The sequence below is a fragment of the Rhodopirellula islandica genome, assembly GCF_001027925.1.
Lineage (GTDB): Bacteria > Planctomycetota > Planctomycetia > Pirellulales > Pirellulaceae > Rhodopirellula > Rhodopirellula islandica.
Genome location: NZ_LECT01000023.1, coordinates 57,672 through 115,342 on the forward strand (window position 1 = coordinate 57,672; position 57,671 = coordinate 115,342).

The following is a 57,671-nucleotide window of genomic DNA, read 5'->3' on the forward strand; positions in this document are numbered from 1 at the left end:
CGCTCGCGAAAACACGGTGTTGCCCTTCAAAGAAGAAGACGGGGCCCTGACGATTCTGATCGCCGACCCGTTTGACCTCGAGACCATCGAAAAGCTGCGTTTCATCCTCAACCGGAAAATCGAAACCGCTCTGGCTCCCAAAGAAGCCATCAACGGGGCGATCAACCAGTACTACGGTCAGGTCGAAGGTGAATCGGCTGACTCGATGTTGCAAGAGTTCACCGACACAGCGATCGACTTCACCGAAACCGAGTCTGACACCGGTGGGGGGGAGGAAACCGTTGATGACAACTCCGCCCCCGTCATCCGGCTGGTCAACCTGATGATCGCGGAAGCCGTGCAGTTGCGGGCCAGCGACATCCACGTCGAACCCTTCGAAGATCGCGTTCGAATCCGTTATCGAATTGACGGCGTCTGCGTCGAGCGGGAAGCAGCCCCCCGGCGGATGCTGTCGGCCATCATCGCCCGGATCAAGATCCTCTCGAAGATCGACATCAGCGAAAAGCGACGCCCCACGGACGGGCGGATCAAAATCACGGTGGGGGACAAGCAACTCGATTTGCGGGTCAGCATCATCCCCACCAACCACGGCCAGTCCTGCGTGATGCGGCTGCTGGACAAGGACAACATCAAAGTCGGCACCCGGCAACTCGGCCTGTCCGAGCGGGACTTCCGCAACTTCAACTCGTTGATCCGTCGGCCCAACGGGATCGTGCTGGTCACCGGCCCAACCGGGTCCGGAAAGACCACCACCCTGTACGCCTCCCTGAACGCACTGAACCGACCCGACCGCAAGATCATCACGGCGGAAGACCCGGTCGAGTATTACCTGCCCGGGATCAATCAGGTTGAAGTGAAGCACAACATCGGCCTCGACTTCGCTCGCATCATTCGGGCCATGTTGCGGCAAGCACCCAACATCATCCTCGTCGGTGAAATGCGAGATCACGAGACCGCATCGATGGGAATTCAAGCCTCACTGACTGGACACTTGGTTTTCAGTACTCTACACACGAACGATGCGCCCAGTGCCATATCACGGATGGTGGACATCGGTGTACCATCCTACATGGTGGCAAGTTCCGTCATCGCGGTGCTGGCTCAGCGTTTGGTGCGGACCATTTGCCCTCGTTGCAAGGTCCGCTACCAGCCGCCTCAGAGCGTGATCGACGACTCGGAGATCCCACCAGAGATGCTCGCTCAAGCCGAGTTCTGCAAGGGCAAGGGATGCACGTACTGCGGCCGCACCGGCTACCGGGGCCGGATCGGGATCTACGAACTGATGTTGATCAACAACAAGCTTCGCGAGTTGATGTTCAAAGGAACGACCACCAAAACGATTCGCGAAGAGGCCATAAAGAACGGCATGTCAACGCTTTACGCCGATGGCATGCTCAAGGTGATTCGCGGGATCACGACTTTCGACGAAGTGTATCGGGTCGCCAAAAAGACCGAGCAAGAAGCGCTCGCTCTCGACCACATCGCGAAAGAGCTGTCGTCGCTGTAGGCCGGTTCGAATTCGCGAGCCCCTGACGCGACCGACACGCTCCGCGAATTCGGACTTCGGGGGGGGGTGGCCGCTTGGCCGGGTCCCGGCGACGGGCTGGCGAGAGGACTCGGCAGTCGGTTCTGGTGCCGCCGCATGGCCGAGCGGGTTGGTTCTGGCCGCCTCGGTAGGGGTGGTTGGGTGTGCATTCGGGCGACAAGACGCGAATTTCTTTGCCTTTGACGCTGTTTCACGCATAATGGCAGCGTCTGGCACGGGAAATCACGTGTCAGGCGACTTGTCTGGGACACACTGTCCCGTTGCCGAACGATCTGGCGGGATGCCGGTTGCTCTGGCGTGATTCGTACTCGTCTTTTCTTGCGAATCACCTGGGGAGTGGCCGGTTGAAACACCGGTCGAATGCGGGCTGGCCGAGTCGCCGCCGAATCTCAGCCAGACTTGAGACCCCTTTTCTCCTCTTCACGCCCTCTCACCCACCGTCAGGCGTTTTCCATGGCCACCGTGCTGATCGACAAACTGTTGCAAGCCGCTGTGAAGCAAGGTGTGAGTGATATTCACATCGTTGTTGGTCAGCCGCCTGTGTTTCGGTTGCACGGCCGGATGCGAAAGTTGGAAACGAAGACGCTCGAAGGCGAGGACTCCGTCGCGTTGATGAAGTCGATCACGCCGGAGCGTTGTCAGCGTGAGTTGCAGGAATCGGGCTCAACCGACTTCGGGTTCGCGTTTGGCGATTTGGCCCGCTTTCGGGTTTCGGTCTTCAAGCAGCGTGGATTCATCTCCATGGTGCTGCGTCAGATCCCCAATGACAAATTGACACCCGAGCAACTTGGTTTGCCCGAGGCGGTCGTCAAAATGGTGCACCGCCCGCGGGGGTTGTTCTTGGTGACCGGTCCGACGGGTTCGGGAAAGTCGACCACGTTGGCCTCGCTGATCAACTTGCTCAACGAGACCATTGACCACCACATCATCACGATCGAAGACCCGATCGAGTTCTATCACGAACACAAAGAGTCGACGATCAATCAACGGGAAGTCGGCGTGGACGTGCCGAGTTTCTCTGAAGCGATTCGTCGTGCTCTGAGGCAAGACCCCGACGTGATTCTGGTCGGCGAGCTTCGCGACCTGGAAACCATCGAAGCGGCGATCAGTGCGGCGGAAACCGGGCACGTCGTGTTTGGCACCCTGCACACGAACAGTGCTCAAGGCACGGTCAACCGGATCATCGACGCGTTCCCCGGCAACTTGCAGGACCAGATTCGGACCCAGCTCGCTTCGACGCTGATCGGCGTGGTCGCTCAAACGTTGCTGCCCAAAATTGGTGGCGGTCGGTGTGCCGCCTACGAAGTCCTGAACGTCACGCCCGGCATCGCCAACCTGATTCGTGAAAACAAGACGTTCCGGATCAACTCGTCGATGCAGACGGGTGCCAAGTTCGGGATGCAGTTGATGGACGATGCCTTGTTCAATCACTGGAAAGGCGACCGGGTCTCGGTGGAAGACGTGTTGGCCAAAGCCCACCGTCCCGATGACTTGGCCAAACGGATCGTTCAAGCCCGACAAGGTCTGGGTGACGAACCCGTTCCGATCAAAGAAGACTGATCGCGTTGCGATCGAGCGGCTAGCAACTAGCGATTAGCTGTTAGCTCATGATGTTGCGAACCAAACCAGAATCCACAACCTGAAAAGCTAGTCGCTAGCAGCTAGTCGCTACCAACAGAAAGCTCTCCTGCCATGGCCCCACGTCGCATCGGACAGATCCTCGTCGACCTCGGTTTCCTCACCGATGATCAGCTCCAAATTGTGCTGGACGAACAAGAGCAGCAGCCCGGTGCGCTGTTTGGAAAAGTCGCCGAGGACATGCAACTGATCACCGACGAGCAGCTCATCCAAGGGCTCGCCGAACAGATGGGGATGCAGACGGTTTCGTTGGAAGACGCCAAGCTGGAACCGGAGGTGATGGAAAAGATCAGCGAAACGATGGCCCAGCTGTATCGGTGCGTTCCGATTCAGTTCGAGGGCAATTCGCTGACCATCGCGACCTGCGACCCACAGAACCTGAACATCCAAGACGAACTGCGGACGTTCCTCGGGTATGACATCAAGATTTTGGTGGCCACCGAAGCGGACATCAGCAAAACGATCACGAAGTACTACGACAGCGAAGCTGAGAGCGTCGAGAAACTGGTCGCTGAACTGGCCGAAGACGAAGAGCTGAAAGCGGCCGCCAGCTTGCTGGACAACGAAAAGTTCAACATCACCGACGCCGAAGCACTGGCCGATTCGGCGCCGGTTCGCAAGCTGCTCAACATGGTGCTGCTGTTGGCGATCAAGGACCACGCGTCGGACATTCACTTCGAACCGTTTGAAGACGAGTTCCGGATTCGGATCAAATCCGAGGGCGTGCTGTACGAGATGGTCCCGCCGCCACGTCACCTCGCGTTTGCGATCACGACGCGAATCAAAGTGATGGCCAACCTGGACATCGCCGAACGCCGGATGCCGCAGGACGGACGGATCGAACTGATGGTGGGCGGTCACCCCGTCGACCTTCGCGTTTCGGTGCTGCCAACAATCTTTGGTGAGTCGACCGTCATGCGGGTGCTCGACCGCTCGGTGGTGAACCTGTCGCTCGAAAACGTCGGCATGGACGAGGACATGATGGCGCGGTTCCGGTCGGCGATCGATCGCCCCAACGGGATCGTGCTGGTCACCGGCCCCACGGGATCAGGCAAAACGACCACGCTGTATTCGACCCTGTCGGAACTCAACGAGATTTCCGAGAAACTGATCACCACCGAAGACCCGGTGGAATACGACATTGATGGGATCATTCAGATCCCAATTGACTCCGACGCCGGGGTGACCTTTGCGTCCTGCTTGCGAGCGATTTTGCGGCAGGACCCGGACACGATCCTGGTCGGTGAAATCCGTGACTTGGAGACCGCCGAGATCTCCATTCAAGCGGCGCTAACCGGTCACTTGGTGTTCAGCACCCTGCACACCAACGACTCGCCCAGCACGGTCACTCGGTTGACCGACATGGGGATCCAGCCCTTCATGATTTGCGCGACCGTCGAAGCCATTTTGGCTCAGCGATTGGTCCGCCGAATCTGCACGGGCTGCCGCGAAAAGACCCGTGTCAGCAGCGACTTGCTGATGGAACTCGGGATGACCCGGGAGGAGATCGAAGCGACCGACTACTTCAAAGGCGTCGGTTGCGAGAAGTGCAACAACACAGGCTACAAGGGCCGGATCGCGCTGTTCGAGTTGATGATTCTCAACGACACGATTCGCGAAATGATCATGCAGAACGCCAGCACCGACGAGCTGCGAAATCAAGCCCAGAGCAATGGGATGGTGATCCTGCGAGAGTTCGGCATGAGCCTGGCTCGCGACGGAGTCACGACCCTGGACGAAATCGTCCGCGAAACCGTCGTTGACGGTTAGCGGCGAAGCCGCGGCTTCTAGCTTCTAGCTTCTAGCTTCTAGCTTCTAGCTTCTAGCTTCTAGCTTCTAGCTTCTAGCTTCTAGCGACTGGCGACTGGCGACTGGCGACTGGCGTTCCACTTAAAACGACAATCAGATGAAAGACTTTCGAGATTTGAATGTTTGGGCCAAGGCTCATGAATTCACGCTCTCGTTTTACAAAATCAATCAAAGGTTTCCAGGCGACGAGAAGGATGGATTGACGTCACAACTGAGACGTTCGGCTGCTTCGATTCCAACGAATCTGGCCGAAGGTTGCGGACGCGGAACCGATCGCGAACTGGCTCGCTTTTGCGACATCGCGATGGGATCCGCCAGTGAGGCGGACTATCCACTGTTGCTCGCAAAGGACCTTGGTTGCATCGAGTCATCGGCCTTTGACCTGATTTACGAACAACTCAACGAAATCCAACGCATGCTTCGCAGTTTCATCCAGCGACTTCGAAGCTCATGAAACAACTTGCACCACCCTTGTTCAGAAAAAGCTAACAGCTAACAGCTAGTCGCCTAGAACCGCGTTGCGTCCATGACCAATCAATCCAACTCCCATGAAGAAGCTAGAAGCTAGAAGCTAGTAGCTAGTAGCTAAGAACACCCAAGCCTGTGGCCCTGTGGCTCTGCGGCCCTTTTCACTTGAAGAAACAATCCCATGCCGACTTATACCTTTGAAGCGATGGACGCGACCGGACAAGAGATCCGGGACGAAATCGATGCGGCCAACGAGGACGAAGCTCAAACCACCATCCGCCAGATGGGTTACTTCGTCACCAAGATCGCCGTCAAAAAACAGGCGGCGGGGGCCACCAAGGCTGGCGGTGGCAAGAAACGTCCCTTCGCGATGGGTGGGGCGAAGACCAAACACATCTGCGCCTTCACACGTCAGTTGTCGATCTTGCAAGACGCCGGTCTGCCGATTCTGCGCAGCCTGAAGATTCTGGAAGGCAACCAGAAACCCGGCAAGCTCAAGAACGCCTTGATGGACGTTTGCGACGAGATCGAAGGCGGTTCGACCTTGTCCGAAGCGATGGCGAAGTGCCCCAAGGTCTTCAGTCGCTTGTACGTCAACATGATCAAAGCCGGTGAGGCCGGCGGTGCGTTGGAAACGATCCTCAACCGGTTGGCCGACTTCTTGGAGTCAGCCGAATCGCTCAAGCGGAAGGTCAAAGGGGCGTTGATCTACCCGGTCATCGTGGTCTTGGTTGCTGCGTTGATTCTGACGTTCATCATGTTGTTCATCGTCCCAACGTTCGAAAAGATGTTCGACGAGTTTGGTTTGGATCTGCCAGCCCCAACGGTGCTGTTGATCGCGATGAGCAATTACATCGCGGGTTATTGGTTCCTGTTGATCGCGATGCCGGTTTGCGCGTTGATCCTGATCAAATTGATGAGGAAGTTCAAACAGGGGCGGGTTGGGTTTGACATGTTCATCATCCGGGTGCCGATCTTTGGCACCTTGATCGAAAAGAACATTCTGGCTCGGACCACGCGGACACTGGGGACCCTGATCAGTTCCGGGGTGCCGATTTTGGAAGCGCTGAACATCACGCGAGAAACGGCGGGCAACGCCATGTTCGAGCGGATGTTCACGGGCGTCAGCAACCAGATCCGAGAAGGGGAAGTGATCAGCAAGCCGTTGAAGGAATTCTCGGTGTTGGGTTTCCACCCCATGACCGCGATCTTCTGGGCATTGTTTGGATCGTTCCCCGGGATCATGGTCCTGAGCGTCGCGTTGACGGCCAAGGGCGGCAAGCTCGATGACGGCACCATGGTCGAGATGCTGACGTTCATGTCCTTGTACATGATCGCCGGTGGATCCGTGCTGTGCGTGTTGTTTTACCTGACCAAGATCAAAGGCCGGGTGGTCGATGACCTCGTCGTCAACATGGTCGACGTCGGGGAAGAGACCGGTGAGCTGGACACGATGCTGTACAAGGTCGCCGACACGTATGACGAAGAAGTCCGGATCATGACCGACGCTCTGACCGCGTTGATGGAGCCCTTGATGATTGTGTTCCTCGGCGTCGCGGTGGGTTTCATCGTGATCAGTTTGTTCATGCCGTTGGTGTCGCTGATCTCCGGATTGACTTAGAGACCCGATCTTTTGTTGTTAGTCGGATTCGCCAGGATTCGGTTCTCGCAAAATCAAAATTTTGACCCAACACACCTGTTTTACTTTCAATCGCACCGCCGTGTGCTTCGCAAGTTGCGTGAAGCGGACGACCGCCCACACCATTTCCCTGTTCCGAGAGTAGCGATGAACGCTCGATCCAATCTCCTGCAGCCAGCCCCCGTGGCCCCCAAGACCCGCTCCGCCTTCACGTTGGTGGAGATGTTGGTGGTGATCAGTATCATCGGCATCTTGGCGGCGGTCCTGATCCCGGCGGTGACCAATGCGGTCCGAACGGCTCGCGTGACAAGTTTGCGTCTGGAGATCACGGCCTTGGAAGGTGCGGTCGAGCAGTATCAACAGAAGCATGGCGATTACCCGCCAGACTTCTCGAGTTGGGCGATCGTCGAGCGGCACTACCGCAAGGCGTTCCCACGAATGTCAACGAACGACTATGAGCTTCTAGTGAATATGTTGCACTCAAGCGGGACTTATGATGCCACTCAACTCGACCGTGGCGAAGTGTTGGCTTGGACTTTGGGCGGGTACAGCGATGACACGCAACGCCCCTTCACTGGGCCAGGTGGTCCGTTGGCTTGGACAGGGGACGGCACGAATTCCTATGGCGACGCCACGGTCACTGACCTTGATCGCCAGAACCCTGCTAATTTTCAAGTGAACATCGACCGCCCCAATGCCTTGATGGACTTTGAAACCTCACGGTTGGACTACAGCGAGGTTAACGATGGTGCGGCGATGATTGGATCAAACCGACGGTTGTCCAGCGATGGCGACCTGTTCTTGAGTTTTCGCTCCGATTCCGAGGGAGCTCCGTTCGTGTATTTCGATTCTCGAACTTACACCTTGTATGATCCGAATGTCTCGTCGGGTGCAGGGGACTTCAATGGGTATGGTTCATCAACCTACGGTTATGTTCGCCCTTATCTTTCCACCAATGCAAACCAGAACCGTTCGGGCGCAAACTATACCGATCAAGCGGCTGCCCTTGGTGCTTGGCAGTTTGTGAATCCAAATACTTTTCAGATCATCAGTGCCGGGTTGGATAATAACTTTGGTGCCACCGCGTCGTATGACGTGAATGGTGATTCAAACAACGAGCCAATCTATTTTCAATACGACTCGGGGGCGGCCATCGCACCTCGTGCTGGTGTTGCGACGCCTACGGACCTGATTGTCAGTAGTGTCTCGAAGTACCAAGAATCGGCCTTCGGCGATATTGAGCAGTACCCGGCTGACAACATCACCAACTTCAGCAACGGCACGGTCGTTGATGACGTTCCTTGATGAATGAGCGATCTGTTTATCAGTCATTCAGCGCGGTGCGTTGTGAATTCGGGCTTGAGGTTTTTCAATGATTCCAAACAAACAATCGAACGCAGGCTTCACGCTGGTCGAGATTCTGGTCGTCATGGTGGTGATCGGAATCATGGCCAGCATGGTGATGGCCGCCGTCCAAGGCGTCACCGCCAGCGCGCGAACATCTCGCACCCGCACGATCGTTGGATTGATTGACAACGTCATTCAGGAGAAGTACGAGTCTTACAAGTACCGTTCGCTGCCAGTTGAGATTCCGACCACGGATTATCTGGCTGGTGTGACCGGATCAACACTCTCGTTTGAAGTGATGGGGACGGAAGCCGCGCGGGTCCGCCTGAACATGATTCGAGATCTTCAGCGAATGGAGATGCCAGATCGGTACTCTGATTTTATGGGTGCTACCTGGGCACCTGCTTCGGTCTACGGATCGGCCAATCGTGTCATGATCGACACCGCTGACATCGACGGCGATGGCGACACCACCGAAATCATTGGAACCCGCCAGGAACGTTCTTCACGCCTTCCATTTTCAATGTCGTGGTTCTCCAGTGGATCGGCACCTTCACTGGTTCAATCCTATCAAAACCGGGTTCCGACAACGGCGACAGAAGAGTTTCAAAGTGCCGAGTGCCTGTACCTGATTCTCGCGACCTCGTACTCGGCGGGGACTCCCGCCATTGATGCAATCCCGACGAGCAACATCGGGGACGTCGATGGCGATGGCATGTTTGAGATTCTCGACGGATGGGGGTTTCCAATCGGATTCATCCGTTGGCCGATTGGGTACGACGACCCTGATGGAGCTTTGGATCTCAATACCCCTGATGAATTCGATCTGTTCAAATCGGATTTTTATTACACCGTCCAAACGCCACCTGCCCCGTCCTCGGCTTCGGTCCTGCCGGCCGTCAACGTCAATGGTGGAGCTTACGGTGCACCGTGGGCGTTGCGTCCATTGATCATTTCATCTGGTGAAGACGGCGAATTTGGGATTGCGTTCAATCCAGTCAACTCAGCCGGGAGTGCTTTGCAGGCGTATGACTACTCGGCGTCCACTTGGGCATGGCCGAAGAATGCAGCCAACATGGGAGTCGAATTCGAAGGGCGCGGCACCTCGGATTACGACTGGGTGGATCCTTATATGCGTCGATTCATTGCTGCCAATGATCCTGGGATCATTGATCGGACCAGCGCGACCTATGCCACGGACACCGATCGACGACTGCCGGGTGAAGAATTGACAGGACGTGCCAGCGATGTGTTGACTGACAACATCACCAACTTCTCTCTGCAGGTGACTCAATGAACGCGTTGATGCCTCTCACGCGACAAGTGAGTTTGACACGGAGTTCGATTCGAACCTCCGAGCGAAGAACACCTGGGTTCACGCTGGTTGAACTGTTGATCGTGATGTCGATTTTTCTATTGGTCTCTGCCATTGCATTGCCAACTGTTCGGACGTTGATCAGCGATCAAAAGGTCAGCCAGGCGTCACGCACCATTGTTGCCTACCTGGATGAAGCTCGCAGTCGTGCCATTTCAGAAGGACGCTTTGTCGGTGTGCGGATCGAGCGAGCCAGCGGTGCTGCGACGGTGGACTTCCGGACCGCGGCGGGAGTTCGTCTTCGCCAACTGAGAGGCGTGCCTCCATACACGGGTGAAGCGGCGGACGCGAGGGTCACTTTCAATTACCCAACACCAGGTGCTTCGACCGCGGGTTTGGAGTTCTCGGGAGTCAAAAATCAGCTGTTATTGTTGTACACCGATCCAACGGCTTCTCTTTACGGTGATGATCTCAATGCGCCTATCAAAGATGGCGACTTGATCGAGTTGCCAGGTGGACGCTATTTCCGCCTGGACTTGGGTGATTACACAGGCAGTTTCGCTTCAGGCGGCACCGACATCGTGCCGGCGACGATCGATTTGGATTCGCCGGTCTCCGGCATCACCGCCTCTTTTTCAAATGCCTTCCCGGTGATCCATCAGCCGATCGACGGTGCGTCGGTGCCCTACCGCATTCACCGATCGCCGGTTGTCTCGACCAGCCAAAGTCTCACGTTTCCTCGTGGCATCGTGGTGGACATGACCTATTCCGGCATCGGGATTGAAGGCAATCAATTTGCTGCTCAAGGCACATTGGCAAACCAACCGCTTGAGATCGTGTTTGGTCCAGACGGTCGTGTTGAAATGACTTCCATTGATGCGGTCGGAAACCAGGGGCTTCCGACCGGTTTGATTTTCCTCTGCATCGGCGACAGCGATGGTCTTCAACCAGCAACCCCATTCAATGCTGATCCACGTACGCCAGCCAACTTGATGAATCAGGATTCGCTTTGGATTGTGATCAACCCAGCGACGGGCCGCTGCGTGGTTGCTCCCAACGCTTCGGTGAGTTCGACAGCGTCGATGCCTGCTGCCCTTCGCGACGCACGGTCGTTGGCGATCCTTTCAGACACCTTGGACGCAACCCCATGATCTCTCGCATCTCATCCATTCCACGTGCTGCCATCACACTGATCGAAGTGATCTTCTCCATTGGAGTGATCATGATCGGCCTTCTCGGTCTGCTTTCCGTCATGCCATTGGCGGGAGGTCGCGCTCGAGACGCCGTGTCGTTGAGCGTGGGTGCTGAGATGGGGGACACGATTGCAAAGAATGTTTCGATCCGCAAATGGTTGGGCAACGGAAATCTTGCGGAAATGTCCGGCGGCAACGCGGTTGGCTACGATTTTGCCTCCAACCAATTGGAAATCACTTCCTCAGGAACAGCGCTGCCGGGAATCTGCATCGACCCGCTTTACTACGCTGTTCAGGGTGGCAGCAGCACAGCATTCAACAGTTACGACGACAGTGTTTTTCCTTACTATGTTGCCGCTCATGACCCGCTACTGAATCCAGCTAACTCCGACTCAACCTGGGAGCCTCCGAGCATGTTCCCTTGGTCTGCCGGGGAGGCGGGAAGCGCACCGCGACTGACCCGTGTTGGTCTGTCGGGGGCGAGTGCCGAGTTGGCGCGGACGATCATTGAGAGCGTCAATGATCTGGTGGTGCAGCAACCGAAAGACACAACGATCCCTGCCAAGTTAACCGGATTGGATTCTGGTGAGATGGATTATGGGCGGCGAATCCCAACCGGCGAATTCAGCTGGATCGCAACGCTGGTGCCGTCCGAGAACAGTCGGTTTGCTCACCTGTCGATTGTGGTGATGCGGAACCGAGTGGCGGACATTGACTTTCCCACGGTTGCGTTGACTCCTCCGATTCTTCCCGAGATGAACGGGATGAGTGAACGAGTCGCTCAGGTCACATTTGCGTCTGGTTTCTCAGGTGGTGCGGGAGGAGTGGTTCACTTGACCGCTTCCGCCACCACTTCGTCGGAACTCGCTCCCAATGACTGGGTGATGTTGTCACGTCGGCTTCCCGACAGCACTCAGGTTTTTCGATGGTATCGAGTCGTTGCGGTGGACCAGGAACCCGAGGAGATCTTTGCGTATAGCAATTCCGAATTGGAAACTGGTTTGGCTGCCCTTCCGACGCCTCAAACAGGGATCAATCGCACCACGGAAGAACTTTGGCGACGACGTGTTTCCTTGGATGGTCCGGATTGGGAGTTTGATTTCACGACAGATCCAGTTTCTGACAACTCCTTTTACGACAACACCTTTGCCACGATGGTCCAGGGCGTGGTTTCGGTGACCGAACGCTTGGTCCCCTGGACCGACCTTTGACGCTCGTTCAATTCAGCCAGCCGAAACCACCTTCGACACTCTTCTCTCTTCTTCCTAGAAACGCGCGGACCAATGCCATGAAACGGTCGCCAACGAATAAAAACAGCGGGGTCATCCTGCTCGTCGTGCTCAGCATGCTGACGTTCTTCAGCGTGTTGGTTGCTGCCTTCTTGGTTTTCAGCAACCAAGCTCGGCAAGCATCATTCGCCATCGCGTCACGAAACGTCAAGCAGAGCCATCCAACCAGCTTGCTCGACGAAGCGTTGATGACCTTGATTCGTGGGACGAACGACGGAACCAGTCCGTTCTTTGGCGAAGATTTGCTGAGTGACTACTACGGACGCACCGATTTCTCGGCGTTGCAGGTGCGAACGGGAACCGTCGCAGCGATCCTGAACAATTCGTTCTTGCGATTCTCGGTCGCCAACGACACAACGGTCACGGGCAGCAAGTTGCTCTCCACGGCGGTCATTGACGATCTCTACACGGGCCGCGTCATCACCTTCACTTCGGGCAATTTGACCGGTCGTTCGTTTCGAATTTTACGATCCATTTCCACGGGGGCGGGATTGCATGATTTTATCGTGTCCGCGGACGCTGAATTGGGAGCCTTCGTTCCGGTTGCGGGTAACACGATCAGGATGAACGGTGTCCCACGGAATGCAGTGGGAATTGGGTTCAACGGCACGAATGTCACGGCAACTGCGCCAAGAACCACTGCTGCGTACGGAAACGTTGGGTTTTCCCTTCCCCTTGCAGTTCAGCCCAATCTGCTGGACGACAGTGTTGATAAGAGCACCTTTGTCGCTACCGCTGGGAGTGACTTCGACGAGAGTTACGACGCTGCCGATTTCAACAATTGGTTTCTCAGCTACCGCGATTCGAGCGGCGTTGTTGTCCCATCGTTTCATCGCCCCTCGGTCATCAATTACATCCTGAATGAAACCACGACTTGGGATGCTCCACCCACGAATGGGTATTCCGATGTGGTCGCAAGCATCGCGAGAGGAACGTTTCGGCCGATCCCGATTGCCGAGAATCAGTTGCGGCCACTCATGGCAGGTGGATCAGAGGCGGTTCACTCTCGTTTCAATGGTGGCAATCCTAGTTTTGCGCTTCGTGCTCCGCTTCCGATGCAGCAAACGGGAGGAGCCACTCCCAACTACGACGCGGCTCGTGCTCGTTTGAATCAGTTGGCGAGTGCTTTGATCGAAGGCCCTTGGGACGTCGACAACGACTTTGATGGAATTCCCGACAGCATTTGGGTCGACATGGGTTTGCCTCTGGTGACTTCACCTGAAGGCAAGCTGCTCCGGCCCCTGATCGCTCCCATGATCCGCGACATGTCGGGACGTTTGAACGTCAATGCCCATGGCAATTATGCGTTGATCAATCAAGGAGCAGGTGTCAACCAAATCGTTGGCGACTGGGCGGGCACAGCCGGAGTGTCCCAGTTTGCTTTCCGCGGTCTTGGCTTTGGTCCGGCGGAGATCAATATTCCTGGCACTGCTACCCAACTCTTTCCACTGCTTCGTGGGCGATATCAAGTTGGATCCGCGACTAGCGAAATGGTGCCCGGTCGAACGGGCGTGGACGCGTTGGGAATTTTGACGGCGAGCGCCCGTCCAGCATCTCTCGTCGGTGCTGGTGTTTACGGCAATTCCGTTGATCCCTACGGACGTGGCGGTTACGCGATGTCGCTCAGCGGTGACCTTGTCCCTGCCAATGATGGTGACACCGCAGTGCTCTCTCCTGTTGATCTTGGCGAGGCACTTGGAGATGATCCGGCAACAACGAGCTTTGTTGAACCGACTTCGGACGAATTGGTCGACAACCCTTACGAGTCCGACCCAACTGGTCGTCTGAGCGGCGACCGTCGCTACACGGAAGACGAGCTCGAGGCCATTGTTCGTGCGAATGAGTTTGACAGTGAAATGCTGCCAACACGATTGACGGAGTTGGTCAGGCCGCTGGTGACAGCGGAACCAGGATTGGTCAACGCAATCACGACGACCAGTCTTTCCGATGATTCGCCCTATGCGGGCGTCAGTGCGGCGTCGGCCTACGACGAATTGCGTTCACTCATCACCGCGATCGGAGGGGCTGCTCTCACAAATGCTCAACTCAATGATTTGGTTGCCCCCGAGTTGCGTTTGGCCAAACGCCTGGATATCAATCGCCGCATCGGAAACGGGGTGGACGACAACGCCAATGGCGTGGTGGACGAACCGCGTGAGTACAACGTGGCGGTCTACGATGACGATGGCAACGATATCGTCGATGGCACCAGTGAAACGACCGGGGCGGAGACGGAAGCATTCCAGTCTTACGCGGGACAAACGGTGGATGCGAACTTCCTCGGGGTAGCTCCTGACTACGTCCGTGATGATTCCGATCCGGTTCCCCCACGGCAATTGCTCGCTCGTCACTTGTATGTCTTGATGATGATCATCAGCGACGATCTGCGGAACAACTATCCCGGATACGGTGATATGATTTCTCCTGCTGTTCCAACCTCGGATCCGGAGGCGTATCGAGCACGGCGACTGGCACAGTGGGCGGTGAACGTCGTGGACTATCGTGATTCCGATTCGATCATGACCCGGTTCCCCTATGACCCCAACCCGTTCGATGGCTGGGCGGTCGCCGATGATCTCGACGGTGATGGCGTGATTGATACCACATCGACACCCGATGAACGTTTTGGCACCAGCACAACCATGCCAACTGCCCAAAGTCCTGTCGTCTTCGGATGCGAACAACCCGAGTTGTTGTTCACCGAATCCTATGCGATGCATGATGTCCGGGTGCGTGATACCGATCTCGACACGGACAACAAAAAGGGGAACATGGCGCCTGACGAGGACGAGGACACCGATCAAGTTCGCATTCCTCAGGGATCGCTGTTTTTGGAATTGTATTGTCCTCGGCGACGCGTCATTGCTCCGAATGTGGATCCCAACACGGCAGGAATCCCTCGTGAGCTTTACGACGTCAACACCTCTGGTACCAACGTTGCCTATTCGCTCGATCTGGACCGTACGATCACGACCTACTTCGACGGAACCACATGGGGTGACACTTCAACGGCGGATGTAGAAATTCCTATCTGGCGGATCGCCATCAGTGAACCGCACTTCGATACGGGAACGGCTGCCAACAACCCTGTCGGCCAAGGGAACTCGCCAGTGGAGTTGCGAGACACACTTCCAGACACGCTCTCATTTCAACCCGAGCTTGGGAATCTCAATGCAATGGACGAGATTGATTTGACAGCAGGGAATCTTGATCTGAATCGATTTGTGTTCTTCACGGACTACGCATCCATTGCTGATCTGCAAGACGCGATTTTACCGATTCCGGATATCACGGAGCAGGCAAGTGTCTTTTTCAGTCGGAGCGGCACGGCAGCTTCGTTGTTCCCCGAACAGTATCTGACGATCGCTCCCCGAGTGACAACCACATTCGGCAGTCAAAGCTACACCGCCGGCCCAACGGCGCCGAGCCAACAGGTGTTCGAGATTCAGAACACGGCACCGGCAGTCGGGCTGATTCAGTTCGATGCGGCCGGAACGACGTTGACTCCGGATACCACCACCAACATTCTTCCGGGACTGTCGTTGCCCATTTCTGGATTTGCTGCGGGGGATTGGACCAACACGGCTGCCACGTCACCGAACGGCATTGGTTTGAATGTTTCGGAACCTCTCGCGATCAATGCAGGGGACTACTACGCCGAACCAACCAATCGTTATATCAACGCTCCCAACTATCCTGCGGTGGATGCCTATGTCGAGATCGACAGTGGGGCCAATCTCATCGCAGGGGCCGTCCGTGACCGACCCGAAGACATGCGAGTCAACGGCCCAATCCGACAGTTGACTGAAGCCTTTGCGGCCGATCCGGCGACGGTTGCAGACCCAATGCTCGGAACGGTGCCGAATTATCGCACCGCGTTCTTGCAGCGGCTTGCTGATCCGACACGGGGATTCCATCCGACGTTGAACCCTTATCGGACCGTGGATCAAATCGCAATCGATCTGACGATCTTCAGTGGCGAGGACACGGCGTCAAGTGTGACGAGCGGTGGCAACGCACCTGCCACTCCAACCACGGAGCTTGCCTACGCAACGGAAAGCCGCCAGCGGGATGGGGTTGGAATGAATGGGGTTGGCAGCAACGTCCTGTATTCCTACAGCACGGAAGTTCCAGCGACCGTGGCTCCACCGATGGCTCCGGGCGGGACTGACTTCTTCAATCTTGGGGCCGCACTCGAGACAACGTTCAATTATCTGAACACCAACTTCGGTGCACCAGTGACCACCCCTGTGCGTGGGCGTCCGGCGGTCCCGTTTGCAATGCACCCGTGGTTGAATCGTCCGTATGCCACGCCGCACGAGCTGATGTTGGTGCCGGCCTGTTCGGCGGGGCGACTGTTCGAAGAATTCAGCGTGGTGGATCCTGCGAATCCGGATCCAGAGATCCTACCGGAGACCAGCACCACGACGACGGACCCGGCCTACGCGGAGACATTTGTCTCGCCCTTCCGGCACCTGCTGAATTTCTTTCATAGTGAGAATGTGAAACACTCTGGTGCTGCCCCTGCTGCGGAGTTCAACGCCCTGTTTGACTTCGTTGGCACCCCGCCTCCGTTCCGAGGTGAATCGGTTCCCATTCCACCTGCACTGATCAGTGCAACTCCGTTGGCACCCTTGTACTCGGCACCATTCAACTTCGTGGAAGACAATCGACGAATCGGGAAAGTCAATCTCAACACCATCGAGGAATTCTCGACTTGGAAGGGACTGATGCAGGGCCATCTGAATGCAGGTGAATACACCACTGCTGCGGGTGCTGGCACGGCAACTCAGCTGTCATACAACGAATTCGTGAAGTCTCGCCGCGGTTACGTTCCAACTGGAACTAAAACGACGGTGATGGATGCAGACGCAACGACTCCGGTGAACTACTTGCCCAATCAATTGGATCCACGCTTTCCCACGCAGTTCGCGGGCGTCTTCAAGCGATCCACATCGGGCCACCGCGCACCTGAAGTTCGCAATTTGGGCACAACAGCCCTGGATGAATCGGAAGATCTAAGACGTCGCAGGGTCAATGTTGGTTTGCTGCGAGCGGCAGGTCGGCTAGACGAACAGGAATCGGCTGGCGGAACATCGCCGAATGAAGTTTCGTTGTTCGTTCGTGAGTCAACACAGACGCCTGCTGTGGGGGCAACGAATTTGTCGCAAGACCGGAATCGCAATGCGTTCCTGAAATACCAGACGGTGAATCGGATGCCAAATCTGGTGTCAGATAATTCGCAAACCTTCCTCGTTCGGATGACGCTGGGCTTTTTCGAGGTCGATGCGACCAACACAAAGAACTTGGGGGCGGAGTACAACGAAGACAAAGGCGAGAACCAGCGGTATCACGCGATGTTCATCATTGATCGATCGATTCCGGTTGGCTTCATCCCTGGCCAAGATGTCAACGCGCGGGACACGGTCGTTTTCGAACGGTATTTCCAATGAGGACGCGTCCGTAGTACCGCTCCGCTTCTCGAGTGATCCATCATGAAACTTTCTATCTTCGATTCCACGAATTTGCGACCTATCCAGCTCATGTCTCGCAAGCCAAACGCTCGTGCCGCTTCCTGTCAACGTTGTTGCACGACGTCGGCGAGAGGCTTCACGTTGGTGGAGATGTTGATTGCGATGACGGTCACGTTGTTGATGATGGCGGCAGTCGCGCGGGCGTTTGCCTTTGTCGGAGCGAGAATCCGAGAGAGTCGTGGCAATGTGCAATTGGCGAATGAGTTGCGTGACATCACCACGAGGCTCAATGATGAGACGACCCGTTGCACGGTCAGTCTGACGCCAACAACCGGTGGGCCAGATCCCTCGGGTTATTTCATGTACTACGAGGGGCCGGTGACCGACGCAACTTCATCGCTGTTCCGCGCGGGGCTGAATGCGGATGGGACGGTGGATGTTCCGGACTCCCGTTACGGGGACTTCGATGACTACCTTGCCTTCACCGCAATCGCGCCCAAGGGGAGTTGGTTTTCGGGAAAGGTTCCTCGATACATCCTGGATCAACGAGCGGCGGATTTAGCGGGGACGGCTTACAGCATCCCTTCGGACAACATCTCGACGCCCGATATCGATGAGAGTCAGGTTCCGTTTGAGCCGGTGATGATCCGGTCTCGCTATGCAGAGATTGTGTACTTCGCGAGTCCCGAGTATCCCGACGTGGCTGCGGACGACCCGGACTATCTCCGTTATGTCGACGTGGACGGCGACACGGATTTGGGAAGCGGGACGGCGTCGGAGAATGGGCTGCCCGATCGGATGAAGATCCATCGGCGAGTCTTGCTGATTCGGCCAGATTTAAACCTCTCCACAGGGCCGCTGCCGATTCAGAGCCGAACGGTTGGCGGCACCTCGGTGCCATTCATGCGGGCGGACAATTGGCCTGACGCAACCACGGCCACCGTTCGCGGCACCGCCCCAGTTGCTTCCGGGTGGGCATACGGCATGGCAGGCGTGCATCAACAATGTGACCTGTCGGTACGTCGGGTATTCAATGCGGCGGGCACTCCCACTGCCAATGTCGCAGCCAACTCCCTTTCAGATCTGTCCATTCCGCACAACCGCTTCGCACACGTTCGGGTTCCCAATTCGGTGTTGACTGGTTCGGGGGGATCTGCCCCCACTTCGATGCCGGTATTGGCGTTGTCTGGTCCTGCAACCATCTTGAACATGCTCAATCTCTCCGCTTCCACTCCACGCTTGGCGCCACCGCTTTCCAGTGCTGGTGCGGCCGCGGTTGTCACCCCGAGCCGACTGTGTGGTTTCTTGCGACGTGAACTTGTGCTTGGCGACGACAGCACGCATCTCAATCCGGGTAAGTATTGGGGCGCTGATCGTCGAGGAGAGGATGTGGTGGTCAACAATGCACTCAGCTTCGACGTCAAAGTCTACGACCCCGAAGTCTCTTTGTTCGAGACGAACACGGGGCTTGTTGTCAGTCCGAATGACGCTGGGTATCGCGAAACTCTGCTGGACGCAATCACCAATTCAGAGACGCCGGTTTTGACGGGAGGATTCGTTGACCTCTGTTACCCGGTGCTCGCCGGGGGATCTCTTCGAGGTTGGCAAGCCCGTTATCTGGACCGAGTGAACACGACCACAGGATCGACGATCGCAGCGACGCCAGACTATCTCACCACACCTTTCTCTGGTTTGGATTCATTCTCCAATGCCTCGCAGTCGTATTCCAATCCGCTCTACCGTTCAGGACGTCTGCTGACGTCGGCGGTCAATACGATTTCGCTCTTCCAGCCTGCCTTCGATACCTACACTTCGTGGTACGAAAAAGACGGCTTCCTTCAGGGGCGAGTGAGCGCCACGGCTGAGGGGACTCGGTGGACCACCACGGCCGGGGCGACCGCTGACCTTGGTGCTGATGGCATGGAAGGATTGGGCATCTATCAAGCCGGAGTCGCATCCGTCATCGGACGATACGGGCCGGACGACCTGGGCGAACGAGAAACGTTGCCACCGTTCGTCGCGACGCCCGAAGCCGTTCAGATTTCGGTTCGTTTGGAGAATCCCACCACGCGGCAAATTCGCCAGGCCAGTGTGACGGTGCGGGATGAGTGAGAGTCAGAGTGGGAAAGGGGCTCCGGACCACAGGGACTCCAATTCGTAGGCCAGGTTCCACCTGGCGCTGGTTCCGCGCGAGGGAACTCGGAGCTTGCGTCGTTGGTCGCTGGATTCACTAGGTTCCGTAGGGTCCCTCGCTGACGCGTCGGGTTGTGAAGTGTTGGTAGCTGGATTCGCCCGAATTCAAAGACGTGGGTTGGTGGGCGGTCCAAATTCTTGGCGAATTCGGCGACGAGTGGCGAGTATGAGAAGATGAGCTGCCAAGCTTGTCGACATCGCAACACGCCGGTGAGCGAGGGACCGCACCACCATCCCCCACGACGGCCCCATCCGGGGCGATGGCGGCAATCGAACGTCGGGTTTTCATTTCGAGGGGCTTAGAAGCCCATCGTACGGAGCACGGAGCACGGAGCACGGAGCACGAGCTAGGAGCTAGGAGCTAGGAGCTAGGAGCTAGGAGCTAGGAGCTAGGAGCTAGGAGCTAGGAGCTAGGAGCTAGGAGCTAGGAGCTAGGAGCTGGCCGGCTCCGCCGGCCTAACAATCGGCCCAGGTTCGGCCGTGGGCGACGTCGACTTTCAGGGGCACGTCCAGTTCCATCACGCTGGTCATCGATTCGCGAATCAAATCGGACAGGGCGTCCAGTTCTTCGTCGGGGGATTCGAGCAGCAGTTCGTCGTGGATCTGCAGCAGCAGACGGGCTTGCAAGTCGCTCTGTTTCAATTGCTCGTGGACTCGCAGCATGGCCAGTTTGATCAGGTCCGCTGCGGTGCCTTGAATCGGCATGTTGATCGCAATGCGTTCCGGTTCCGTGAGGCTGCGGCGTTTCGATTCGGGCAGGTTGGCGAGGTCGCGAACGCCTTTGATCTCTCGCCGACGACCCAACATGGTTGTCACGTAGCCTTCGTTTCGGCAGCGGGCCAGGGTGTCCATCATGAACGCTTCGACACCCGCGTAGCGCTGGAAGTACAACTCGATGTAATCCCGTGCTTCGTCGTTGCTGATGCCGAGTGTCTTGGCCAACCCAAACGGGCTTTGCCCGTACACGATTCCGAAGTTGATGGTCTTGGCGATCCGCCGCAGGTCGCTGGTCACTTCCGATTCTTCGATGCCGTTGACTTCGGCGGCGACTCGCGTGTGGATGTCGGCGTCGTCGCGGTAGGCACTGATCAAGGCTTCGTCACCGCTGTAGTGCGCGAGGACTCGCAGTTCAATTTGCGAGTAATCGGCGCCGAGTAGCGACCAGCCTTCTTGACCGGCGGTGAACGCGGCCCGGATCGCTTTGCCTTGCTCGGTTCGAATCGGAATGTTTTGCAGGTTCGGTTCGCTGCTGCTGAGTCGGCCCGTGGCCGCGACGTCTTGCCGGAAAGACGTGTGGACGCGCCCGGTTTTTTCGCAGATCAATTGCGGCAGGGCATCGATGTAGGTGTTCTTGAGCTTGGTCGCTTGGCGGTACTGCAGGATGTGCTGAGCGATCTCGTGGTTGACCGCCAATTGGCTGAGCACGTCGGCATCGGTGCTGACCCCGGTCTTGGTTTTCTTGATCACCGGCAGGCCGAGTTCTTCGAACAGGACCACGCCGAGTTGCTTGGGGCTGTCGAGGTTGAACTCGTGTCCGGCGGAGGAGAACACGAGTGCTCGCAGGTCCGCGATTTCCTTTTCGAATCGCTCGCTCATTTGGGCCAGCGTGCCCGCGTCGACATGGATGCCGTTGAATTCCATTTCGGCCAGCACATCGATCAGCGGCATTTCGACTTCATCGAACAAGCCATCCAAACCGGACTCGGTCAATTCGTCGCGGAGCGTGGGGGCGACTCGAATGGGCACGTCGACGTCTTCGCAGGCATAGGGGGAAACGTCGTCGACGGGGACTTGGTCCATCGTGATTTGTTTCTTGCCCGTCCCGATCAGTTCTTTGATGGAGAGGTTGTCGTGATTGAGTTTGCGTTTGGCGAGGTCGTCCAGCCCATGGTTGCGGCCTCCGGAATTGAGCAGGTAGTCGGCGACCATCGTGTCGAGTGTGATGCCGCCGAGCTGCACGCCGGCGGAACGCAGCACGATCATGTCGAACTTCAGGTTGTGGCCGACCTTCTCGATCGTGGAGGATTCGAAGACCTCGCGGAGGGTTTCGATCACCACGGACTGCTCGATGGTTGGATCTCCGGCGGGGGCGCGGACGGGAATGTAGGCGGCTTCGCCGGATTGCCACGCGATCGAGATGCCGACCAAGTCGCAGCCTCGGGCTTGGGTGCTGGTCGTTTCCGTGTCGATGGCGAGGACGGTTTGCTTGGCGAGTTCTTGGGCCAGGGCGTTCAGTTCGCTTTCGTTGGTGATGGTTTGGTAGCGAGATTCCCAGGCCGGTGGTGGTTCTTCCACCGGGGCTTCCCCGCCGAGCAATTCTGCGGCGCGACCGCGGAGGCGACGAAAGCCGAACTCTTGCAGCAACGCGTCGACGCGTTCGAGGTCGGCGGCGGAGCGGACGCAGCGGTTCCAGGGGATCGGTGATTCGACATCGCGTTTGAGTTCGACCAGTTCACGTGACATCATCGCCGCCTCGCGGCCGTTCATCAGGTTCTCTTTGCGTTTCTTTCCCGAGATCGACTTGGCGTTGTTAAGAATCTCTTCCAGGGTGCCATGCTTTTCCAGCAGTTGCTGGGCGATCTTGGGGCCGATCAGGGAGATGCCGGGAACGTTGTCGACTGGGTCGCCGACGAGGGCCTGGTAATCGACGACTTGGTCGGGCCGGATGCCCCACAGTTCTTGCAGTTCGGCGGCGTCGATCTCTTGGTCCTTGCGGATGTTGTAGATCTTGGTTTGTTCGCTGATCAGTTGCCGGCAATCTTTGTCGCTGGTGACAATCAGGCAGCGGCCGCCGGCGTCTTCGACTTTCGCAGCGACGGTGGCCAGCAGATCGTCGGCTTCGAAGCCGCCCTGTTCGATGATGCCGATGCCCATCGCGTCGATGGCTTGTCGGATCAGAGGGATTTGTTGGCGAAGTTCATCGGGCATCGAGTCCCGGTTGGCTTTGTATTCGGGATACAGCTCGTTTCGAAACGTGACCTCGCTTTTGTCGAACGCGGCGATCAAGAAGTCCGGGTTCTTGCGTGAGAGCAATTCCAGCATGTCGCCGACGAAGCCATAAACGGCGGAGACAGGCAGCCCTCCGGTGCTGGTCATCGGCGGCAAGGCGTGGAAGACCTGGTAGATCAACGAGTGAGCGTCGACGACGACGACGAGTTTGCCGGTCAGGTCGGGGACCGGATCGTCGGTGGTTTCCGGGATGGGGCGTTGCAGCACAGCGGGCAAGGCATCGTCGGCGATTCGAACCGCGTCGTGCCGTTGCTTGCGTTCCTCCTGTGTTTCGCGATCGGCTCGCGGGCCCGAGTGAGAAGCGTCCAGGGGCGCAGCTTCGGAGGAAGTCGGTGCGTGGGATTGCCGGGCGGCGTGGGTTGGCAGCGGCGTCACGCCTTTGCCCGCGACGGACGGAACGGTCTCGGCGTTGGGGCTGGGGGTGAACCCGCGGGTGGCGGACAGTTTGTTCGGGTCACGCTCTGCGGCGGGGGTGTCGCTCGGGCCGGGGGCCGATGCTGTCGCGTCTGGCGTGGATTCGGCGACTTGGTTGGCAGCGGAAGCGGCCGCTGCGGGGGCCTCGTCGAACCCGCTGAACAGCATTTGGTCGTCGTCGTTCTGTTTGGGGCGGGGTCGAGATTTGGCCATGGGAACCGTGAACAGGTGGCGAGGCGTCGAGAAGGGCAACTTGGCGTGGGGCTGGCGAGAGCATACCGCGATCGATCGAAATCGGGCAGTTTGGATCGGCGAACTCATGGCCGCGAAAGACGAATCGGGGAGGATTGTGCTGGTGAAGTGGGAAAGGGCCACAGGAGCTCAGGGCCACAGGACTCGATCGGTAGGCCTGGTTCCACCTGGCGGTGGTTCCGTGCGGGGGAACTCTGGACTCGCGTCATTGGGTAGCTGGATTCGCCAGAATTCAGAGGTGGTGAGTGGTGAGTGGTGAGTGGTGAGTGGTGAGTGGTGAGTGGTGAGTGGTGAGTGGTGAGTGGTGAGTGGTGAGTGGCGAGTGGCGAGTGGCGAGTGGCGAGTGGCGAGTGGCGAGTGGCGAGTGGCGAGTGGCGCGACGATGGCTGCCAAGCCAGTCGACATCGCAACCCGACGCGTGAGCGAGGGACCACACCACCATCCCTCACGACGGCCCCATCCGGGGCGACCTTTTCCATCTCGGGGCTTCCACCCCGAGCTACGGACGACGGCCCCATCCGGGGCGATGGCGGCAGTCGAGCACGAGCACGAGCACGAGCACGAGCACGAGCACGAGCACGAGCACGAGCACGAGCACGAGCACGAGCACGAGCACGAGCACGAGCACGAGCTAGAAGCTAGAAGCTAGAAGCTAGAAGCTAGAAGCTGAAAAACCTTCTGTTTGGGGCGGGGGGGAAGGCGTTTGGCCATGGCTTTTCAAAGCGGTTCGTCGTCAAAATCGGAGCAAACCGGTGGGGTGGCGCGATCGGGGGAACAGTTTCAGGCTGATTTCTGTGTCAAAAAGATGCGTTTCGGACCGTCACTGAATACAATCGCTGTTTGCAGAAGGGAGTGGTTCGCCATTCCCAATGGGTCGGTGGCCGCTGTTCATCGAGTCCACATGCGACCCCTGTTGGTCCGACTGCCCTCGCACGGGCACTCCATCTCCTCCTACTCTTCACCGCCCCCATGGCCGCACGCGACGATTCAGTGATCCGAGGCAGCTTGATTGCCTGCCTGATTTTCCTGGTGCTCTCTTTGGCGCTCAACTTCTTTCTGTGGAGTTGGGGCGACACGCAAGCCGAGACGGCAGCGGGGGCGAATGAACGCCTGCAGGCACGTGGCAATGAGCTGCAAACGATGCAGAGCGAAGCGACGCTGATGAAAGCGATGCTCGGCGTGGGAGGGTTGAGTCAGGCTCAATTCGACCAGCTGACGTCCAGCACCGGTGGCGATCCCGAAATCGAAGCGATCGAGCAAAACTTCGCTCGTGACATGGCGTTGTTCGGCCCCGAAGTCGACCCGCAAAACCGCAATTACCCCGCTCTGCCGGAGTTCTTGGTCAACGCGATTCGCAACCGCAACGTCCAGTACAGCCAGGCTCGGGACGAAGCGACTCAGATTCGGTCGCAGGCCGACAGTGACATCGAAGTGGCTCGCAAAGCCCAAGAGGTGGCCGAGCAAAGTCGTGACGATGCCAATAAGAAACTGGAAACGGAGCAATCCAAGTTCGCGGAAGACCGTCAGCAAATGAAGCTGACGACGGAGCGAACCAGCGACAGCCTGCAAAAGAAAATCACGGAATTCACGACGTATCGAAACAAGGTCACCGCCGAGATCAACGAACTGCAGCAACTCGAAACTCGCTTGTCCAGCACGATCGAAAACCAACGGCAAGAACTGGTGCGACTTCGCAGCACCAACTTCGAAAGCACCCAAGGTTTGATCAGCTATGTCTATCGCGACGGAAACGTGGTGACGATCAATCTGGGATCGGCCGATGAGCTGACGCCTGGTGTGACGTTCGGCGTGATCGATGGTGACGAAACGCGTTTGCAAGACGCGAAGATCAAAGCCACGATCCAGGTCACCAAGCTGTTGGGCGATCACCGCGCGGAAGCTCGTGTGGTGGCATTCCCCGAGATTCGCTACCCCATCATCCCTGGCGACCAGATCTACTCCCCGTTCTGGTCACCCGGACGTCGCGTGAAAATCGCTTTGATGGACAACATCGACATCGACGACGACAGCCGCCCCGATACCACCGAGATCTCTTCGATGATTCGGGCCGCAGGAGCCGAGGTGGCAGCGATCTTGCGAACCGATGGAACGCAAGAAGGCACGTTTGACAGCAGCGTTCGATTCTTGGTGATTGGTGAATCGGAGCGGTTGGACGATCAAGCGGACAACGCCAGTGAGATCGAAGCGGTTGGGAAAGCGAAAGCCAAGGCAACCGAGAATGGTGTGACCATCATTCCCGCTTGGAAGCTGCAAGCTTATCTGAAGACGATCGATGATTCGCTGACGACGCCGCTGGGATCCGCCGTTCGGGGACGCGACTTTGCTCCCGAAAAATCGACGGCTCCTCAGTCGTTGCCCAACAGTCTGCCGAAGATCTTCACCGAGCAGAAAGACCGGGTGCAACGCAACAACGAGATCCTGCGACCGTAGTTCGACGCGGTCGCCGGAGGATGACTTGTGAAGCGAGCGGACCGCTCGCTTCGCTCGACCCTCCCCGGAGGAAGGAAATAGCACGAGGCGCCAACAGAGTCGAACATTTGTCCCACCATGTTTGCGTGACTGGTTGGTGTGGTCGAGCGGCGTGGCGGGCACGGTTTGGCACTGAATCGCGTGCGATGTGGCTTGGTGGTTCAGGGCTGCCCGGCGGAACAGTTGAGCACAACTGTTCTACTCTGATACCGACATTCGCTTCGGCCTGGATGGTGAACCGCAAGGCTCTGCGATCCGGGTGACGCCCTGGGGGCTCGATGCCAAAGGTCAAATCGACAATTTGAAATTGTACAATCGGGGTGAAAGCTGGCTTGAGGCGGACGCTGGCTGGGGACGTGACCAGTCAATTTGCAGTTTGCAATTTTCCAATCACAGCCCTGTCGGATGGTCTCTCCGCCCGTCGACAAGGATCCTCGACGCGTCAGCGAGGAACACACCGCATCTACGACGGCCCCGTCCGGGGCGAACTTTCTGTGTTTCGTGATCCAACTCGGGGCTTCCGCCCCGAGCTAACGACGTCGGCCCCTCCGGGGCGATGGTGGTCAACCGCTCCTCTCACCGTTCCGCGGTTGCCTGATCACTCAGGCACGCACGATCAGTCGCGGAGCGACGGCAGGTGCAGTTCCTCGCTCGCGCTTCGGGTTCCTATTGATTCGACGGGCTTGGAAGCCCACCGGACGAGCAACGAGCAACGAGCAACGAGCACGAGCACGAGCACGAGCACGAGCACGAGCTAAGAGCTAAGAGCTAAGAGCTAAGAGCTAAGAGCTAAGAGCTAAGAGCTAGAAGCTAAGAGCTAGAAGCTAGAAGCTAGAAGCTAGAAGCTAGAAGCTTTGCTGCCTCAGTTTCGGGTCAGGTCCCAGGCGTTGGACCAAGTCGTCTGGGTTGGCTGCATGCCGAATTCGTTTTCCAGGCGGTCGGCCATGTCGGGCAAGTGGCCGGCTCCGTAGAACACGGCGATGTTCTCTTTGCCGGCATCGAGTTCTTGCTTGAGAATTTCAAAGGCCTTGCGGTTGCGGCCTTTGATCAAGGTGTTCTCCCCGTTGGCGTCGTCCATGCCGGCGGTTACCAGTTCGATGTCGACCAGTTGGCGGGCCATCGCTCGCTTCATGTTCATCGGGCGGTCTTCGCCGCTGAACATTGCCATCATCAACCCAGCGTCACCGCCCGTCTTGGCTTGCGAAGCGATGCCAGCACCGAGCATCCGAGCGACCATTTTCCAGATGCTGTCGCCACGCTTTTCAAGGTCCTCGACAAACTCTTCCGGGCTCATGTCCGCATGCCGAAAGTTCTCGGCCATGTAGTCGATTTTTTCGAGTTGGTACTCCAAGTTCAACATGTCTTTCATGCCGGTCTGAACCGATGCCAAGATGGAACGGCGTTCTTCCAAGTCTTCGGGGCGGATCCGCGTTCCATCAGGGGCGACCAATTCGTAGAGCACGCAGTCGTACTTCGACAGTTGTTCCTTGAGGTCGGTGTAGTACTCGTTCTGTCCGATGTGAACGACGCCGACCAGATCCACGATCGCACCGTCATACTGTGTGCCGGGCTGGCCGACAAATTGAACCGTCGCGGTTTGCAACGCGAATGGTTTGTCGTCCACTTCGTGAACCCGAACGTAGCTGGGTTCTTCGGCTGCCTGTGCGTCGTCGACCGGGGCGGGCTCGGTGGGAGTGGTTGTCGCTGGTTTGGTTTCCGCCAGGGGTGGAGGTGGCGTGGCCGCTTCCGTTTGCACAGGCGGTTCCGCGACCGGGGTGTCTTGGGCAGAGACAGGTGCGAAACCAAACAGGGCTGCCGCGCAAACGGCCAACCCGCTGGTGCGAAGGTGACGCTGGAGAGGTTTCCAAGCGGATAGGAGGGCAACCTGCCCAGCTGAGAGTCGGGGAAGAAAATGGCGTTTCATCGAGATCACTCAGAGGTCGGTAGGAAAGAGGCGGCCTGCTTTCACCATAGCGCTAGAAACGCTTTCCGGCAAGCAAACGAAGGCATCTTGGGAAAGGATGGGCCACGGCGTCCAGTAAAGTGGGCACGTACCAGCAGGCGAGGACGCGGCGCACCGAGGGCGCGATCGGTTTCCAGTTCCCGTGGTTCGGCGGTCAATGGGCGGATGCGGCCAAGCGTGAGGGGGCCAATTCGTCGAGCAAGCCTGCCCAGTCGCCTGCGATCGCGGTTTCGCCCCACTTGGCTCCGATCATCACGCTGTTGATCCCCGATCCGATGCCGAGCATTGCGGTGTGGTCTTGGGGGGACAGATCACCGGTGGCCGCCGCGGCAGCCACTGTCAGAGGCAAGGCGACCGAACCCGTGTTCCCGAGGGCTGGGAACGTCACGCTGTCTCGATCGACGGGCAGCTGCATGGCTTCCAGCATTCCGACTCGGTGCCGGGAGCCGACCTGGTGACAGATGGAGCGGTTGATTTGGTCGCGGGACCAGCCGGATTGCTGCAGCAGATCGTCCAGGGCAGCGACGCCGGTCGCGATGCCCTCGGCCATCAAGGTTTCCGAGTCGGTTTCCATCAACGGCTGCATCCCCGCTCCCGCGGTGTCTTGGTCGCTGCGGCAGAGAGCGTGGTGGGCGGTGTGGGCGCGAGCGATCCCGTGTTCCAGGGTCGTGGCGTTGGGGTGCAGGTCGTGATGGGTCAGCAACCAGGCGCAGCTGCCCGAACCGATGGTCAGCGATGCAAACGCGGGCTTGACCGTTTTACGCGTCAGTTGAGTGTCCGCGTTCAAGGAAGCGATGGTCGCTTCCATCAGGGGGCGGCTGTTTTCGGTGCCCACCACGATGCCGGCCGAGATCATCCCCGACTGAATCATCGTGGCGATCTGGACCGCGCCATTGAGAACACCCAAGCAGGCGTTGGAAACGTCGTAGACCCAGCAGTTGGGAGACAATCCCAGTTCGTGGTGCACTCGGGAGGCGGTGGCGGGTTCGAGGAAGTCCCGGCAGACACTGGCGTGAATCAAGGCTCCGATCTGGTCGGGGGCGATGGAGGCGGCGTCGATCGCGTGCCGGCCGCTTTGGATGCTGGGGCCGCTGGGGACCGTGCCGGGCTCCCAGACTCGCCGGCTTTCGATGCCGCTCATCATCGCCAATCGGCCCTCGGGCAGCTTCAGACGGGAATACAGCGGCTGCAGATCCTTTTCGATCTGTTCGCTGGTCCACTGGGCCTGGGGGATGGTGACTCCGATGGAAGCCAACGCGACGTCAGGAAAATGCACAGGTGCGGTCCTTCAAAACCTAAGGCTTTTCGACAAATCGGGCCCTCACTACCTCAGGCCTTCCAACAGACTGGGTTTTTTTTCCAGCCCGGGTGACCGTCCGTTCGGCCGTCCAACAGATTACCAGATTGCTTCGGTGGGACGAATCACCAGGGTGGCGAGGCGTTCAAACGGAGGGGATTCTGGCTGGGAGTCCTTGCGGCGCAGCACTGCTCAAGTTGCGAGGGATTGCCGTCAAATCGATCTGACGGAAGAATGGCCCTCACTGTGCGATTGGTCCCGGTGAAACGATCGCTGGTAGGAAGCTGGCGGACCGTCCACCAAATTGATTTCTGAAGAGTCAATGCGGTGACAGGGGGACAGGATTGGTTCCCCCCGGTGGGGCGCGAACTTCAGTCTGGAATGCGCAGAAACTCCCTGAAAACAGGCGGAATCGGGGGCTTTGCTAGCAAAAAAAGCATTTGCTAGCACTACCTGTAGTGTCCACGGGCGACTTTTCCACAAGATATCGTTCTTGCTTGGTGTTGTGAAACTCCGCCTCTAATCTCCCCGCACATCAGACGCGACACCGTCGCCGCGCCGCTTATCATTCACCTCATTGGAAGAGTCCGGGAAGCAAAGCGACCAGTTTGTTTCATGATGAGACAGGCTGGATTGGTCTCCCATGATTGCCCTTTTCCCTGCCAGAACAGCAGGCGGCATCATGCGGCTGAGACCACGCGGTTTTGATTCTCGCTCGATTGGATTCAGCTTCTAACTGCTGGGTCCAATGCTTGACCAGTGCGGGCCACACCAAACGCCGATACGAAGAGGATCTTCCCATGACGCGCAAGCCCCTGATTGGTTTGAACGCCGATTTCCGTGCCGCCGCCCGCAGCACCCCCGCGTTTGCTTACATCGCCGCCGGATACTACGAAGCAATTATCAAAGCTGGTGGTATCCCGGTCTTGGTTCCCCCACAAGCCGATGAAGAATCGGTGGCCCGAGTTTTAGACGCAGTCGAAGGATTTTTGTTCATCGGCGGTGGCGACCTGGATCCTCGCAACGACGGATTCATGCTTCACCCAAGCGTTCGTCCGATGAGTGCGGGACGCGAAGACAGCGACCGCATGTTGATGGCCGAAATCGCTGAACGCCGGATGCCTGTCTTCGGAATTGGCGTCGGCATGCAGTTGATCAACGTCCAGCAGGGCGGCAACCTGTTCTTGCACATCAAAGAAGATTTGCCGGAAGCGGTGCCTCACTTTGACGGTCAAGACGTCAATCACCGCCACACACTGAATGTCGAAAGCGATTCGTTAATCGGACGCGTTTACGGCGACGGCGAAATTCGCGTGACCAGTCGTCACCACATGGCGATCGATGAAGTTGCCCCTGGGTTCCGCGTCACCGCACGCTGCCCCGATGGCGTGATCGAAGCCATCGAAAGCGAAATGATCGACTGGTTCGCTTTAGGAACGCAGTTCCACCCCGAATCCGAGGCTGCTTCGGCATTGGACATTCGGATCTTCGAGGAGTTCGTCGACGCTGTTCGCGAACGCAACCAAGAGTCTCCTGCGAAAGAGGGCGACGAAGCCTACCGTTTGGTTGCTTGAGGATCGAAACGACACTACGGAGAGGACGTTGACGAATTGCACGTTTTGATCCCTTCCCACCGGGTTCGCTGCCCACGGTTGTCCCGCGAGAACCGTTTCCGCCAAAGGATTGGCGGGTTGGCAGCACGGAAGCATCGCCTGATGCGGCGAACCCGGTGAGAATGGGACTCCTTGGCGGGAGTCCCTCGCCTTCCAGGATGAAGGTGGTTGGTGGTCATGGATCGACCCGATCGAAAATCCAATTCGGCAACACAACAAGTCACGGCTGACAAGTTCAACCGGGTGCGTTCCACTGGAGCGTGCCCGGTTTTTTTATGCGCCGGGAGCTCACTTGGTTTAGCTTTTAGCTTTTAGCTTCTAGCTTCTAGCTTCTAGCTTCTAGCTTCTAGCTTCTAGCTTCTAGCTTCTAGCTTCTAGCTTCTAGCTTCTAGCTTCTCGTGCTCGTACTCGTGCTCGTGCTCGTACTCGTACTCGTACTCGTACTCGTACTCGCCCGGTGGGCTTCCGAGCCCGTCGAATCAATAGGAACCCGAAGCGCGAGTTTTGAAGTTGCGGATTGGCAGTGGGTTTTGTTGGCCAACGGCCAACATCAACCCACGCGTTTTGGGTTGAACTTGGCCGTTGGCCATTCAACGAAAAAACGCAACTTCAAAACTCACGCATCGGGTTTCCATGTCGACGAGCTTGGAAGCCCATTGCACGGGGACGGAAAACCTGGAGATCGTTTGGCGATCGTGCGACAAGCAACTGTCGTCGCTCCGCGACTTGCGACGGATGTTTCGTCGGCGTATGCCCTTGGGTTGAAAACCCAAGGCTTTCGGCTGTCGTCGCTCCGCGACTGGTGGTGTGTGTTGGGGGATCGGGCAACCGCGGAGCGGTGACATTTGTCAGCCTCGGGTTTCCAACCCGAGGTCTCGGTTGGAAGGCTCCTCGCTCACCAGCCTGCTGAATGAATCAGCCGGAACGCGCTAGCGTCCGGTTCGTCTTCGGTCACAGGGGAGCATCGTGCTCCCGGATGGTGCCACCCACCATCTCGCGCGCTCCCGCGATGGGTGCAGTCGACTCAGTAGCGCGTGCTTGTGATGTTGGGGCGACAAAATCCGAGATTGCTATTGGAGAAAAAGCGACGCCCGTCCCCTAATGTGAGTTTTGGCAAACAAGCACTCTCAGGAAACGGACGTCATGAACAAGTCTAACGGATTCGTTGCGTTGGCTGGATCACTTGTGGATCAACTCGACATGCAATGCCTCAAGCAACTCACCGCCATCGCGGTATCGTTGATTGTCGCGGTACGCTCTTTTTTGGCGGGGCGATGTCACACCTGCCTCGTTTGACCGGTTCGAGAGACGGATCGAAACACTCGTCCGTTCTCTGGGCCGGTTGATCATCCAGCACGCGCTCTCGAAACTCGAAAGCGACGAGCGCCCCGGCGGCTTCCGTTTCGACAATGCGTCGTTTCGCGTCAATCGCAAGACCTTGCAAACCCTTCATACCCGTTTGGGAACGATCCGCTTTGAGCGATGGTATTTTCAAACTTCCGATGCCTGGTATCACGGACTCGCTCCGCTGGACGTTCGCTTGGGCGTAGTCGATGTTCGTCGCGGTTTCACCTCGGGACGACTCTCTCCAGCACTGGCTGATGCGGTGGGGCGGTTGGCCGCTGAAATGCCTCAGCAAGCAGCCATCGAACAGATCGCTGAGCGGTTCGACGTCAAAATGTCCGTCGATGCCTATCGTCGCAACGTCGATAACATTCATCGGCTCACCAGTGAGCACAGCGACGAACAGGCCATCGAGCAGCTGATCCTGTGGACTGCCGCAGCCAACCAAAGCCAAGGGGAACGGTGTGTTTTGCTGCAATTGGGGCGTGACGGGGTTCACGTGCCGCTTAGACCGGGATGGAAAGAGTCGGGCTGCGCGACGCTCAGTCTCTTTGATCGCAAAGGGCGGCGACTGGGAACGATCTACCTTGGCGAGGCACCACGCAAAGACCAGTTGTTCCTCACGCGTCGGCTCGATCGGATTCTCAAAGCGTACTTCACGCGATTGCCGTGCGAGGTCCCGGTGCTGCGTTACGTGACGGACGCTGGAGCGCTTCCGCAGAGCTACTTCAAGAACACGCTTGCTCAGATGAAGCATCCGGTCAGTGGCGAGCCGCTGTCGTGGAGCTGGGGTGTCGACTTCTTTCATGCTTGCGAGTATCTGACGAAACTCGGCGATGGTCTGTTTGGCAGCGACACCAACGAAGCTCATCGCTGGGCCGAGGAGAGTAGGCGGATTCTTCGTCATCAAGACGATGGCGTCAGCGCGGTGATTCGGCGAGCAGCTCAGCAGGAGCGGCGTCATGGTTTAAAGGGCAAACGTGCGGACTTCGACAGCGGCCTTGGTTACCTGAAGAAGTATCGCCCGCACATGGACTACCAACAGAGGCGTGCTGCCGGCGAGCCGATCGGTAGCGGCATTACCGAGGCGGGATGCAAGGTCATTTTCAATCAACGGTTTAAGCAATCCGGGATGCGTTGGAAGCGTGACTCAATGCAAGCAATCATCGATCTTCGAGCCACCCATCGAAGTGGGTTGTGGAAAGGCGTTTGGCGGAAAATTCTATTCCCCGAGCACCAGCTGCCACCGATAAACAGATTGCTTGGCTCAAAGAAGTCGCTGGCAGCTTAGGGTCGCATGCTACTGAGCCGACTGCACCCCCCGCGATCAGATCGATCAGATGGTGCCACCCACCATCTGGATCGCTCCGCGACTGGTGGTGTGTGTTGGGCGTGCTCCCGAATGGTGCCATCCACCATCTGGTGCTCCCCTCCCGGATGGTGCCACCCACCATCTCGCGCGCTGTGTTCGCTCTCTCCCCCCCCCCACCGCGCAGCAAACAAGCTGCGCCGGTGAACCGGAGCAGCTTGGCGAGTGTTGGGAGGTGCCCGGAGGCAGCGATCAAACGCGGCGACGTTCTTTCAAGCGAACGGCTTTGCCGACGCGATCGCGAAGGAAGTACAGTTTGGCGCGACGGGTGACACCGCTGCGTTTGACTTCGACTTTTTCGATGCGGGGGCTGTGAACCGGGAATTTACGCTCCACGCCTTCCCCAGCCACGATGCGGCGGACGGTGAACATTTCTCGGGAACCTTGGCCACTGCGGCCGATCACGACGCCGGTGAAAACTTGGACTCGCTCTTTGTTGCCTTCCAAGATCTTGGAGTGCACGTCGACGGTGTCGCCGATTTCAAACTTGGGAGCCTCTTCTTTTTGGTTGGCCTTGTCGACCATGTCCATGATGGCGTTGTTCATTTGGGAACCTCTGTGATGTTCAGGAGAGTTTGTTGGGGTGTTCGTTGTTTGGTTCGGAATGCTCGGGCAGCAAATCGCGGCGACGGTCAATCGTTTTCGCCCAGCTTTGTTCGGCTCGCCAGGCGGCGATCGCGGCATGATCGCCGCTGAGCAGAACATCGGGGACGGTGTGGCCTTCGAATTCACGGGGCCGGGTGTACTGGGGGAACTCGAGCATCCGATTACCTCGGCTGAACGAATCATCCAGGCTGCTTTGTTCATCACCGAGCACGCCAGGCAGCAACCGGACGACAGCGTCGATGATGGTCATCGCGGCCACCTCGCCCCCGTTGAGGACAAAGTCGCCAATGCTGATCTCTTCGGGTTGGAGGATATCCAACACGCGTTGATCGAATCCTTCGTAACGACCACACATCAACAGGATGCGGTCGCTGGTGGCGAGGTCTTCGGCCAACCGTTGGTCGAGCCGTCGACCTTGCGGGGTCAACAAAATCTTTCGAGCCGGGACAGCGGCCATGGCGTCCACGTCCCGAACGCAATTCACGGTCGGTTCGACTTGCAACAGCATTCCAGGGCCGCCGCCAAAAGGGCGGTCATCGACTTTGCGATGAGGGGTGTCTTCGGCCCAATCGCGGAGGTTGTGTCGCTGAATCTCTACCAAACCACGAGCAATCGCCTTGTCCAGCAAGCTTTGGGTCAGATAACCGTCAAAGATGGCCGGAAACAGGGTGACAACGTCGAATCTCACTCCGTCGTGGCTTCTGCAGCAGGAGCATCGTCGGTCGAGGCTTCAGCAGCAGGTTCTTCTGCGGGAGCTTCTTCCGCAGGGGCTTCTGCCACGGGAGCAGCCTTGGGAGCGGGAGCTTCTGGTGGTGGGGTGTAATCTTTGCGGCGTCCGAGTCGCTCGACGGCTGCCTTTTGGGCTTCCAGGTGCGAACCTTCGGTGCCGTACTTTTTGATCAGCACAGCCACTTTGTCGCTGGGTTGAGCGCCAACGCCAATCCAGTAGTCGACCCGATCGGCCTTCAGTGTGGTGCGGGCGTCGGTTTCGGGGCACATTGGATCGTAGGTGCCGAGTTCTTCGATCACACGACCATCACGTGGGTTGCGTTGATCCACTGCACAAACACGAAAGAAAGGACGGTGCGTGCGTCCCATCTTTTTCATGCGAATTCTTACTGCCATGTCGGTCGTTTCTCCAAGGAATTGAGGTTGATTTCGGGGGCTGAAGACTGAGGGCTGTACCGCTCCGGTCTTGGCCCACTTGATCTCGCTCAGCGTTTTTTTCGTTTGAGTTTTCGTTTCAGCTTGTCGCGTTCTTTGCGTTGCTGAGCCTTTTCGGCTGGGGAGAGTCGTTTCCCCGTGCTCTGCTTTGTTTTCAAGCCACCCAAGCGGGGGTCGCCCGACATTGCGTTGGCTTGAATTTGACGCATCATCGCCATCCGATCGCCGCTGCCCTTGCCGGACATCGCTTGCATCATCGGCTTCATCACATCGAATTGTTTGATCAATTGCGTGATGACTGGCGATTGGACGCCAGCACCCTTCGCGATTCGCGTGCGACGAGTCGCATCGATCAGCTTAGGGTTTTTGCGTTCCGCGGGGGTCATCGAATTGATTGCCCCGATAATTTGTCGAAGTTGGCCGCCGGCCGCTTCCGATTCCATCGCTTCTTTGAATTGGCCCATGCCAGGCATCAGCCCCATCATGCGTCCCATCAGCCCGGGCTGGGCGACTTTCTGCATCATGTTCTTGAAGTCGTCGAGCGAGAAGTCGCCGCTGGCCATTTTGGCCTCCAGCTCTTCTCGTTCGTCTTCGTCCACGATTCGGTGTGCTTCGCGAGCCGCGGCGACGATGTCGCCCATCTGCAAAATACGGCTGGCCATGCCTTCAGGGCGGAAGGGTTCCAGAGCATCGAAGTGCTCGCCCGTGCCCATGAATTTGATCGGTACGCCGGTGACTTGCTTGACGGACAGCAAGGCTCCGCCACGAGCGTCGCCGTCCAGCTTGGTCATCACGACGCCGTCCAGTTCCAACGCGTCGTTGAACGCACCGGCACTGTTGACTGCGTCTTGACCCGTCATGCCGTCGACGACCAAGTAAACCTGATCGGGGCCGACTTTGCGGTCGATTTTCTTCAGCTCGGCCATCAGTTCGGCGTCGATCGCCAAACGTCCTGCGGTGTCCAAGATGACCACGCGATTGCCGTCGCGGCGGGCCATTTCGACACCGGTTTGACAGACCTTGACCGGGTCTTTGTGGTCCGTTTCAGCGTGAACGGGGACGCCGAGTTGCGACCCAATGACCTTGAGTTGTTCGATGGCGGCGGGGCGTTGCAAGTCAGCCGCGACCAGCAAGGGAGTGATGTTTTGTTCTTGCAGCAGCTTGGTCAGCTTGCCGCAGGTGGTCGTTTTCCCGCTTCCTTGCAGCCCGCACAGCATGATGATCGTGGGACCATCGGCTTTCAAATTCAGGGCGGAATCGACTGGGCCGAGGGTTTCGACCAGCTCGTCGTAGACGATGCGAACCAGCTCTTCTTGCGGCCGCAGCGACAGGAGAACGCGTTTTCCGAGGGCTTTTTCGGAGACATGCCCCATGAAGTCCTGGACGACGCTGTAGCTGACGTCCGCCTCGAGCAGCGATTGCTCCACGATCTTGAGACCATCGCGCATATTGCCTTCGGTCAGTTTGCCTTTGCCAGACAAACTTTTGAAAGCGGATTGCAGACCGTCGGAGAGTGAATCGAACACGCGTCGGAAGGGGCGGGCGAAAAAGCGGTTTTTCCAGGAAAGCCCGGCAGTTTATCCAGGACGCCTCCGTTTTGTAAATGGAGAGAACGCCGAATTCCGCTGGGAAACGGTTTTCAGGTCTGTTTTAGGGAGGCACGAGCTAGGAGCTAGGAGCTAGGAGCTAGTGGTCTGTCAGCACTTGTTTTTAGGGTAGTGGACGAGGCCACGAGTCCTGAACTGGCGTCAAATCCAAGGACTCGTGGCCTCGTCCACTACGATCAACCCTCACTTTTAACTTTGACGGACCACTAGGAGCTAGAAGCTCCCTCCGGCCCCCGTGACCTAACGTGTCACGCCGGTTGCGATCCTATGTGTGTCGCCGGGAGGTTCACTCGGCGGCGGATCCCCCCGCAACCGCCTTTTCACGGAAGATCAATCCCATGGCTAAGTTTTACGTTCAATGTGGTGCCCGTTCGTTGGTCGTCGATGCGATGGATGCCGATGCTGCTGCGATGCACAGTGTCGATCTCGCGATGCAGCCCCATCTGTGGATCTACGACGACGAAGGGTTGACGGATTCTGACCGTCACAGCCATGTGATGCTCGAGGCCCTGATGCACATGGCCACCGAGGTTCGGGTCAGTGAGCAGGGGTTCCATCGAGAGGATGCGACCCGTTTCGGCACGCCTGACATGGTGCACCAATGGCATCAAACCATGGTCGGGCTGGCTCGATTGATGATGGCCGCTGGGCTGGCGTCACGCCCGATGCGTCAACTGGCGACCGCCGCGGTGGGGAAATCGGTTGGCAACGCCTCCCCCGAGACCGAATCCAAGCGTTTGCCTCGCTGAAGGCAGGGGCCAGCATTTGTCCCCAATGTTTGCGTGCCTGTCGGTTGTCGTCGAGCACCGTGACGCAAACGGGTTGGCAGTGACTCGGGTGCGACGAGGCTTGGCGTTGGAGGGCTGCCCGACGGAACCGTTGGGGACAACGGTTCTACTCTGGTGACCGCACGCTTGTGTTTCGATTGAAGGAGTGAAATGGACAATTTGAAATTGTGAAATCAGGGCGGAAGCTGGCGAGATGTTGGACGCCTCGCTTGGTTGCAACGCCTTGGCTTGGTGATGTGTTGGTGCCTGGTCCACCACGGGCACTGGCTGTTCAACTGGCAAGTCAATTTGCAGTTTGCAATTGTCAATTTAACTTTTTCAATGCTCGCCCGTAGGATGGCTCTCCGCCCGTCGGCAAGGAACCCCGGCGCGTCAGTCAGGCCCCGCAGCGCATCTACGACGGCCCCGTCCGGGGCGACCTTTCTGTGTTTCGTGATCCAACTCGGGGCTTCCGCCCCGAGCTAGCAACGACGGCCCCTCCGGGGCGATGGGGGTGAACCGCCCAGTCTTCGCTCCGCGGTTGCTGGATCACCAGGCACGCACGCTCAGTCGCAGAGCGACGGCAGTTGCCCGTCTTCCTGGACGGTGCCACCTCGGATCTCGTCAATCGCTCGGATTTTGCAATTGTCAATGCTTGCCCTTCGCTCGATCCTCCCGGAGGAAGGGTGCAGGGGAAGTTGGCAGGGAGGCGAGGGCTCGAGGGGAGCCTCGGCGGATGCTTGGGAAAGGCGGCAGTTCAGCTGGCGGCTCGCTTGGATTTCTCGCTGCATGGCGAGTCGGCTTGCCCGTTTTTTCCTTCGCTGGGTTGGAATCGACCTTCGCGGCACGCCAGGTCGATCGCGTCATCGAGGACTTGGTTGTAGTAATTCAGGCGGGTTTCCGCGTGATCCAGCGAACCGCCGAAGGAGCGTTCGAGATCCAAGTAGATCAGCGGGACAGGCAGTTCCGTGACCTGCAGTCCTGCCGCTGCGGCTTCGACCCACAGTTGAAGTGGCATCGCGTAGCCGTCGTCGGTGATTTTGAGCGCTCGCAGGCCTTCGGTTCGGTAAGCCTTGAAGCCGCAGAACGCGTCGGTCAGTGAGAAGCCGAGTCGGCGGTTGATGTCCGCTGTGATCCGGCGGTTGATGAACATCCGTTCTTGGGGAGGTGCGTCGTCGCCCTCGAAAACTTTCAAGTAGCGACTGCCAGAGACAATGTCCGCATGCTGGCCAGCCTCGATGAACTCTGGGATCCGGCAAGGTTGGTGTTGCCCGTCGCAGTCCAGCGTGACAACGCCTTCGTAGCCCTCTTGGATGGTGTGGGCGAAGACAGTTTGCAGTGCGGCGCCGTAGCCCCGGTTTTGGGGATGGTGCACGACCGCGACCGATTCAGGCAGGCGTTTGGCCCAGGCGTCCAGTCGTTCGGGAGTTCCGTCCGTGCTGCCGTCGTCGACCACCAGGATTTGGTTCGCGTGCTGGAGCACGTTTTCGAGGACTTCGTCGACGTATTGAGCTTCGTTGTAAACGGGAAGTGCGGTCAGCCAAGGTTTCATCATTCGATTTCTCTTTCGGTTCTTTCGCGTGCACTGCGAGGTGCTGGCACTGCATCGGCTTCATCAAAATGTTGCCGAGCCTTCTGGTTCCGCCATTCAGGATGGCGGTCAGGCTTGGTCGTTCGGGTGCAACAGCAGGCGAGTTCTGGGGGGGGGCGAGACCCGGTGAAAACCATGCTCCCGCCGTGCTTCAGGGGGCATGTTAAGGTTTGCGGTCGATTGTGACAGGTTTTCCTGCATCTTCCCACGATTGCAACCGATGTGCCTCGATGAAGGCCTCGCTTCGAAAAACCAAGAAAAAAAACCGAATTGCTTGGCCCAGTTGAGGTTGACGCTGCTGCTGGCCTTCGCCAAACTCCCCCGCTTCGATCGCAACCCAGATCTTTGAGGGTTTCGGTTGTTTAACAAGTGGGAGATTCTGCCGCCGGGCGTTCTTTCAGCCGATCGGAATGATTAGCTGGCAACAAAGAGTTCGGGCCAGCGTGGAATCGCCATACCACCCGACACAAATGAGTCGTGACTAAATGGGAAAGAAATCCAAGCGGTATCGTGCCGCCCTCGAAAAACAGCCCAAGGAAATGCTTCCGTTGGGCAAGGCCGTCGAGGTATTGAAAACATACGACGCCACGAAGTTCGACCAAACCGTCGAAGTTCACATGCGTTTGGGCGTTGATCCAAACCAGGCTGACCAAATCATCCGCGGTTCGCTCGTGTTGCCACACGGCATCGGCAAGACCCAACGCGTGGTTGTGTTCGCCAAGGGCGACGCAGCCAAAGCGGCTGAAGAAGCTGGTGCGGATGAAGTCGGTCAAGAAGACATGGCCAAGAAGATCAAAGACGGCTGGACAGACTTCGACGTCTGCATCGCCGCCCCCGACATGATGGGATTGGTCGGACCTTTGGGTCGTGTGCTTGGTCCTCGTGGTTTGATGCCTAGCCCTCGTGCTGGAACCGTTACCCCTGACGTCGGTCGAGTCGTCAGCGAGTACAAGGCTGGTAAGGTCGAGTTCCGGAACGACAAGGGTGGCAATGTTCACGCGATGGTCGGCAAGATGAGCTTCGACGCCAGCAAGCTCGAAGAAAACATCACGTCGTTCGTGGACTTCATCGCTGCCATGAAGCCTCAGTCCATCAAGGGCACGTACATCAAAGGCGTGGCGATCTGTGCGACGATGACGCCTAGCGTTCGCGTTACCACCTAGCTGCACGGTTTGGCCTGATGATTCGCTTCATCGGGCTGCCCCGGTCAACCAACATCATGGTTGAAAGCGTTGGTTTTCAAATTGATGTTGGAGGATCAATGTTCTTGATCCTACCCCAAACGATCACATCCAACTGCGGCCAAGGTTTGGCTCTTTCGAGTGAAAAAATCCGATGAGTAAATACGTCAAAGAACTGGTGACTCGCGATCTCAAGCGTCGGCTTGATGGCGTGGAGGATGCCGTGTTGGTCAATTGCTCCGGCATGGATGCAAACACGACCAACGAGCTGCGTGGCGAGCTGGGCCAAAAAGACATCCAGATGATGGTTGTCAAAAACTCACTTGCCCGTCGCGCCACTGAAGGCACGTCTCTCTTCCCCGCGTTCGATGGAATGAATGGGCAAGTCGCCGTGCTCTGGGGCTCGAGCGACTTCGTCAGTCTGGTAAAGGAAGCCGTCCGGCTGGACAAGGACAAAGAGAAGTTCGAACAGTTTGTCACCACGGGCGGCGTTCTGGACGGTGAGAAACTGGATCCAGATGCCGTCAAGGCGGTCAGCAAGTGGCCCAGCCGTGAAGAGCAAATTTCCATGTTGGTCGGTCAGATCCTTGGCCCAGGTGCAACACTCAGTGCTGCAATGCTTGGTCCGGGCAAAACGCTCAACAGCCAGATCAAGTCCAAGGGCGAAGGCGACGAATAGTCGTCTCTGCTCAAGTAGCCGGGGCCTGTGTCCGTGTCCCGGCTTTTTTCCTGAACCATTTCCGAATCACCTTTTTCGTTTTTGAGGTAGTTTGACTATGTCCGATGAAGCAACCGCTGTCGTTGAATTCAGCGCAGAAGCAAAAGAACTGGGCGACAAAATCGCCAACATGACCCTGAAGCAAGCCAAAGAATTGAGCGACTACCTCAAGGATGAGCATGGCATTGAGCCAGCCGCCGGCGGTGGTGCTGTGATGATGGCTGGTCCTGCCGAAGGTGGTGCTGCCGCTGAAGTCGAGCAGACCGAATTCGATGTCGTCTTGACCAGCTTCGGTGAGAAGAAACTGAACGTCGTCAAGGTCGTCAAGAACATCACGGGTGCATCGTTGATGGACGCCAAGAAGATGGTCGAAGGTTGCCCAGCAACCCTGAAAGAAGCTGTCTCGAAAGAAGACGCTGAAAAGGTCAAAGCCGAAGTCGAAGAAGCTGGCGGCTCCGTCGAACTCAAGTAGTTCGAAGCCGGATTGGTTCGTTCGGAAATCGGTCAAATCAGTCAATGATCGTGGATTCATTCACTTGGATCCGCGGTCATTTTGCTGCGCCGGCAGCTGGTATCACGCGAGTGCGTGGGCGGGTTGTTCTGCGGCTGGTTTCTATGTTCGTTTGACTCGCTCGCCGCTGTGAGGGTGAGCTTTGATTCGCTTGGTTCGACCGTTCGCTTGCCTCCCGTTTGTTGGGCTCGCGACGCGTGGAGCTCGCGAATTTCTTGCGCGTTGCGACGGGTTTCCAGTTAGACTGTGAGTCGGTTTGCATTCGCTGCTGCGCTCACATTGGTGCGCTCAGGCCGAGTGATGTGAACACCCTTGAATTTCCTCTTTGAAGTCCCCACGCCCCACCTCAGAACCGTTAGGAACAGCCCGCATGTTGCCACGTCGTCAATTTTTGCAGTCGCTCGCCGCCACCACCGCCGTTGCCGGAATCGCTGGTTCGCGAATGTTGGCTCATGCTCACGAAGGGCATGATCATGATCACGCTCCTTTTCAAATTTCTTTGGCCGAGTGGTCGCTGCACCGCACGCTTCGGGATCAGTCGGTTGGAATCACCAACATGGACTTCCCGAAGGTTTCGAAAGAGCAGTTCGGCATTGATGCGGTCGAATACGTCAATCAATTCTTCAAGGACAAGGCTCGTGACGAGAAGTATTTGTCGGAGCTGAATTCGCGTTGCAAAGACAACGGCGTGAAGAGCCTGTTGATCATGGTCGACGGGGAAGGACGCTTGGGCGACCCTGACAAAGATGCTCGTGCGAAAGCAGTTGAGAATCATCATCAGTGGGTCGACGCGGCCAAGTTCCTCGGTTGCCACTCGATTCGTGTGAATGCAGCCAGCGGCGGTTCTTACCTTGAGCAGATCGGGTACGCAGCCGATGGGCTGAGCCAACTCAGTGAGTACGCCGCCAAGCAGGACATCAACGTGATCGTTGAAAACCACGGTGGTCTGAGCAGCAACGGTGCTTGGTTGGCCGTCGTGATGGAGCGCGTTGGGATGGACAACTGCGGCACGCTGCCGGACTTCGGCAACTTCTTCATTTCGCGTGGCAAGAACGCAGATGAGTTCGATCGCTATCACGGCGTGCAAGCGTTGATGCCGTACGCGAAAGCTGTCAGTGCCAAGACGCACGACTTTGACGAAGAAGGCAACGAGAAGAACACCGACTACTTCAAGATGATGAAGATCGTCACCGAGTTTGGTTACAACGGCTACGTTGGGATTGAATACGAAGGTGGTGGGCTCAGCGAAGCCGAAGGCATCCTGGCCAGCAAGAAGTTGCTCGAACGCGTTCGCGACGAACTGGCCAAAGCGTAAGTCGCTTTCGCATCTGATTGAAAATGCAAACCCGGCGCACTGCGTCGGGTTTTTTTGTTGGGCGGGAAGTTGGAAAGGGCGACAGGCGTAGGCCAGGTTCCACCTGGCGGTGGTTCTTGGCAGGCGGACGTTGGGCTTGCGAGACGAGGGGACTGGACGCCTCGCTTTGTTCCAAAGCATCGGCGTGGTTGCCAGGTGGGACCTGGCCTACAGGAGCATTGGCATGATTGCCAGGTGGAACCTGGCCTACGTTGGCTGGTTGCTGTCGTCGAGCGGCGTGAGGCTGGACTGAGAAGCGATGATGCCCGGCGTTGGCGGGTGGCACGACGGAACAGTTGAGGGCAACGGTTCTACTCTGATGGCGGTGATCGTCGGGGCGTCCGCCTGGATGGAGCGTGCTTCGAGTTCGATTGCAAAAGTGAATTGACAATTTGAAATTGCAAAATCGGCGTTCCTAGGCCAGGTTCCACCTGGCGGTGGTTCTTGGCAGGCGGAGGTTGGGCTTGCGAGATGAGGTGACTGACGCCTCGCTTTGTTCCAAAGCATCGGCGTGGTTGCCAGGTGGGACCTGGCCTACAGGAGCATTGGCATGATTGCCAGGTGGAACCTGGCCTACGGTTGTGCGATCAGCGGTTGGCCGGCTGTCAGGCGGTGGCCGCGTTTGAAGTCCAGGCCGGACATTTCTTTTTTGCCGGCCGGTTGAAGTCGCTCGACGATGACTTGGCCGTCGCCGCATCCGATGGCCAGCCCATCGTGCTCCATCACCCGGCCCACGTTGGCGGGGTCAGCGGCGAACGTTTCCGTGCGGACTTCGCGAATCGCGACGCGGAGCGGTGGTTTGTTTTCGTTCACGGTCGCATGGGTGAAGGCCACCGGCCACGGCTGCATGCCTCGCACCAGGCAATCGATTTGGCGGGCCGTCGCGGACCAGTCGATCTGGGCTTCGGCCTTGGACAATCGCGGTGCCTTGGAAATCTTGGTGGGGTCCTGCGGTTGGCCAAGGGGGCCGTGAGTTTCGAGGGACTCGATTGTTCGCAACAGGCCGATGGCTTCCAGCGTGGCATCGACACCAATGGCTGACAGGCGAGTTTCCAGTTCACCGGATGTCTCGTCGTCGCGAATGGGTGTGGTGCGAGAGGATACGATTGGTCCGCCATCGAGTCGCGGGGTCATGTGGATCACCGACACGCCGGTTTCGCGATCGCCAGACAAGAGGGCTCGTTGAACCGGCGCGGCGCCTCGGTAGGCGGGCAGCAGCGAGCCATGCAAGTTGATGCCGCCCAGGCGTGCGGCTTGCAGTGCATCGGGTTTCAGGATTTGGCCGTAGTCGCAAACGACGAGCAGATCCGCGTCCATGGCGACCAGGCTGGCCACGGTTTCGGGATCGTTGATGCTGGCGGGAGCATCGACGGGAAGGTTGTGTGATTCCGCCCATTCCCGGACCGGTTGCGGTGGCGGGCCACCGCGGCTTTTGATGGGCGGCAGCGGCCGCACGAATACGCGGGCGATTTCGTCGCCGGTGGAATCCAGTTGTTGGCAGATTGCCTCAAAGGATGGCACCGCAAAGGGGCCGGTCCCCATCAGCGCATAACGCAGGGAATCAGTCATGGGAGGAGGTCCCGCCGGTGTACATGGCTTCCCATTCGGCTCGTTGCCGAGCCAGTGTTGCTGCATCGGCGATCGACCCGGTGCCCTGCTTGGACTCGTAATCGGTTTTGAATTCTTCGAGTTGGTCTTCGAGGTCGCGGAGGCCTTCTTCGCCGATGCGGTCAAAGAACATGATGCCGTCGAGGTGGTCGACTTCGTGTTGGACCACGCGTGCCATGAAACCATCGAGGACTTGGTTGATCTCGTTGCCTTGAAGGTCAAATCCACGCAACCGCACGGTTTTGGGGCGTTTGACTTGGCCGTAAATGCCCGGCACGCTGAGGCAGCCTTCTTGGGCGGTGTCGTTGCCTTTGTGGCGGTCGATCTCGGGGTTGAGGATCACCCAGGACTCGCCCTCGTCGCGTTTTCCCGTGGGGTTGGCGACGAACATGCGGATGGGCAAGTCAACTTGGTTGGCCGCCAGGCCGACGCCGTCGAACTCGTACATCAGGTCGAGCATCTCTTCGGCCATCGACTTCAGCTTGGCATCCACCCGCATGATGGGGCGGCTGGTGTGTCGGAGTGTCGGATGCGGAAAATGGATGATCGACAACGGCATGATGAAGTTGGGAAAAAGACGAAACGGCGGATGAGTTCAATCAATCCCGCAGCTTATCAAACTTCCGGCGGATCATCACGCTCCCAACAAGCCGCGGCGTGCGATCGGTCTGGCAGTCCGGGCCGATCGGTTCGGCAGCGGTCCACGGCGATCGGGCAGCGGTCGGCGAACGAGCAACCGGGGTAGAACTTGTCCGGCGAGGGGACTTCGCCTTGCAGCACGATTCGCCGTCGTTCGGCCGCGAGGACTGGGTCGGGGACTGGGACGGCGGACAGCAGGGCTTCGGTGTAGGGGTGTTTGGGGTCGGCGTAGAGTTCTTCTGCTGTGCCGAGTTCCGCGATTCGGCCGAGGTACATCACTCCGACTCGAGTCGCGATGTGGCGGACGACGGCCAAGTCGTGAGCGATGAACAGGTACGCCACACCGAGTCGCTGCTGCAGGTCCATCATCAGGTTGATGATCTGTGCTTGGATCGAAACATCGAGTGCGGACACGGGTTCGTCACAGAGGATCAGGTCCGGTTGGACCGCGAGGGCGCGAGCGATGCCGATGCGTTGCCGTTGGCCGCCACTGAATTCGTGGGGGTAGCGATTCAGGAATCGAGGGTTGAGGCCCACCAATTCCATCAGTCGCAGCACTTCGAGTTGGCGGTCTTTTCCGGAGGCGAGTTTGTGAACCGTCAGCGGTTCGCCGATGATGCCACCGACGGTCATCCGAGGGTTGAGGCTGGCAAAGGGATCTTGGAAAACCATTTGCACGCGGCGTCGGTACGGCAGCATCTCTTTGTCGGACAGTCCCGCAATCGATTTGCCGTCAACCAGGACGTCGCCTGAGGTCGGGTGAACCAGGTTGATGATCGCGCGAGCGGTGGTCGATTTTCCGCAGCCGGATTCCCCGACCAACCCCAGTGTTTCGCCTTTGGCAATGTCAAAGGACACGCCATCGACGGCGCGGATCAGGCCTTGCTCGGGATTGAACAGGGACCCACGTCGAAAGGGGAAGTGAACCTTCAGGTCGCGGACTTGCAGCAGCGGTGGGTCCGCGGTGGCGTTGCCTGATCCTTGGGTGGCTTCGTGTGGGGCGTTGACTGCGCTCATGAGGGCATCTCCACATGGCAAGCCGCGAGGTGAGGTTGCACGACGGGCAGGTTCGCACCGCCGGCAGGTTCTGTTTTCAACGCCAGCGTGGGTTCTTCACGCTCGCAAACCGGTTGCACGAAGCTGCACCTCGGCGAGAACGCGCAGCCGACGATGGGTTCGGACATGTCCGGCGGGCCACCGGGAATCGCCAGCAGTTTCTCGTGGCGATCGGTGTCAAACCGTGGCAGCGAACCGAGCAAGCCAAGTGTGTACGGGTGTTGGGGGGACGCGAAGAGGTCGTTCACGTTGGCTTTTTCAACAATGCGTCCGGCGTACATCACCATCACGCGGTCAGCGACACCGGCCACCACGCCCAGGTCGTGCGTGATCAAGACAATCGCTGTGCCCTTGCGTTCTTGCAGGTCAGCGAGCAGATCCATGATCTGGGCTTGGATGGTCACGTCCAGTGCGGTGGTGGGCTCATCTGCAATCAGCAGTTCCGGTTCGCAGGACAACGCCATTGCGATCATCACGCGTTGTCGCATCCCACCACTGAATTGGTGCGGGTAGTCGCGGAGGCGTTTTTCGGGTGACGTGATCCCAACCATTCCCAACATGTCCACCGCGCGTGCGGCAGCTTCTTTCTTTGTGAGTCCCAAGTGCAACCGAGTCATCTCGGTCATTTGCTGCTCGATGGTCATCAGTGGGTTCAACGCCGTCATCGGATCTTGAAAGATCATCGAGACATGCCGGCCGCGGACGCTTTGCAGTTCTCGATCGGTCATCTTCAGGAGGTCGCGACCTTGAAACAGCGCCGTTCCGGAATCGATTTGTCCCGGCGGTTGTGGGATCAGTCCCATCATCGCCAAGTTGGTGACGCTTTTTCCGCTGCCTGACTCTCCCACGATGCCGACAGTCTCCCCTGCTCGAACATCAAAAGATATCCCGCGGACGGCTTGGACCTGCCCCTCATCTGTTTTGAAGCTGACCTTGAGATCGGCAACCTGGAGGAGTGGTTGGTCGTCCCCGCGAGGGGCGTCGATTGCGTCCGCTGTGGCGGGCATGGAGGAAGCGGTGGGCGATCCGGGAGCTGGGTTCATCGGTTTTTCATCTTTGGATCCAACGCGTCACGCAAACCGTCGCCTAAGAAGTTCAAAGCGAACAGGGTCATGGCCAGAGCCGCGCCTGGGAAAATCACCACCCACCAAAAAAGTTTGACGCTGGAAAGGGCTTCCACGCCGTCGTTGAGCAACAATCCCCAGGACACATCGGGCGGGGCAACGCCCAAACCCAGGAACGAGAGGAAAGCTTCGAACAGCATCACGGCGGGGATGGTCAAGGTCAGGTAAACGATGACGATGCCAAGCACGTTGGGCACCAGGTGTCGAAACACGATTCGCATCGACGAGGCACCAATTGTGCGAGCCGACTCAATGAACTGTTCTTGACGAAGGGACAGCACTTGGCCGCGAACGACGCGTGACATCGTCAGCCAATAGATCGCACCGATGATGATGTAGAAGATCATGATTTGGTCGATGCCGTAGCTTTCCAGCCACGCTTTCACGCTCTCCTCGCCCAAGAACGTGACCAGGTAGATCACCACAAAAATGAACGGGATCGAATACAGCATGTCGACGATCCGCATCATCGCTGCGTCCACCCAGCCACCGAAGTAGCCTGCGATCGCGCCGTAGCTGACGCCGATCACCAAACTGACCAACGTCGCCACCACACCCACGACCAGTGAAACGCGAGCGCCCCAGAAAACTCGAGCGAGCAGGTCGCGTCCGAGTTTGTCGGTTCCAAAAATGGATGGCACCGCGTAGTCACCAAAGATCGCGACGCGAAGCTGCACCATCTTGAAGGAGATGCTGCCGAGTTGATTCCAGAGTTGGTTGAAGGGATGTTCGACTCGAATTCGGTCTTGGATCGACTCAAGCTGTTTGGCTTGTTCGGCCGGGTGGGTGGTTGCCAATGCCGCCGCAGATTCTTCGGCGATGTTGGCTTCGAAGAGTGCCAGTTGGCTGGTCAGTTTTCTGTCGGCGAACTTCAACCCTTCCCGCGATCCCATCGTGACCGATTCGAACGAGGGTGGGAGGAAGCGGCGGTTGTTGAGGTCTTTGTCGAGCGGGCTTTGCAGCGGCAGCATCGGCGTCAGGAACGCGACCAACCCCAAACCGATCAAGAAGACCAGCGAGGTCATGGCAGGGCGGTTGCGACGCAATCGACGCCAAGCATCTTTCCAAAGCGAGACACCGCGAATCTTGCGGGATTCCTCCAGCAACTTCGCGAGCGCTTCTTCGTTCTTGCCTGAATCGGGAAGGTTCATTCCAGTTCGACTCGCGGGTCAATGACAGCGTAGGCCAAGTCAACGATGGTGTTCATCACAAACAGCAGCACGGTGTAGGTCAGCACCATGCCGGTCGCCAGCGTCGTGTCACGCTGAGTCGCGGCATAGATGAAGTGGCTGCCCATCCCGGGCAAGGCAAAGATTTTTTCCAGCACCAGCGATCCGGTCAGGACGCCCGCCGTGGCTGGACCGAGGTAGCTGACCACGGGAAGCAACGCGCCGGGAAGCACGTGTTTGATGATCACGGTGCGTTTGGGCAGTCCTTTGGCGAACGCGGTGCGAACATGTTCGCGGGTGAGCGATTCCAGCATCCCGGCTCGGGTCAGGCGGGCGATGTAGGCGGCAACGGGCAGTCCCAGACAAATCGCCGGCAGGGTGACTTGTCGAAGGGTTCCCCAGCCTGCGGCCGGGAACAGAGGGATCAAGAACACGAACAGCAAAATCGCGATCGATGCCAACACAAAGTTGGGAATGGCGATGCCGAGCACCGCGGTTGCCATCATCGCCACGTCGGCGACGGTGCCGCGATAAACGGCCGAGATGACTCCGGCGGAAACACCCAGGATGATCGCGAAAACCAAGGCGAAGATGGCCAGCGAGGCGGAGACGGGGAAGCCTTCCGCGATGACTTGGTTGACGCTGTAATCCTCCAGCTTGATCGACCAACTGAGGTCGCCGCGGCTGAGGATGCCCCACATGTAGTCCCAGTACTGCTGCAGTGGCGGTGCATCCAGGTTGTACCGGGCACGCATCTGTTGCTCGATCGCGGGAGGCATCGCGCGCTCGGCACTGAAGGGGCTGCCGGGGGCCGCACGCATCAGCACAAACGAAACGGTGTAAACCGCCCACAGTGTGATGGCCATCCAGCCGAGGCGTCGGACCAGGAATCCGAGCAAGTCTTTCATGGCTTGGGTTCCAATCGAATCGTTTGAAACGGGTGCGTGTCTTGTGGTGTCGGGAACAAACCCTTGACGTGGGGTTTGATGATGTTCAGTCCGACGTAGTAATAGATTGGAATCGCAGGCAACTCATCGGCCCAGATCGTTTCGGCTTCCGCCAACAGTTCCATGCGTTTGACTTTGTCGGATTCGGACGCCGCGGCGGCCACCAGTTCGTCGTAGCGTGGGTTGTTCCAAGCGGTGTTGTTCTGCGGGCTCTTGCTGAGGAACAGGTCCAAGAACGTGTTGGGATCGGGGTAGTCGCCGTTCCAGGCGGCTCGCGAAATGTCGTACTTCTGTTGCTGGCGTTTGTCGAGGAAACTGCCCCATTCCATGTTCTGCAGGTCAGCTTTGACGTTCAGGTTGTTTTGCCATTGCTGTTGGATGACTTCCGCGATCGCCCGGTGGCTTTCGCTGGTGTTGTACAGAATCGTGAACTTGGGGAAGCCGCGTCCGCCGGGGTAACCTGCTTCGACCAGCAGTTGCTTGGCTTCTTCGAGCGATCCTCGATTGCCTTTGACGTGCGTGTAACCGGCAATCCCAGGCGGTACCAAGGCAAAGGCAGGCTGTTGGCCAGCCTTGGTGACTTCACGCACGATCTGTTCGCGATTGATCGCCATCGAAAGCGCTTTGCGGACTCGCACGTCATCCAGTGGCGGGCGTTTGGTGTTGAGTTCGTAGTAGTACACCGACAAGTACGGCGCGCCGTGGTAATCGTCGCGTTGCTTGAGTTCTTCGATCAGGGTGACGGGCGGGTCGGTGACCCAGTCCAGTTCGCCGGTCTCGTACATGTTGAGCGCTGTGTTTTGGCTCTCGATGGAAAGGGCATCGATCGTTTCAATCCCCACGGTGTCGGCGTCGTACCATCGCTCGTCTTTGACCAAGCGGACTCGGTCGCGCAGTTTTCGAAGGCCGACTTTATAAGGGCCGCAGGTGACGATGTTCTCGGGCCGCGTCCACATCGGTTTGCCATGCTCTTCAATGCAGTGGCGAGGGACTGGGAACAGAGGGTAGTACGCGGTCAGGTACGGGAAGTACGGGAGGGGGTCGCGAAGATGGACGATCAGCGTGAATGGGTCGGGAGCTTCGACGCCACCGAGTTGATCGAAGGCGACCAGGACGGCATGGGCTCGCTGGGTGTTGTCCTTCGCCAAGGGCGTCTGCAGGTTTTTGGTGTAGGTGACCGTTTCGGTGACCTCGTCCCAGAGGATTTCATCGCCGTCTCGTTTCGCCAGATCAACGGTGTACAGCCATTCGGATTGCCAATCGGCAGTGGCCTTGGACTTTTCTTCTTTGGAGGCGTCTTCCGGAACGTTGGGCTGGGGCGGTTTGTCGAGCGCCTTCAGGGTGCCGTGAACGATGGTCCCACGGGGGAAGGTTTGGGGGGCTGGATCGCCGTCGATCGATTCACCCGGGCGGTCCCACAGTTCGACTTCGACCTTGTCGCCGGGTTGGACTTCGCCGGTCGCGTAGGCTTCGGCGTGCTGGACGCCGAACAGTTGGAAGTTGTATTCGCAGGCGGTTTCCGGATGCAGCATCCGTGTCCACGACCAGACAAAGTCAGCCGATGTGATCGGGACCCCGTCGCTCCAGGTGGCATCGTCCCGCAAGTGGAACGTGTAGGTCATGTTGTCCGGCGAGACTTCGTAAGACGAAGCGATGCCCGCCTGAGGAGTCATGGGTTGGACGCCGGTTTCTGGATCGGGGTCGCCCTCGGGCAACTCTTCCAGCAAACCGGTGAAGATGTTGAACAGAATCCGGCTTTCGGGTTGGCCGGTCGCTCGGTGTGGATCAAGCGTTTTGGGGTCGGTGCCGTTTTGAAAGCTGAAGTCAGCCGGCGGCATCGCATCAAATCGAGACGCCCAGATCAGGGACACCATCACCACGATGGCAGCCACAACCAAAAACGCTCGACGAAGTTCCAAAGGCATGGCGGAAAATCAGGAGGGAGGGAAACAGGGCGTCAGCATCATGTTTCATCTTCAATGCATTGGACAGACTGTGGCTAGTCTATCGCAAGACAGACGCCACTGCGTTGCACAACCATTCCATCCGCGATTCATTCATGCCAGCGACGTTGATTCTGCCACTGCCGACCAAATAGACGCCATGTTCGCTACGCAATTGGTCGACTTGCATCGGTGACAAACCGCTGAATGAGAACATGCCTTTCTGATTCAGCAAGAACGAGAAGTCTTGGTCGACTCCCGTCGCGGCCATGCCATCGACAAATTGTTTTCGCAGCGAAGCGATTCGGGTTCGCATCTCGGCGAGCTCTTCGTGCCACATCTGAGTCAGCCCTTGGTCGGCCAACACGGTGGCCACGATCGCACCGCCGTGGCGGGGTGGGTTGCTGTAGTTGGCTCGGACGACTCGCTTGAGTTGGCTGAGAGCTGCCTTGGTCGTGTCAGCGGACCCGGACACCAGGCAAGCGGTTCCGACACGTTCGCTGTACAGGCCAAAGTTCTTGCTGAATGACGAGCACACGATGGCTTCGTCGACATGCCGCAGCACGGTGCGAACGCCCGCCGCGTCTTCGTTCAGGCCAGTGCCGAAGCCTTGGTAGGCGAAGTCCAGCAGCGGGGTCAGGTTCTTTTCCGCGACGACGCTGGCGATTTGTTCCCATTGTTCCGGTGTCGGGTCGACTCCGGTTGGGTTGTGGCAACAAGCGTGCAGCAGGACCGCGTCGCCGGCCTTGGTTTTGTTCTTCAGGTCTTCGATCAAGGCGTCGAAGTCCAGCGTCTTTTTGTCCGAACCCAGGTAAGAATAGGTTTCCACGGGCAAGCCGGCAGCGGCCATGATCGCGTTGTGGTTGGCCCAGGTTGGCGTCGGCAAGAAAATCCGCAACGGTCCGCACTGAGTGGCCAGGAATTCCGCCGCCACGCGGAGGGCACCCGTGCCGCCCGGTGTCTGCACGGCAGCCACGCGTTCGGGGGCGATTTGATCGGCGAAAATCAATTGACGGGCGGCTTCGCGGTAATCCGGCAGGCCATCGATGGAGAGGTAGCCCTTGGTCGATTCGGTTTCAATGAGCCGTTTTTCGGCCTCTTTCACGCAGCGAAGCACGGGCGTGGTGCCCGAAGCGTCTTGGTACACGCCCACGGAAAGATTCATTTTGGTTTCGCGTTCATCGGCTTTGAACGCTTCAGTCAGTCCCAAAATGGCGTCGGGAGCAGCAACAGAAATGGAATCGAATCGGTGCACGGGGAAACCGAAATCTGAGTGGAGGGGAGGGAGTCGACGTCACATTGGGTCGACGGAGCCACGAGAATAACTACCCAGCCGGATTTCGCCTACACGCGGGAAAGTGCTCAGCCCGGAGTCCCAGGGTGGGGAGCACGTTCTCCGCTCTCTGCAGATTGGCCCTCGGCACTCTATGCTACCGCCATGCTTGTCACTCCTGAATTGGATCAAGCCAACCGTCGCTGGGCGGTTGGCATCTCGGTCGCCTTCGCCCTGCTGGTCGTTGGCGTCGCGTTCGTTCGCCCCTGGGCTCTCGCTGCGTTGCCGTTGGCGTGGGCCCTGCATTGGTGGTTCCGCCGGCGAACGGTGCGTCGATTGAAAGTCATGGCCTCGCCCTTCCCGGACGTTTGGGAAGCCGCGCTGCAAACGCATGTCGTGTACTACCGCATGCTCGACGAGGATCAACGCGAGGGTTTCCGCAATCGCATGAAGGTCTTTTTGGACGAGGTCGCCATCACGGGAATCCGCACCGACGTCGATGAAACGACGCGAGCCCTGGTGGGTGCCAGCGCGGTGATCCCGATCATGGGGCTGGACGACTTCGAGTACTCGGGATTGGGCGAAGTGCTGATCTACCCCGGGTCCTTTGGTGCGGATTATCAGACCGAAGGTGACAGCGACAAAAACACGTTGGGGATGATCGGCGTGAATCACCTGAGCGGGGTGATGATTTTGTCCAAGCCTTCTTTGCTGGCTGGATTCTCAAACCCGGGTGACAAACGCAACGTTGGCATTCACGAGTTCGCTCACTTGGTCGACAAAGCGGACGGCGAAGTCGATGGGATTCCCGCGTCGGCTTCGTCGGAAGTCACCGAGCCGTGGGTGAAGTGGGTGGGGGAAGAGTTGCAATCCGAGGGAACGCGTTCAGGGATCGACGATTACGCGTACACCAACGAGGCGGAGTACTTCGCTGTGCTGTCAGAGTACTTCTTTGAGAAACCAGCCCAGTTGCAAGCCAAGAACCCAAAGCTCTACGCGATGCTTCGCAAAATGTACCACCAGGATCCCAAGCGTCTGTTTCGCGGTCGTCGCAAACGTCGCGGGAAAGTCCACCGCAACGACCCGTGCCCTTGCGGCAGCGGAGACAAGTTCAAGCACTGCTGCCGCCGCAAGACCATGCAAGGCTTGCCACGCCCTCGGGGCACTCAAAAAGAGTAGAACATTTGTCCTCAAATGTTTGCGTGTCTGATGAGTGTCGTCGAGCAGCGTGAAGCGAACGGTTTGGAGCTGAATCGGGTGCGACGAGGCTTGGTGGTGGAGGCCTGCTCGACGGAACAGTTGAGACAACTGTTCTACTCTGATCTGGTGCTCCCTTTGGTCCGACATGGATGCCAGGCCATTGCTCACATCGCGTCGTCTGAAATCGGTTCGCGGCCGCGAGGTGTCATCAGCGATTGCCAAACACGGTGGTCGATCGTTTCCGAAATGAATCGGGTGCCGCCGTCAGCCATGGCTGCGTTGACTCCTTCGATATGTGCCGACGACGGGCGAGCCAAGTCGGCGGCGTTGGTGGAATTCATCTGCATCGTTTCAGTGAGCGCACGTTCCCCGTTGATCCGGTGAATCTCGCGGGGTTGCTTGTTGTTGCTCCAGTCCACCCCGTGCCAAACCATCGTGTTGGTGAACCGGCTGAGTGTGGGGTAAAGCACTTCGTCGGGATGGTTCTCGAAGGTCAGATCCTCATCGTTGACGAATCCCGATCGATGCCAGGAAAGCGCATGAAGCGATTCGGAGAAAAGGACCGTGTTGCCCGCTCCATCGCGAATGTCATCCAATTGAATTGGTTTCGCGATCGGAACGCGGGCCTCTGCGTCGGATCGTTCCAAGCGAGCGGAAACCTGGTTCCCAAGGGCTCCGAATTGTTTGCTCATCGATTCAGCGAACGTGACGGTTTTGGTTGTGCCGTCGGGATGAAAGATGGCGTGTTGGCCCGAGATCATGTCGTTCGGTGGGAAGAAGACACCCGCGTTGGCGACGTAACTGTTGCGTCCGTCGTCTTCACTTTGGGTGGGATCCGTTGGGCACTGCATGATCGCCAGGTTGGGTGCCGCCAGCGGGTGAAAGCCTTGCCCGCTGAATCCGGTGGTGGAACCTTCGGCCTGAGTGAGGATCGGGAAGCGGTCCTCAGTCCAGTGTTCGTAGGTTGGTTGAGCGTCCAGCCAAGGCAGCAGGGCGACTGCCCAGGTTCCGATCTTGCGGTGAGGGGAGAGGTTTTGCGAGTTCGCTTCGGGGGAATCGGCGGAGGGATCAACCAAAGACGAAAGGACCGTTTCAGTTTCGGGATCCCAACCAAAGTGGCCGAACTCCATCGCCCATCCCGGCAGTTGGTCCTTGGCAGCGGAGTACTGGATCGCAGCCAAGCTCAGGTTTTTGATTTGGGTGGAGCATTGGTTTCGGCGACCACTATGTGGTCCGTTGATCGCCGGCAACAGCAGTGCCATCACAATCACGATGCAAATCAAAACCACTGCCACTTCCAGCAGCGTCAGTCCGGATCGATTGCCTGTCATCGTCGCACCTCGCAGTTCAGGGAATTGGGAACAGCGTCTCAGGTGCATTGTAAGCCAGATCAGTCACTGGCGTTCGTAGGCCAGGTTCCACCTGGCGTTGGACTTTGGTGAGCGGTTGTTGGCAGGTCAACACGCTCGAGCAATCGTAGGCCGGACCCAGCGAAGCGTTGTTCCGGCAACCCAGGTCCACATCATCGCGGCCGCAACCACCACGACTGCCGGAGCGGCGTCCCTCCGGTCCTTGGTCCGGCCTACAACTGCTGGACGGCTCGCTTTGTTCCAAAGCATCGGCGCGGTTGCCATGTAAAACATGGCCTACGATCTGAGGCGTCGTAGCCGGATTCGCCGGGATTTGGACGCGAACCCTCTCAATCGGTGGCGTTTTTTGCGAGTCGTTCTTCGATGATGCTGACCAGCTGTCTGGGGCTGAAGGGTTTGCTGACCAGGGAAACCAAGCCGGGGCGTTCGACGATTTTGTCCGGGTCGATTTCAAAGCCCTTGGCCGTGCAGAGGACAATCACTGAAATCGGCGACGTTTCGACCACGCGGCCGATCAGCTCGACTCCACTCAGAGCGGGCATTTCGTGGTCGGTGACCAGAGCATCGAACTTTTCGCTGGACTGAATCATGTCCCAGGCCAGTTGCCCATCTGCGACCGCGGTCACATCCATTCCGGCGCGGTCCAAGGTGAATTGCAGCAAATGTCGCAGGACGGGGTCGTCTTCCGCGATCAAAACCCGTTTTTTTTGTGCAGCATTCATGTTTTTTTGCGTTCATTCATGGGGGTGTGCCGGCCTTGCTTGTCTTGACGTTAAGTTCCGGCGATTTCTATACTTCGGGCTCACGGATTCGAATCCCTTCACCCCTGCGAACGTATGAACAGCGAGCGACGTCACCAGCTGAACGAGAATGAACTTGCCGGAGTCCTCGACAAGTTGAATCACTCGATTGAGCCTTACTCCAAGACAATCGCCTTGGGTGTCGCAGCGTTCTTCGTTGCTGTCTTGGGTTATGGAGTCTATTCCAGTACTCGATCGGACAATCGAAGCGACGCCACGTTGCAGTTGATCGATGCGTCCATCACCGGCGACACAGAGAGTCTAGCGACCATCGCCGCCCAATACCCGAAGACCTCCGCTGCGGCTTGGGCACGTCTTTACCAAGGCGGCCAGCAAATGGGACTCGGGTTCTCATCGTTGTACACCAGCCGAGATGAAGCGGAAACATTGCTCGACGATGCCGTCGACGCTTACAAGCAAGCGATGGAGCTGAGCAACGATGCCATGATCCAATCACGTGCCCATTACGGTCTCGCGCAAATTGCGGAAGCGCGAGGCAACGTGGAAGAGGCAGTGCAGGAATACGAAGCCGCGATGGCGGTGGGCGAATCCGCCGCGATGATCGAAGAAGCCAAGACTCGCGTCGCCTCACTCTCGTCACCTCAAGCGAAGGAATTCTTGGCTTGGTTCCAAGAACAAGACTTCTCGCCAGCGGAACCGAGCATGCCACCGTCGTTGCCAGGAGCCGGTGAACTCCCCGACCTGCCAGACTTGGATTTGCCACCCTTGGATTTCCCAATGGACGATGCGACCGAAGCGGATGCAGAAGTGACGGAGGAAGCTGAGGCAACTGAAGAGCCAGCGATGACCGAAGAAGTTGCTGAAACGGAAGCTGCCGCCGAGGAAGAGGCCGCGGAAGAGGCTGCCTCGGAAGAAGCCGCTGAGCCAGCCGAAGAAATGAAGGAAGAGGCTGCGGCCGAAGAAGCGTCCACTGAGGAAGCTGCCAAAGAAGAAGTTCCGGCAGAAGAAACGGTGGAAGCAGAAACGCCAGCTGAGGAAGCTGCCGCTGAGAAAGCTCCCGCCGCAGAAGAAGCACCCGCTGCCGATGAACCCGCCGTATCCGACGAGTGATGCGCGAATTCGTCGTTCCTGAATCCGCTCATGGGTTTCGAATCGATTTGTTCTTGACCCAGTCCTGCGATGGCTACAGCCGATCGCAAATTCGGGACGCGGTTCAGAACGATGGTGCGGAAGTCGATGGGCGGGTCATTCGTCCCAGCTACAAAATCAAAGCTGGGCAGACGATCCGGTTTCGCGTGCCTCCGCCGGCATCCGACGACACGGTGCCGGAGAACATCCCGCTGGATATTCTCTATGAAGACGATGGTTTGGTCGTCATCAACAAGGCGGCTGGGATGGTCGTGCACCCGGCACGTGGCCA

The 57,671-nt window shown here is 58.0% G+C and carries 42 protein-coding genes (2 of these 42 cut by a window edge); 23 read left to right on the forward strand and 19 right to left on the reverse strand.

Features of this window, described 5'->3' with window-relative positions; genetic code table 11:
• The 11 genes from RISK_RS11550 to RISK_RS11600 form a co-directional block, all read left to right on the forward strand.
• Positions 1-1,507, forward strand: partial view of a GspE/PulE family protein gene (locus RISK_RS11550; RefSeq protein WP_047814451.1) — the 3' portion only. It extends 251 nt beyond the left edge of the window; the window shows 1,507 of its 1,758 coding nt (coding positions 252-1,758); the start codon falls outside the window, past its left edge; it ends in the stop codon at positions 1,505-1,507.
• A gap of 492 nt (positions 1,508-1,999) precedes the next feature.
• A complete protein-coding gene (locus RISK_RS11555; protein ID WP_047814452.1) occupies positions 2,000-3,106 on the forward strand; it encodes a type IV pilus twitching motility protein PilT in 1,107 nt (368 codons plus the stop codon).
• Positions 3,107-3,238: 132 nt separating this feature from the next.
• Positions 3,239-4,954: a GspE/PulE family protein gene (locus RISK_RS11560; protein ID WP_047814453.1), complete on the forward strand. Its 1,716-nt coding sequence runs from the start codon at positions 3,239-3,241 to the stop codon at positions 4,952-4,954.
• Positions 4,955-5,090: 136 nt separating this feature from the next.
• Positions 5,091-5,447 (forward strand): four helix bundle protein, encoded by a 357-nt coding sequence (locus tag RISK_RS11565; protein WP_047814454.1) that lies wholly within the window; start codon positions 5,091-5,093, stop codon positions 5,445-5,447.
• Between the two features lie 195 nt (positions 5,448-5,642).
• A complete protein-coding gene (locus tag RISK_RS11570) occupies positions 5,643-7,082 on the forward strand; it encodes a type II secretion system F family protein (protein ID WP_047814455.1) in 1,440 nt (479 codons plus the stop codon).
• Between the two features lie 165 nt (positions 7,083-7,247).
• Positions 7,248-8,405 (forward strand): type II secretion system protein, encoded by a 1,158-nt coding sequence (locus RISK_RS11575; RefSeq protein WP_047814456.1) that lies wholly within the window; start codon positions 7,248-7,250, stop codon positions 8,403-8,405.
• A 67-nt stretch (positions 8,406-8,472) separates the two neighbouring features.
• On the forward strand, positions 8,473-9,744 hold the full coding sequence (locus tag RISK_RS11580) for a type II secretion system protein (protein WP_047814457.1): 1,272 nt from the start codon (positions 8,473-8,475) through the stop codon (positions 9,742-9,744).
• An 8-nt stretch (positions 9,745-9,752) separates the two neighbouring features.
• Positions 9,753-10,913: a prepilin-type N-terminal cleavage/methylation domain-containing protein gene (locus tag RISK_RS11585; protein WP_236696224.1), complete on the forward strand. Its 1,161-nt coding sequence runs from the start codon at positions 9,753-9,755 to the stop codon at positions 10,911-10,913.
• Positions 10,910-12,166, forward strand: coding sequence for a type IV pilus modification PilV family protein (locus RISK_RS11590; protein ID WP_047814459.1), 1,257 nt, complete (start codon positions 10,910-10,912; stop codon positions 12,164-12,166). Before RISK_RS11585 ends, RISK_RS11590 begins: the two co-directional genes overlap by 4 nt.
• 77 nt (positions 12,167-12,243) lie before the next feature.
• Positions 12,244-17,697, forward strand: coding sequence for a hypothetical protein (locus tag RISK_RS11595; protein WP_047814460.1), 5,454 nt, complete (start codon positions 12,244-12,246; stop codon positions 17,695-17,697).
• A gap of 42 nt (positions 17,698-17,739) precedes the next feature.
• On the forward strand, positions 17,740-19,830 hold the full coding sequence (locus RISK_RS11600) for a PulJ/GspJ family protein (RefSeq protein ID WP_047814461.1): 2,091 nt from the start codon (positions 17,740-17,742) through the stop codon (positions 19,828-19,830).
• Positions 19,831-20,367: 537 nt separating this feature from the next.
• Here RISK_RS11600 and polA read toward each other — a convergent pair.
• Positions 20,368-23,547: a DNA polymerase I gene (polA, locus tag RISK_RS11605; protein WP_047814532.1), complete on the reverse strand. Its 3,180-nt coding sequence runs from the start codon at positions 23,545-23,547 to the stop codon at positions 20,368-20,370.
• A 538-nt stretch (positions 23,548-24,085) separates the two neighbouring features.
• The gene (locus RISK_RS33365) at positions 24,086-24,214 is read right to left on the reverse strand and encodes a hypothetical protein (protein ID WP_261340220.1); all 129 of its coding nucleotides are present in this window, start codon (positions 24,212-24,214) and stop codon (positions 24,086-24,088) included.
• Positions 24,215-24,555: 341 nt separating this feature from the next.
• On the opposite strand from RISK_RS33365, the gene RISK_RS11610 reads away from it, so the two are divergent.
• A complete protein-coding gene (locus RISK_RS11610; protein WP_047814462.1) occupies positions 24,556-26,037 on the forward strand; it encodes a hypothetical protein in 1,482 nt (493 codons plus the stop codon).
• A gap of 901 nt (positions 26,038-26,938) precedes the next feature.
• On the opposite strand, the gene RISK_RS11615 is transcribed toward RISK_RS11610, so the two are convergent.
• Both RISK_RS11615 and RISK_RS11620 read right to left on the reverse strand, forming a co-directional pair.
• Positions 26,939-28,000 carry a hypothetical protein gene (locus RISK_RS11615; protein WP_236696225.1) on the reverse strand — a complete coding sequence of 354 codons (1,062 nt, stop codon included), beginning with the start codon at positions 27,998-28,000 and terminating at the stop codon, positions 26,939-26,941.
• A gap of 193 nt (positions 28,001-28,193) precedes the next feature.
• Entirely contained in the window at positions 28,194-29,315 is a 1,122-nt protein-coding gene (locus RISK_RS11620) for a 3-oxoacyl-ACP synthase III (RefSeq protein WP_047814463.1), read from the reverse strand.
• A gap of 821 nt (positions 29,316-30,136) precedes the next feature.
• Between RISK_RS11620 and RISK_RS11625 the strand changes: the two genes are divergently transcribed.
• The 3 genes from RISK_RS11625 to RISK_RS11635 all read left to right on the forward strand — a co-directional run bounded on the left by RISK_RS11625 (position 30,137) and on the right by RISK_RS11635 (position 33,584).
• On the forward strand, positions 30,137-30,910 hold the full coding sequence (locus RISK_RS11625) for a gamma-glutamyl-gamma-aminobutyrate hydrolase family protein (RefSeq protein WP_047814534.1): 774 nt from the start codon (positions 30,137-30,139) through the stop codon (positions 30,908-30,910).
• 1,182 nt (positions 30,911-32,092) lie between these two features.
• On the forward strand, positions 32,093-32,245 hold the full coding sequence (locus RISK_RS32205) for a hypothetical protein (protein WP_160311436.1): 153 nt from the start codon (positions 32,093-32,095) through the stop codon (positions 32,243-32,245).
• Between the two features lie 142 nt (positions 32,246-32,387).
• Positions 32,388-33,584 (forward strand): transposase, encoded by a 1,197-nt coding sequence (locus tag RISK_RS11635; protein ID WP_150122566.1) that lies wholly within the window; start codon positions 32,388-32,390, stop codon positions 33,582-33,584.
• 270 nt (positions 33,585-33,854) lie between these two features.
• Here RISK_RS11635 and rplS read toward each other — a convergent pair whose 3' ends face one another.
• The 4 genes from rplS to ffh all read right to left on the reverse strand — a co-directional run bounded on the left by rplS (position 33,855) and on the right by ffh (position 36,958).
• Positions 33,855-34,208, reverse strand: a complete 354-nt coding sequence (rplS, locus tag RISK_RS11640) for a 50S ribosomal protein L19 (RefSeq protein ID WP_047814465.1) — start codon at positions 34,206-34,208, stop codon at positions 33,855-33,857.
• Between the two features lie 19 nt (positions 34,209-34,227).
• The gene (gene trmD / locus RISK_RS11645) at positions 34,228-34,956 is read right to left on the reverse strand and encodes a tRNA (guanosine(37)-N1)-methyltransferase TrmD (RefSeq protein ID WP_047814466.1); all 729 of its coding nucleotides are present in this window, start codon (positions 34,954-34,956) and stop codon (positions 34,228-34,230) included.
• On the reverse strand, positions 34,953-35,375 hold the full coding sequence (gene rpsP / locus RISK_RS33370) for a 30S ribosomal protein S16 (protein WP_315852544.1): 423 nt from the start codon (positions 35,373-35,375) through the stop codon (positions 34,953-34,955). Before rpsP ends, trmD begins: the two co-directional genes overlap by 4 nt.
• Before the next feature lie 107 nt (positions 35,376-35,482).
• The gene (gene ffh, locus RISK_RS11655) at positions 35,483-36,958 is read right to left on the reverse strand and encodes a signal recognition particle protein (RefSeq protein WP_047814468.1); all 1,476 of its coding nucleotides are present in this window, start codon (positions 36,956-36,958) and stop codon (positions 35,483-35,485) included.
• A 419-nt stretch (positions 36,959-37,377) separates the two neighbouring features.
• On the opposite strand from ffh, the gene RISK_RS11660 reads away from it, so the two are divergent.
• Positions 37,378-37,788, forward strand: coding sequence for a hypothetical protein (locus RISK_RS11660; protein WP_047814469.1), 411 nt, complete (start codon positions 37,378-37,380; stop codon positions 37,786-37,788).
• Between the two features lie 775 nt (positions 37,789-38,563).
• Here the strand turns inward: RISK_RS11660 and RISK_RS11665 are convergent.
• Positions 38,564-39,358: a glycosyltransferase family 2 protein gene (locus RISK_RS11665; RefSeq protein ID WP_047814470.1), complete on the reverse strand. Its 795-nt coding sequence runs from the start codon at positions 39,356-39,358 to the stop codon at positions 38,564-38,566.
• A gap of 524 nt (positions 39,359-39,882) precedes the next feature.
• Here RISK_RS11665 and rplA point away from each other — a divergent pair.
• The 4 genes from rplA to RISK_RS11685 all read left to right on the forward strand — a co-directional run bounded on the left by rplA (position 39,883) and on the right by RISK_RS11685 (position 43,122).
• Positions 39,883-40,560 (forward strand): 50S ribosomal protein L1, encoded by a 678-nt coding sequence (rplA, locus tag RISK_RS11670; protein ID WP_047814471.1) that lies wholly within the window; start codon positions 39,883-39,885, stop codon positions 40,558-40,560.
• Positions 40,561-40,732: 172 nt separating this feature from the next.
• Entirely contained in the window at positions 40,733-41,257 is a 525-nt protein-coding gene (gene rplJ / locus RISK_RS11675; protein WP_047814472.1) for a 50S ribosomal protein L10, read from the forward strand.
• Positions 41,258-41,354: 97 nt separating this feature from the next.
• Positions 41,355-41,768, forward strand: a complete 414-nt coding sequence (gene rplL / locus RISK_RS11680; RefSeq protein ID WP_047814473.1) for a 50S ribosomal protein L7/L12 — start codon at positions 41,355-41,357, stop codon at positions 41,766-41,768.
• A gap of 409 nt (positions 41,769-42,177) precedes the next feature.
• Positions 42,178-43,122, forward strand: coding sequence for a sugar phosphate isomerase/epimerase family protein (locus RISK_RS11685; RefSeq protein WP_047814474.1), 945 nt, complete (start codon positions 42,178-42,180; stop codon positions 43,120-43,122).
• A gap of 612 nt (positions 43,123-43,734) precedes the next feature.
• On the opposite strand, the gene RISK_RS11695 is transcribed toward RISK_RS11685, so the two are convergent.
• The 8 genes from RISK_RS11695 to RISK_RS11730 form a co-directional block, all read right to left on the reverse strand.
• A complete protein-coding gene (locus RISK_RS11695) occupies positions 43,735-44,730 on the reverse strand; it encodes a methionyl-tRNA formyltransferase (RefSeq protein ID WP_047814476.1) in 996 nt (331 codons plus the stop codon).
• Positions 44,723-45,328, reverse strand: coding sequence for a peptide deformylase (gene def, locus RISK_RS11700; protein ID WP_047814477.1), 606 nt, complete (start codon positions 45,326-45,328; stop codon positions 44,723-44,725). Before def ends, RISK_RS11695 begins: the two co-directional genes overlap by 8 nt.
• A gap of 56 nt (positions 45,329-45,384) precedes the next feature.
• Positions 45,385-46,425, reverse strand: a complete 1,041-nt coding sequence (locus RISK_RS11705; RefSeq protein ID WP_047814478.1) for an ABC transporter ATP-binding protein — start codon at positions 46,423-46,425, stop codon at positions 45,385-45,387.
• Entirely contained in the window at positions 46,422-47,471 is a 1,050-nt protein-coding gene (locus RISK_RS11710) for an ABC transporter ATP-binding protein (RefSeq protein ID WP_047814536.1), read from the reverse strand. The genes RISK_RS11705 and RISK_RS11710 overlap by 4 nt, the downstream gene beginning before the upstream one ends.
• A gap of 32 nt (positions 47,472-47,503) precedes the next feature.
• Positions 47,504-48,739, reverse strand: coding sequence for an ABC transporter permease (locus RISK_RS11715; protein WP_047814479.1), 1,236 nt, complete (start codon positions 48,737-48,739; stop codon positions 47,504-47,506).
• Entirely contained in the window at positions 48,736-49,665 is a 930-nt protein-coding gene (locus tag RISK_RS11720) for an ABC transporter permease (RefSeq protein ID WP_047814480.1), read from the reverse strand. The genes RISK_RS11715 and RISK_RS11720 overlap by 4 nt, the downstream gene beginning before the upstream one ends.
• Entirely contained in the window at positions 49,662-51,629 is a 1,968-nt protein-coding gene (locus tag RISK_RS11725) for a peptide ABC transporter substrate-binding protein (protein WP_047814481.1), read from the reverse strand. Before RISK_RS11725 ends, RISK_RS11720 begins: the two co-directional genes overlap by 4 nt.
• Before the next feature lie 79 nt (positions 51,630-51,708).
• Complete coding sequence (locus RISK_RS11730; protein WP_047814482.1) at positions 51,709-52,902, reverse strand: amino acid aminotransferase; 1,194 nt, start codon at positions 52,900-52,902, stop codon at positions 51,709-51,711.
• A gap of 183 nt (positions 52,903-53,085) precedes the next feature.
• On the opposite strand from RISK_RS11730, the gene RISK_RS11735 reads away from it, so the two are divergent.
• Positions 53,086-54,099, forward strand: coding sequence for a zinc-dependent peptidase (locus RISK_RS11735; RefSeq protein ID WP_047814483.1), 1,014 nt, complete (start codon positions 53,086-53,088; stop codon positions 54,097-54,099).
• Between the two features lie 185 nt (positions 54,100-54,284).
• On the opposite strand, the gene RISK_RS11740 is transcribed toward RISK_RS11735, so the two are convergent.
• Together RISK_RS11740 and RISK_RS11750 are read right to left on the reverse strand one after the other, a co-directional pair.
• Positions 54,285-55,499: a DUF1559 domain-containing protein gene (locus RISK_RS11740; RefSeq protein ID WP_449314166.1), complete on the reverse strand. Its 1,215-nt coding sequence runs from the start codon at positions 55,497-55,499 to the stop codon at positions 54,285-54,287.
• 320 nt (positions 55,500-55,819) lie between these two features.
• Complete coding sequence (locus RISK_RS11750; RefSeq protein WP_047814486.1) at positions 55,820-56,212, reverse strand: response regulator; 393 nt, start codon at positions 56,210-56,212, stop codon at positions 55,820-55,822.
• 114 nt (positions 56,213-56,326) lie between these two features.
• Here RISK_RS11750 and RISK_RS11755 point away from each other — a divergent pair, with 114 nt between their 5' ends.
• Both RISK_RS11755 and RISK_RS11760 read left to right on the forward strand, forming a co-directional pair.
• Positions 56,327-57,361, forward strand: a complete 1,035-nt coding sequence (locus RISK_RS11755) for a YfgM family protein (protein WP_047814487.1) — start codon at positions 56,327-56,329, stop codon at positions 57,359-57,361.
• Positions 57,361-57,671 carry the 5' portion of an RluA family pseudouridine synthase gene (locus RISK_RS11760; protein WP_047814488.1) on the forward strand. The gene runs 691 nt beyond the window's last position, so only the first 311 of its 1,002 coding nucleotides appear in the window; its start codon is at positions 57,361-57,363; the stop codon falls past the right edge of the window. The genes RISK_RS11755 and RISK_RS11760 overlap by 1 nt, the downstream gene beginning before the upstream one ends.

Bases quoted from the DNA above. Each gene is read 5' to 3' on its own strand.
- RISK_RS11665 (WP_047814470.1), bottom strand. From the start codon at position 39,358: ATGAAACCTTGGCTGACCGCACTTCCCGTTTACAACGAAGCTCAATAC.
- RISK_RS11615 (WP_236696225.1), bottom strand. From the start codon at position 28,000: ATGAAACGCCATTTTCTTCCCCGACTCTCAGCTGGGCAGGTTGCCCTC.
- rplJ (WP_047814472.1), top strand. From the start codon at position 40,733: ATGAGTAAATACGTCAAAGAACTGGTGACTCGCGATCTCAAGCGTCGG.
- RISK_RS11705 (WP_047814478.1), bottom strand. From the start codon at position 46,425: ATGAGCGCAGTCAACGCCCCACACGAAGCCACCCAAGGATCAGGCAAC.
- RISK_RS11755 (WP_047814487.1), top strand. From the start codon at position 56,327: ATGAACAGCGAGCGACGTCACCAGCTGAACGAGAATGAACTTGCCGGA.
- RISK_RS11590 (WP_047814459.1), top strand. From the start codon at position 10,910: ATGATCTCTCGCATCTCATCCATTCCACGTGCTGCCATCACACTGATC.
- rplS (WP_047814465.1), bottom strand. From the start codon at position 34,208: ATGAACAACGCCATCATGGACATGGTCGACAAGGCCAACCAAAAAGAA.
- RISK_RS11725 (WP_047814481.1), bottom strand. From the start codon at position 51,629: ATGCCTTTGGAACTTCGTCGAGCGTTTTTGGTTGTGGCTGCCATCGTG.
- RISK_RS11555 (WP_047814452.1), top strand. From the start codon at position 2,000: ATGGCCACCGTGCTGATCGACAAACTGTTGCAAGCCGCTGTGAAGCAA.
- RISK_RS11720 (WP_047814480.1), bottom strand. From the start codon at position 49,665: ATGAAAGACTTGCTCGGATTCCTGGTCCGACGCCTCGGCTGGATGGCC.
- def (WP_047814477.1), bottom strand. From the start codon at position 45,328: ATGCCGTTGTCGATCATCCATTTTCCGCATCCGACACTCCGACACACC.
- RISK_RS11660 (WP_047814469.1), top strand. From the start codon at position 37,378: ATGGCTAAGTTTTACGTTCAATGTGGTGCCCGTTCGTTGGTCGTCGAT.
- RISK_RS11565 (WP_047814454.1), top strand. From the start codon at position 5,091: ATGAAAGACTTTCGAGATTTGAATGTTTGGGCCAAGGCTCATGAATTC.
- RISK_RS11610 (WP_047814462.1), top strand. From the start codon at position 24,556: ATGGCCGCACGCGACGATTCAGTGATCCGAGGCAGCTTGATTGCCTGC.
- RISK_RS11595 (WP_047814460.1), top strand. From the start codon at position 12,244: ATGAAACGGTCGCCAACGAATAAAAACAGCGGGGTCATCCTGCTCGTC.
- polA (WP_047814532.1), bottom strand. From the start codon at position 23,547: ATGGCCAAATCTCGACCCCGCCCCAAACAGAACGACGACGACCAAATG.
- RISK_RS11695 (WP_047814476.1), bottom strand. From the start codon at position 44,730: ATGACTGATTCCCTGCGTTATGCGCTGATGGGGACCGGCCCCTTTGCG.
- RISK_RS11600 (WP_047814461.1), top strand. From the start codon at position 17,740: ATGAAACTTTCTATCTTCGATTCCACGAATTTGCGACCTATCCAGCTC.
- rplA (WP_047814471.1), top strand. From the start codon at position 39,883: ATGGGAAAGAAATCCAAGCGGTATCGTGCCGCCCTCGAAAAACAGCCC.
- rpsP (WP_315852544.1), bottom strand. From the start codon at position 35,375: ATGAAAAAGATGGGACGCACGCACCGTCCTTTCTTTCGTGTTTGTGCA.
- RISK_RS11625 (WP_047814534.1), top strand. From the start codon at position 30,137: ATGACGCGCAAGCCCCTGATTGGTTTGAACGCCGATTTCCGTGCCGCC.
- RISK_RS11570 (WP_047814455.1), top strand. From the start codon at position 5,643: ATGCCGACTTATACCTTTGAAGCGATGGACGCGACCGGACAAGAGATC.
- RISK_RS11715 (WP_047814479.1), bottom strand. From the start codon at position 48,739: ATGAACCTTCCCGATTCAGGCAAGAACGAAGAAGCGCTCGCGAAGTTG.
- RISK_RS11750 (WP_047814486.1), bottom strand. From the start codon at position 56,212: ATGAATGCTGCACAAAAAAAACGGGTTTTGATCGCGGAAGACGACCCC.
- RISK_RS11560 (WP_047814453.1), top strand. From the start codon at position 3,239: ATGGCCCCACGTCGCATCGGACAGATCCTCGTCGACCTCGGTTTCCTC.
- RISK_RS32205 (WP_160311436.1), top strand. From the start codon at position 32,093: ATGAACAAGTCTAACGGATTCGTTGCGTTGGCTGGATCACTTGTGGAT.
- RISK_RS11685 (WP_047814474.1), top strand. From the start codon at position 42,178: ATGTTGCCACGTCGTCAATTTTTGCAGTCGCTCGCCGCCACCACCGCC.
- RISK_RS11710 (WP_047814536.1), bottom strand. From the start codon at position 47,471: ATGCCCGCCACAGCGGACGCAATCGACGCCCCTCGCGGGGACGACCAA.
- RISK_RS11740 (WP_449314166.1), bottom strand. From the start codon at position 55,499: ATGCACCTGAGACGCTGTTCCCAATTCCCTGAACTGCGAGGTGCGACG.
- RISK_RS11735 (WP_047814483.1), top strand. From the start codon at position 53,086: ATGCTTGTCACTCCTGAATTGGATCAAGCCAACCGTCGCTGGGCGGTT.
- rplL (WP_047814473.1), top strand. From the start codon at position 41,355: ATGTCCGATGAAGCAACCGCTGTCGTTGAATTCAGCGCAGAAGCAAAA.
- RISK_RS11575 (WP_047814456.1), top strand. From the start codon at position 7,248: ATGAACGCTCGATCCAATCTCCTGCAGCCAGCCCCCGTGGCCCCCAAG.
- RISK_RS11585 (WP_236696224.1), top strand. From the start codon at position 9,753: ATGCCTCTCACGCGACAAGTGAGTTTGACACGGAGTTCGATTCGAACC.
- RISK_RS11580 (WP_047814457.1), top strand. From the start codon at position 8,473: ATGATTCCAAACAAACAATCGAACGCAGGCTTCACGCTGGTCGAGATT.